The organism is Staphylococcus sp. HMSC077D08 (assembly GCF_001837945.1).
Lineage (GTDB): Bacteria > Bacillota > Bacilli > Staphylococcales > Staphylococcaceae > Staphylococcus > Staphylococcus epidermidis.
Genome location: NZ_KV834742.1, coordinates 1 through 57,671, shown reverse-complemented (window position 1 = coordinate 57,671; position 57,671 = coordinate 1). Strand labels below are relative to the sequence as shown.

At 31.9% G+C, this 57,671-nt stretch carries 57 protein-coding genes, 1 other RNA gene, 2 pseudogenes and 1 other annotated feature; of the genes and pseudogenes, 58 read left to right on the top strand and 2 right to left on the bottom strand.

Annotation, left to right across the window (positions count from 1 at the left end):
- Positions 1-35 precede the first annotated feature (35 nt).
- From HMPREF2663_RS01180 to HMPREF2663_RS01070, 23 genes are all read left to right on the top strand, one after another.
- The gene (locus HMPREF2663_RS01180) at positions 36-176 is read left to right on the top strand and encodes a hypothetical protein (RefSeq protein ID WP_002446627.1); all 141 of its coding nucleotides are present in this window, start codon (positions 36-38) and stop codon (positions 174-176) included.
- 391 nt (positions 177-567) lie between these two features.
- On the top strand, positions 568-1,407 hold the full coding sequence (gene mreC, locus HMPREF2663_RS01175; RefSeq protein ID WP_002446626.1) for a rod shape-determining protein MreC: 840 nt from the start codon (positions 568-570) through the stop codon (positions 1,405-1,407).
- Positions 1,407-1,928, top strand: coding sequence for a rod shape-determining protein MreD (mreD, locus tag HMPREF2663_RS01170; RefSeq protein ID WP_002446625.1), 522 nt, complete (start codon positions 1,407-1,409; stop codon positions 1,926-1,928). The genes mreC and mreD overlap by 1 nt, the downstream gene beginning before the upstream one ends.
- 32 nt (positions 1,929-1,960) lie before the next feature.
- Positions 1,961-2,037: a sequence feature (ribosomal protein L21 leader region), on the top strand.
- Positions 2,038-2,049: 12 nt separating this feature from the next.
- Complete coding sequence (gene rplU, locus HMPREF2663_RS01165) at positions 2,050-2,358, top strand: 50S ribosomal protein L21 (protein ID WP_001830820.1); 309 nt, start codon at positions 2,050-2,052, stop codon at positions 2,356-2,358.
- Between the two features lie 4 nt (positions 2,359-2,362).
- On the top strand, positions 2,363-2,683 hold the full coding sequence (locus HMPREF2663_RS01160) for a ribosomal-processing cysteine protease Prp (RefSeq protein ID WP_001830797.1): 321 nt from the start codon (positions 2,363-2,365) through the stop codon (positions 2,681-2,683).
- Positions 2,684-2,694: 11 nt separating this feature from the next.
- Positions 2,695-2,979, top strand: coding sequence for a 50S ribosomal protein L27 (gene rpmA, locus HMPREF2663_RS01155; protein WP_001830822.1), 285 nt, complete (start codon positions 2,695-2,697; stop codon positions 2,977-2,979).
- A 145-nt stretch (positions 2,980-3,124) separates the two neighbouring features.
- Positions 3,125-4,417, top strand: coding sequence for a GTPase ObgE (gene obgE / locus HMPREF2663_RS01150; protein WP_070845602.1), 1,293 nt, complete (start codon positions 3,125-3,127; stop codon positions 4,415-4,417).
- Positions 4,418-4,428: 11 nt separating this feature from the next.
- The gene (locus HMPREF2663_RS01145) at positions 4,429-4,884 is read left to right on the top strand and encodes an ACT domain-containing protein (RefSeq protein WP_002457789.1); all 456 of its coding nucleotides are present in this window, start codon (positions 4,429-4,431) and stop codon (positions 4,882-4,884) included.
- A gap of 12 nt (positions 4,885-4,896) precedes the next feature.
- A complete protein-coding gene (ruvA, locus tag HMPREF2663_RS01140) occupies positions 4,897-5,499 on the top strand; it encodes a Holliday junction branch migration protein RuvA (protein WP_002457788.1) in 603 nt (200 codons plus the stop codon).
- Between the two features lie 13 nt (positions 5,500-5,512).
- The gene (gene ruvB, locus HMPREF2663_RS01135) at positions 5,513-6,517 is read left to right on the top strand and encodes a Holliday junction branch migration DNA helicase RuvB (RefSeq protein ID WP_060545575.1); all 1,005 of its coding nucleotides are present in this window, start codon (positions 5,513-5,515) and stop codon (positions 6,515-6,517) included.
- A gap of 1 nt (position 6,518) precedes the next feature.
- Positions 6,519-7,544, top strand: coding sequence for a tRNA preQ1(34) S-adenosylmethionine ribosyltransferase-isomerase QueA (gene queA, locus HMPREF2663_RS01130; protein ID WP_020363534.1), 1,026 nt, complete (start codon positions 6,519-6,521; stop codon positions 7,542-7,544).
- 20 nt (positions 7,545-7,564) lie between these two features.
- A complete protein-coding gene (gene tgt / locus HMPREF2663_RS01125; protein WP_070845600.1) occupies positions 7,565-8,704 on the top strand; it encodes a tRNA guanosine(34) transglycosylase Tgt in 1,140 nt (379 codons plus the stop codon).
- A 15-nt stretch (positions 8,705-8,719) separates the two neighbouring features.
- Positions 8,720-8,980, top strand: a complete 261-nt coding sequence (gene yajC, locus HMPREF2663_RS01120) for a preprotein translocase subunit YajC (protein ID WP_001830800.1) — start codon at positions 8,720-8,722, stop codon at positions 8,978-8,980.
- 349 nt (positions 8,981-9,329) lie between these two features.
- Positions 9,330-11,621 carry a protein translocase subunit SecDF gene (gene secDF, locus HMPREF2663_RS01115; RefSeq protein WP_070845598.1) on the top strand — a complete coding sequence of 764 codons (2,292 nt, stop codon included), beginning with the start codon at positions 9,330-9,332 and terminating at the stop codon, positions 11,619-11,621.
- Between the two features lie 235 nt (positions 11,622-11,856).
- Positions 11,857-14,130 (top strand): single-stranded-DNA-specific exonuclease RecJ, encoded by a 2,274-nt coding sequence (gene recJ / locus HMPREF2663_RS01110; RefSeq protein ID WP_002487452.1) that lies wholly within the window; start codon positions 11,857-11,859, stop codon positions 14,128-14,130.
- Between the two features lie 18 nt (positions 14,131-14,148).
- Positions 14,149-14,667 (top strand): adenine phosphoribosyltransferase, encoded by a 519-nt coding sequence (locus HMPREF2663_RS01105; RefSeq protein ID WP_001832698.1) that lies wholly within the window; start codon positions 14,149-14,151, stop codon positions 14,665-14,667.
- Between the two features lie 513 nt (positions 14,668-15,180).
- A complete protein-coding gene (locus HMPREF2663_RS01100) occupies positions 15,181-17,370 on the top strand; it encodes a RelA/SpoT family protein (protein ID WP_001832683.1) in 2,190 nt (729 codons plus the stop codon).
- A 13-nt stretch (positions 17,371-17,383) separates the two neighbouring features.
- On the top strand, positions 17,384-17,836 hold the full coding sequence (dtd, locus tag HMPREF2663_RS01095; protein ID WP_002457781.1) for a D-aminoacyl-tRNA deacylase: 453 nt from the start codon (positions 17,384-17,386) through the stop codon (positions 17,834-17,836).
- Complete coding sequence (locus HMPREF2663_RS01090) at positions 17,833-18,708, top strand: N-acetylmuramoyl-L-alanine amidase family protein (protein WP_002446614.1); 876 nt, start codon at positions 17,833-17,835, stop codon at positions 18,706-18,708. Before dtd ends, HMPREF2663_RS01090 begins: the two co-directional genes overlap by 4 nt.
- Before the next feature lie 371 nt (positions 18,709-19,079).
- Positions 19,080-20,354, top strand: coding sequence for a histidine--tRNA ligase (gene hisS, locus HMPREF2663_RS01085; RefSeq protein ID WP_002490150.1), 1,275 nt, complete (start codon positions 19,080-19,082; stop codon positions 20,352-20,354).
- A 2-nt stretch (positions 20,355-20,356) separates the two neighbouring features.
- A complete protein-coding gene (gene aspS / locus HMPREF2663_RS01080) occupies positions 20,357-22,123 on the top strand; it encodes an aspartate--tRNA ligase (protein WP_002446612.1) in 1,767 nt (588 codons plus the stop codon).
- Positions 22,124-22,397: 274 nt separating this feature from the next.
- Positions 22,398-22,588: non-coding RNA, 6S RNA (gene ssrS / locus HMPREF2663_RS01075), on the top strand.
- Between the two features lie 89 nt (positions 22,589-22,677).
- Positions 22,678-23,454: a tRNA threonylcarbamoyladenosine dehydratase gene (locus HMPREF2663_RS01070; protein ID WP_002475155.1), complete on the top strand. Its 777-nt coding sequence runs from the start codon at positions 22,678-22,680 to the stop codon at positions 23,452-23,454.
- A gap of 171 nt (positions 23,455-23,625) precedes the next feature.
- Here the strand turns inward: HMPREF2663_RS01070 and HMPREF2663_RS01065 are convergent, their stop codons facing one another.
- On the bottom strand, positions 23,626-24,897 hold the full coding sequence (locus tag HMPREF2663_RS01065) for a replication-associated recombination protein A (RefSeq protein ID WP_070845596.1): 1,272 nt from the start codon (positions 24,895-24,897) through the stop codon (positions 23,626-23,628).
- A gap of 85 nt (positions 24,898-24,982) precedes the next feature.
- Between HMPREF2663_RS01065 and cymR the strand changes: the two genes are divergently transcribed.
- Both cymR and HMPREF2663_RS01055 read left to right on the top strand, forming a co-directional pair.
- Positions 24,983-25,405: a cysteine metabolism transcriptional regulator CymR gene (gene cymR, locus HMPREF2663_RS01060; RefSeq protein ID WP_070845595.1), complete on the top strand. Its 423-nt coding sequence runs from the start codon at positions 24,983-24,985 to the stop codon at positions 25,403-25,405.
- Positions 25,406-25,591: 186 nt separating this feature from the next.
- The gene (locus tag HMPREF2663_RS01055; protein WP_002446608.1) at positions 25,592-25,735 is read left to right on the top strand and encodes an SAS049 family protein; all 144 of its coding nucleotides are present in this window, start codon (positions 25,592-25,594) and stop codon (positions 25,733-25,735) included.
- Between the two features lie 203 nt (positions 25,736-25,938).
- Here the strand turns inward: HMPREF2663_RS01055 and HMPREF2663_RS01050 are convergent, their stop codons facing one another.
- Entirely contained in the window at positions 25,939-26,934 is a 996-nt protein-coding gene (locus HMPREF2663_RS01050) for an LLM class flavin-dependent oxidoreductase (RefSeq protein WP_002475169.1), read from the bottom strand.
- Between the two features lie 244 nt (positions 26,935-27,178).
- On the opposite strand from HMPREF2663_RS01050, the gene HMPREF2663_RS01045 reads away from it, so the two are divergent.
- The 33 genes and pseudogenes from HMPREF2663_RS01045 to holA all read left to right on the top strand — a co-directional run bounded on the left by HMPREF2663_RS01045 (position 27,179) and on the right by holA (position 57,565).
- Positions 27,179-28,321, top strand: a complete 1,143-nt coding sequence (locus tag HMPREF2663_RS01045) for a cysteine desulfurase family protein (protein ID WP_070845593.1) — start codon at positions 27,179-27,181, stop codon at positions 28,319-28,321.
- On the top strand, positions 28,321-29,439 hold the full coding sequence (gene mnmA / locus HMPREF2663_RS01040; protein ID WP_002475161.1) for a tRNA 2-thiouridine(34) synthase MnmA: 1,119 nt from the start codon (positions 28,321-28,323) through the stop codon (positions 29,437-29,439). The genes HMPREF2663_RS01045 and mnmA overlap by 1 nt, the downstream gene beginning before the upstream one ends.
- Before the next feature lie 162 nt (positions 29,440-29,601).
- Positions 29,602-30,270, top strand: coding sequence for a tetratricopeptide repeat protein (locus HMPREF2663_RS01035; protein ID WP_002446604.1), 669 nt, complete (start codon positions 29,602-29,604; stop codon positions 30,268-30,270).
- Position 30,271: 1 nt separating this feature from the next.
- Entirely contained in the window at positions 30,272-32,704 is a 2,433-nt protein-coding gene (locus HMPREF2663_RS01030) for an SF1B family DNA helicase RecD2 (protein ID WP_070845591.1), read from the top strand.
- Between the two features lie 328 nt (positions 32,705-33,032).
- Positions 33,033-35,663 carry an alanine--tRNA ligase gene (alaS, locus tag HMPREF2663_RS01025; protein WP_070845589.1) on the top strand — a complete coding sequence of 877 codons (2,631 nt, stop codon included), beginning with the start codon at positions 33,033-33,035 and terminating at the stop codon, positions 35,661-35,663.
- Positions 35,664-35,726: 63 nt separating this feature from the next.
- Positions 35,727-35,987, top strand: a complete 261-nt coding sequence (locus HMPREF2663_RS01020) for an IreB family regulatory phosphoprotein (protein WP_001830883.1) — start codon at positions 35,727-35,729, stop codon at positions 35,985-35,987.
- 1 nt (position 35,988) lies between these two features.
- Entirely contained in the window at positions 35,989-36,417 is a 429-nt protein-coding gene (gene ruvX / locus HMPREF2663_RS01015) for a Holliday junction resolvase RuvX (protein ID WP_002446601.1), read from the top strand.
- Positions 36,418-36,431: 14 nt separating this feature from the next.
- On the top strand, positions 36,432-36,740 hold the full coding sequence (locus tag HMPREF2663_RS01010) for a DUF1292 domain-containing protein (protein ID WP_001830855.1): 309 nt from the start codon (positions 36,432-36,434) through the stop codon (positions 36,738-36,740).
- A 428-nt stretch (positions 36,741-37,168) separates the two neighbouring features.
- A complete protein-coding gene (locus HMPREF2663_RS01005; RefSeq protein ID WP_002457769.1) occupies positions 37,169-37,804 on the top strand; it encodes an O-methyltransferase in 636 nt (211 codons plus the stop codon).
- A gap of 2 nt (positions 37,805-37,806) precedes the next feature.
- Positions 37,807-38,730 (top strand): peptidase U32 family protein, encoded by a 924-nt coding sequence (locus HMPREF2663_RS01000; RefSeq protein WP_002456168.1) that lies wholly within the window; start codon positions 37,807-37,809, stop codon positions 38,728-38,730.
- 17 nt (positions 38,731-38,747) lie between these two features.
- Positions 38,748-40,016 carry a peptidase U32 family protein gene (locus tag HMPREF2663_RS00995; protein ID WP_002446597.1) on the top strand — a complete coding sequence of 423 codons (1,269 nt, stop codon included), beginning with the start codon at positions 38,748-38,750 and terminating at the stop codon, positions 40,014-40,016.
- The gene (gene udk, locus HMPREF2663_RS00990) at positions 40,016-40,639 is read left to right on the top strand and encodes a uridine kinase (RefSeq protein ID WP_002446596.1); all 624 of its coding nucleotides are present in this window, start codon (positions 40,016-40,018) and stop codon (positions 40,637-40,639) included. Before HMPREF2663_RS00995 ends, udk begins: the two co-directional genes overlap by 1 nt.
- A 30-nt stretch (positions 40,640-40,669) precedes the next feature.
- Positions 40,670-41,146, top strand: coding sequence for a transcription elongation factor GreA (greA, locus tag HMPREF2663_RS00985; RefSeq protein ID WP_002457767.1), 477 nt, complete (start codon positions 40,670-40,672; stop codon positions 41,144-41,146).
- A 486-nt stretch (positions 41,147-41,632) separates the two neighbouring features.
- Positions 41,633-42,364 carry a 5-oxoprolinase subunit PxpB gene (pxpB, locus tag HMPREF2663_RS00980; RefSeq protein ID WP_002446594.1) on the top strand — a complete coding sequence of 244 codons (732 nt, stop codon included), beginning with the start codon at positions 41,633-41,635 and terminating at the stop codon, positions 42,362-42,364.
- Positions 42,354-43,358: a 5-oxoprolinase subunit C family protein gene (locus tag HMPREF2663_RS00975; protein WP_002491153.1), complete on the top strand. Its 1,005-nt coding sequence runs from the start codon at positions 42,354-42,356 to the stop codon at positions 43,356-43,358. The genes pxpB and HMPREF2663_RS00975 overlap by 11 nt, the downstream gene beginning before the upstream one ends.
- Positions 43,359-43,467 (top strand): annotated as a pseudogene (locus HMPREF2663_RS13165) (acetyl-CoA carboxylase biotin carboxyl carrier protein subunit); the annotation flags it as partial. It abuts the gene before it with no gap.
- A gap of 89 nt (positions 43,468-43,556) precedes the next feature.
- Positions 43,557-43,799: pseudogene (locus HMPREF2663_RS13160) on the top strand (acetyl-CoA carboxylase biotin carboxyl carrier protein subunit); the annotation flags it as partial.
- A 13-nt stretch (positions 43,800-43,812) separates the two neighbouring features.
- Entirely contained in the window at positions 43,813-45,171 is a 1,359-nt protein-coding gene (locus HMPREF2663_RS00965; protein ID WP_070592834.1) for an acetyl-CoA carboxylase biotin carboxylase subunit, read from the top strand.
- Positions 45,172-45,173: 2 nt separating this feature from the next.
- On the top strand, positions 45,174-45,926 hold the full coding sequence (pxpA, locus tag HMPREF2663_RS00960; protein WP_002490285.1) for a 5-oxoprolinase subunit PxpA: 753 nt from the start codon (positions 45,174-45,176) through the stop codon (positions 45,924-45,926).
- 11 nt (positions 45,927-45,937) lie between these two features.
- Positions 45,938-47,182: an NRAMP family divalent metal transporter gene (locus HMPREF2663_RS00955; protein ID WP_070845588.1), complete on the top strand. Its 1,245-nt coding sequence runs from the start codon at positions 45,938-45,940 to the stop codon at positions 47,180-47,182.
- A 198-nt stretch (positions 47,183-47,380) separates the two neighbouring features.
- Positions 47,381-48,067, top strand: coding sequence for a 5'-methylthioadenosine/adenosylhomocysteine nucleosidase (locus tag HMPREF2663_RS00950; protein WP_002475168.1), 687 nt, complete (start codon positions 47,381-47,383; stop codon positions 48,065-48,067).
- Between the two features lie 43 nt (positions 48,068-48,110).
- Complete coding sequence (locus HMPREF2663_RS00945; protein WP_202595933.1) at positions 48,111-48,614, top strand: YqeG family HAD IIIA-type phosphatase; 504 nt, start codon at positions 48,111-48,113, stop codon at positions 48,612-48,614.
- On the top strand, positions 48,615-49,715 hold the full coding sequence (gene yqeH, locus HMPREF2663_RS00940) for a ribosome biogenesis GTPase YqeH (protein ID WP_001832784.1): 1,101 nt from the start codon (positions 48,615-48,617) through the stop codon (positions 49,713-49,715).
- Between the two features lie 15 nt (positions 49,716-49,730).
- Entirely contained in the window at positions 49,731-50,540 is an 810-nt protein-coding gene (gene aroE / locus HMPREF2663_RS00935) for a shikimate dehydrogenase (RefSeq protein WP_002490286.1), read from the top strand.
- Positions 50,540-50,830, top strand: coding sequence for a ribosome assembly RNA-binding protein YhbY (gene yhbY, locus HMPREF2663_RS00930; RefSeq protein ID WP_002475687.1), 291 nt, complete (start codon positions 50,540-50,542; stop codon positions 50,828-50,830). The genes aroE and yhbY overlap by 1 nt, the downstream gene beginning before the upstream one ends.
- Positions 50,830-51,405 carry a nicotinate-nucleotide adenylyltransferase gene (locus tag HMPREF2663_RS00925; protein ID WP_002446583.1) on the top strand — a complete coding sequence of 192 codons (576 nt, stop codon included), beginning with the start codon at positions 50,830-50,832 and terminating at the stop codon, positions 51,403-51,405. The genes yhbY and HMPREF2663_RS00925 overlap by 1 nt, the downstream gene beginning before the upstream one ends.
- Entirely contained in the window at positions 51,392-51,976 is a 585-nt protein-coding gene (gene yqeK / locus HMPREF2663_RS00920; RefSeq protein ID WP_002475691.1) for a bis(5'-nucleosyl)-tetraphosphatase (symmetrical) YqeK, read from the top strand. The genes HMPREF2663_RS00925 and yqeK overlap by 14 nt, the downstream gene beginning before the upstream one ends.
- Positions 51,977-52,330 (top strand): ribosome silencing factor, encoded by a 354-nt coding sequence (gene rsfS / locus HMPREF2663_RS00915; RefSeq protein ID WP_002457756.1) that lies wholly within the window; start codon positions 51,977-51,979, stop codon positions 52,328-52,330.
- Positions 52,331-52,332: 2 nt separating this feature from the next.
- Complete coding sequence (locus tag HMPREF2663_RS00910) at positions 52,333-53,052, top strand: class I SAM-dependent DNA methyltransferase (RefSeq protein ID WP_070845586.1); 720 nt, start codon at positions 52,333-52,335, stop codon at positions 53,050-53,052.
- Positions 53,053-53,110: 58 nt separating this feature from the next.
- On the top strand, positions 53,111-53,785 hold the full coding sequence (locus HMPREF2663_RS00905; protein WP_070845584.1) for a helix-hairpin-helix domain-containing protein: 675 nt from the start codon (positions 53,111-53,113) through the stop codon (positions 53,783-53,785).
- Between the two features lie 79 nt (positions 53,786-53,864).
- Positions 53,865-54,326 (top strand): ComE operon protein 2, encoded by a 462-nt coding sequence (locus HMPREF2663_RS00900; protein WP_002446577.1) that lies wholly within the window; start codon positions 53,865-53,867, stop codon positions 54,324-54,326.
- Positions 54,327-54,329: 3 nt separating this feature from the next.
- The gene (locus HMPREF2663_RS00895; protein ID WP_070845582.1) at positions 54,330-56,546 is read left to right on the top strand and encodes a DNA internalization-related competence protein ComEC/Rec2; all 2,217 of its coding nucleotides are present in this window, start codon (positions 54,330-54,332) and stop codon (positions 56,544-56,546) included.
- A 44-nt stretch (positions 56,547-56,590) separates the two neighbouring features.
- Positions 56,591-57,565, top strand: a complete 975-nt coding sequence (gene holA / locus HMPREF2663_RS00890) for a DNA polymerase III subunit delta (protein WP_002446575.1) — start codon at positions 56,591-56,593, stop codon at positions 57,563-57,565.
- The last annotated feature ends 106 nt before the right edge of the window (positions 57,566-57,671 follow it).

The window sequence follows — 57,671 nt, the reverse complement described above, 5'->3', positions numbered from 1 at the left end:
ATATAGATTATTTATAAAGGTTGGTGTGATTCAAAATGGCTGAACAATCGAAAGAAAAACAAGCTAATGAACAAGCAAAAGCGCAAAATCTTTTTGCTCGCTGGAGAAAAGAAGAAACACTTTATAGTGAGGATGAAAAGAAAGAGAAGTCTTCAAATAAGAAAGATAAAGAATAGCTTATCAAAGTAAAGTGAATCAGTAAGTGTAATACAGTAAGTAAAATTGCTCATTTTAGAATGATATAAATATTTTTATCATTTTAATAAAAATAAAATCTTGATCTTTGTGTTAAGCCTGGGACGATGAATTTTGTTCCAGGTACTTTTATGTTCTGACAGCTAATGATTATACTGAAAAATTATTTGAAGTCTAGTTATATCAAGATTTAGTGCCGTTTTCCAAAGCTCGTTTAATCTATCTATTTTATTAATTAGATTAGTTAATGTTAGTTCTAAAGTGGCAAATAATAAAATAGAATCAATTTCGTAAAGTTAGTGCTTTATTTAACTGAATGAGTAATATAAAATATATAAAGATACTAATTTTAGTCATATAGAGGTGTTCTGGGTGCTTAAGTTTTTTAGAAATAACAAGCTCATTGTCGTTTTGTGTGCAATGATTATTTTTATTGCATTAATAGGGTTATCGATACGTTCTCAGACCCAATCTCCACCTGAACAATACGTAGGAGACTCTGTATCATTTGGACAAAGAGTTATTAGTTATCCAATTCAATTTGTTACTGGATCTATTGGTAATTTATTTGAAAAAGGAAGCTCAAAAAAGGATAAAAATAAAATCAAACAACTTGAAGCTAAAAATGAAGAGTTAGAATCAGAAAATAAGAAATATAAAAAAGAACTTGATATCAAAGATTTATCAAAATATGAACCTATTTCTACTACAGTTATTGCGAGAAACCCAGATCAATGGATGAATACGATATTAATAGATAAGGGCTCTAAAGCAGGTATAAAAAATAATATGGCCGTCATGACATCAGAAGGATTAGTTGGAAGAGTAACCAAAGTTAATCAATTTTCATCACAAGTAGACCTTATTTCCACTCATACTCGGGCAGGAAAATTATCTGTTAATATTCACCACGGTACTAAGAATATTTTTGGTTTAATTGATCGATACGACAATAAAAACGAAGAATTGATCATAAGTGATATTAATAACAAAGATAGCGTTAAAAAAGGAGATAAAGTAGTAACAAGTGGATTAGCAGATCAATTACCTAGTGGGTTGTATATAGGTGAAGTAACAAAAGTCGAAAATGATCAATACGGGCTTGCAAAACAAGTACGGGTCAAAACTGGAGCTGATATGACAGATTTAACTCATGTATATGTTGCTAAACGTGATGTTAGTACTATTCCTAATGAAGGTAGTGATAATTAATGCGTACTTTTTATTACTTTCTAATAGGAATACTTCTATTTTATATTGATACCATTATAGGGCTTACCATCCCCATGCATTTCGGAAAAATTGATATTATTTTTGTACCACATTTAACTATCATGTACATTCTTATCATGACTGTTTACCGAGGTTTTGGCGTTGCTATGTCTTTAGCTTTCTTCTTCGGAATAGTAACTGATTTATATTTCGGAAGTATATATGGTCTATATATGTTTGGATATATCATTTTAGTTGTTATAGTTGATAAATTTTTTAAGATCTTTTATCGTGATTATTCTGTATTATTTTTTATCATTTTATTATCCACAGTATTTTTAGAAATATATGTGGCTATGATTTATGGAGTAATAGGTTTCATTGAATTTAATTTAATAGAGTTTGTATTATTAAGACTTATTCCAACTCTCATCATTAATTTTTTACTACTAATTATGTTATTTCCTATTATTATTAAATTTACTAAAAAAATAAAAAACACAATTGACAGTAAGGCTTAGTGATGGTAAGATGCAGTAGTTGAGTAGTTTCAAGCTACATACAACCGCTCACATACAGGTTGAAGTACAATCATATTGTCACCTGTATATGGCGTGACTTATTATATAGGAGGTGCAAAGTATGTTTGCTATTATTGAAACAGGTGGAAAACAAATCAAAGTAGAAGAAGGTCAAGAAATCTACGTTGAAAAATTAAATGCTAACGAAGGTGACTCTTTCACTTTTGATAAAGTTTTATTTGTAGGTGGCGACTCAGTTAAAGTTGGTGCTCCAACAGTTGAAGGTGCATCAGTAACTGCGACAGTTAATAAACAAGGACGCGGTAAAAAAATTACTGTCTTCACTTACAAACGTCGTAAAGACTCTAAACGTAAAAAAGGCCATCGTCAACCATATACTAAATTAACTATCGATAAAATCAACGCATAATCGTATGATTACTGTTGATATTACGGTTAATGACGAAGGTAAGGTCACAGATGTAGTCATGGATGGTCATGCAAATCATGGTGAATATGGTCATGATATTGTCTGTGCAGGAGCATCAGCAGTCTTATTTGGAAGTGTTAATGCTATAATGGGATTAACATCAGAGAAGCCAGATATCAACTATGAAGATGACGGCGGATATTTTCATATAAGAAGTGTTGATACGAATAACAAAGAAGCTCAATTAATTCTTCAAGCAATGTTAGTTTCTTTACAAACGATAGAAGAAGAATATAATGAAAATATCAAATTAAATTATAAGTGAGGTGTATCCCGATGTTAAAATTAAACTTACAATTCTTCGCATCTAAAAAAGGGGTAAGTTCTACAAAAAACGGACGTGACTCTGAGTCTAAACGTTTAGGTGCAAAACGTGCTGATGGTCAATATGTATCAGGTGGTTCTATTCTTTATCGCCAACGTGGTACTAAAATCTACCCTGGTGAAAATGTAGGTCGTGGTGGCGATGATACATTATTCGCTAAAATCGACGGCGTTGTTAAGTTTGAACGCAAAGGTCGCGACAAAAAGCAAGTTTCTGTATACGCAGTTGCTGAATAATTTTGTCTAGTAAACACCAGAAGTGAATACTTCTGGTGTTTTATTTTGTTTAGATAAAAATACTTATTGACTATAGTTTTTATATCATTATGTATAGTGATATAATTAATAAGATGAAAATTTCGGAGTAAAAGAGGTGAGATATATGTTCGTCGATCAAGTGAAAATATCTCTAAAAGCTGGTGATGGAGGTAATGGCATCACTGCTTATAGAAGAGAAAAATATGTACCTTTTGGTGGTCCAGCTGGTGGCGACGGTGGTAAAGGTGCTTCTGTGATATTTGAGGTGGATGAAGGATTGAGAACTTTATTAGATTTCAGATATCAAAGACATTTTAAAGCTAAAAAAGGCGAAAATGGTCAAAGTAGCAACATGCATGGTAAAAATGCGGAAGACTTAGTGTTAAAAGTACCACCAGGTACAATTATTAAAAGTGTTGAAAGTGAAGAAGTGCTTGCAGATTTGGTTGAAGATGGCCAACGTGCTATTGTAGCTAGAGGAGGACGTGGCGGGCGTGGTAACTCAAGATTTGCTACCCCTAGAAATCCTGCACCTGATTTTAGTGAAAAGGGTGAGCCAGGCGAAGAATTAGAAGTAACTTTAGAGTTGAAATTGTTAGCAGATGTTGGATTAGTAGGTTTTCCTAGTGTAGGTAAATCCACATTGCTTACAATAGTTTCTAAAGCGAAACCTAAGATAGGTGCTTATCATTTTACGACAATAAAACCTAATCTAGGTGTCGTTTCAACGCCTGATCATAGAAGTTTTGTTATGGCAGATTTACCAGGATTAATTGAGGGCGCTTCTGATGGTGTCGGCCTTGGACATCAATTCTTAAGACATGTTGAACGAACTAAAGTGATTGTCCATATGATTGATATGAGTGGGTCAGAAGGTCGAGACCCATTAGATGATTATAAAATTATTAATCAAGAATTAATAAATTATAAACAACGCTTAGAAGATCGTCCGCAAATTATAGTAGCAAATAAAATGGATTTACCTGATTCACAAGGGAATTTGTCACTTTTTAAGGAACAATTAGATAATGATGTGACAGTCGTTCCTGTTTCAACTATTACGAGAGACAATATTGATCAATTATTATATCAAATTGCTGATAAGCTCGAGGAAGTTAAAGATGTTGACTTCTCGGTTGAAGAAGATGAGAATTTAGGTGTTAATCGTGTATTATATAAACACACACCATCAGCAGATAAATTTACTATTTCTAGAGATGATGACGGCGCATATGTAGTGAGTGGCAATGCTATTGAAAGAATGTTTAAAATGACTGATTTCAATAGTGATCCAGCTGTAAGAAGGTTTGCAAGACAAATGCGGTCAATGGGTATTGATGATGCTTTAAGAGAGAGAGGTTGTAGCAATGGTGATATTGTTAGAATCTTAGGTGGAGAATTTGAATTTGTCGAATAGGGGTGTCTAAATTGGACAATAAAGACAATCGAAAATTTTATTTAATTAGAGAAGATGTACTACCAGAATCTGTCATCAAAACTTTAAAAGTTAAGGATGCTTTAAAAAATAATTCGAATTTGTCCATTTATGATGCTGTAAAACAATTCAATCTCTCTAGAAGTGCATTTTACAAATACAGAGAGACAATATTTCCAGTAGATGAAAAAATATTAGATCAAAGAGAATTTACTTTGATTTTATATGTAAATGATATTGTTGGAATGTTAGCCCAAGTTCTTAATGCAATCTCGCAACTTAAATTATCAGTTTTGACAATACATCAAAGTGTTCCAATTGAAGATAAAGCGACAATCACATTATCTTTGAATGCGAGAAATTCTAATTTATCCATTGACGAGGTCATTGAATCATTAAGAGAGATAAATCATGTAACTAAAGTAGACTTAATAAGTATGACTATGTAAAGGAGTACTGACATGTATGCATATATTAAAGGAACATTATCTCAATTGTTCCCTACACATGTAGTAGTTGAGACATGTGGCATAGGTTATGAAATACAAACGCCTAATTCGTATCGTTTTCAAAAATATCTTGAAAAAGAAGTCCAAATTTATACTTCACTAATTGTACGAGAAGATGCCCAATTACTATATGGCTTTATCAATGAAGAGGAAAAAGAAATGTTTCTTAGCTTAATAAAAGTGACTGGTATAGGACCTAAATCCGCTTTGGCGATACTTGCTTCAAGTACACCACATGAAGTTAAATTAGCTATCGAAAATGAAAATGATGCTTATTTAACACAATTTCCTGGGATAGGAAAGAAAACTGCAAGACAAATTGTGTTAGATTTAAAAGGGAAGGTTACAATTACTGAAGAAAATAGTGACGATTTATTACAAACTCAAGTTAATGGTAATGAGCAAAATCAAATTATATCTGAAGCACTATTAGCTTTACAAGCACTGGGCTATTCTAAACGAGAATTAAGTAAAGTAGAAAAATCACTCAACAAACATAATGTGAATAGTGTGGATGAAGCCGTTAAAATAGGACTACAAACACTAGTTTCTTAATGGAGGAAGTCAAATGGATAAAAGAATGGTCGATCAAGAATTTCATAATGAAGATACTGACTTGGAATTATCACTAAGACCAACACAATTAAAGCAGTATATAGGTCAATCCTCTATAAAAAGTAATTTAGAAGTCTTTATCAAGGCTGCCAAACTTAGACAAGAGCCTCTCGATCATGTCTTGTTATTTGGTCCTCCAGGACTAGGTAAAACGACTCTATCAAATATCATTGCTAATGAGATGGATGTAAATATTCGTACTATTTCAGGACCATCTTTAGAAAGACCAGGTGACTTAGCAGCGATATTATCTGGGTTACAGCCAGGTGATGTGTTATTTATCGATGAAATTCATAGATTAAGTAGTGTTGTTGAAGAAGTTCTGTACCCTGCTATGGAGGACTTTTTCTTAGATATCATTATTGGTAAAGGCGATGAAGCAAGAAGCATTCGAATAGATTTGCCACCTTTTACATTAGTTGGAGCAACGACAAGAGCCGGTAGTTTGACGGGTCCGTTAAGAGATCGTTTTGGTGTGCATCTTAGATTAGAGTACTATAATGAAAATGATTTAAAGGAAATAATCACGCGAACTGCAGAGGTGCTTGGAACGGACATCGATAAGGAAAGTGCTTTAGAATTAGCTCGTCGCTCTAGAGGTACACCTAGGATAGCGAATAGGTTACTAAAACGTGTAAGAGACTTCCAACAAGTAAATGAAGACGATCAGATATATATTGAAACGACTAAACGAGCATTACAATTATTGCAGGTCGATCAACAAGGTTTAGATTACATCGACCATAAAATGATGAATTGTATTATTAATCAGTACAACGGTGGTCCTGTTGGATTAGATACAATTGCAGTTTCAATAGGTGAAGAACGGGTGACTATAGAAGATGTATATGAACCTTTCTTAATCCAAAAAGGTTTCTTGGAAAGGACTCCACGCGGGAGAAAAGCAACTGCTTTAGCCTTTGAACACTTTAATACTACTAACGAAAAGAGGGAATAAATTGAATATCGAAGATTTCGATTATCATTTGCCAGAGTCTCTCATTGCACAAACACCACTAAAAAACAGAGACCAAAGTAGATTGTTAGTTCTTAGAAAAGACACTGGTGAGATGACACACTTACATTTTAGAGATGTCATCCATTATTTTGAGCCTGGTGATACATTGGTTCTTAACGATACACGTGTTATGCCTGCTAGATTATTTGGCCAAAAAGAAGAAACTGGTGCTAAAGTTGAAATGCTAATGCTCACCCAAATTGAAGGTAATGATTGGGAAGTTTTACTTAAACCTGCAAAGAGAATTAAAAAAGGTCATCGTCTAAATTTTGGAGATGGTAAAATCGTTGCTGAGTGTATTGAGGAACTTGAACAAGGTGGGCGTATTATGCGTCTACATTATGAGGGTATACTTCAAGAACGCTTAGATGAATTAGGTGAGATGCCATTACCTCCATACATTAAAGAAAGATTAGATGATCCTGATAGGTATCAAACGGTTTATGCTAAAGAGAGTGGATCAGCAGCTGCACCAACAGCAGGTTTACATTTTACTGATGATTTATTAAATAAAATTGAACAAAAAGGGGTTCATATTGCCTTTATTACATTACATGTTGGATTAGGAACCTTTAGACCCGTAAGTGTTGATAATATCGATGATCACGAAATGCATAGTGAGTATTATCAAATGACACAAAAAACGGCTGATTTATTAAATCAAACAAAAGAAAATGGTAAGCGTGTGATATCAGTTGGAACAACATCAACGCGTACATTAGAAACGATACGTCGTGATCATCCTCAATTTGTTGCCACAAGTGGATGGACTGATATCTTTATTTATCCTGGCTTTGAGTTTAAAGCGATAGATGGGTTAATTACTAATTTCCACTTACCCAAGTCAACGTTAGTCATGCTAGTTTCAGCATTTAGCAGTAAAAAATATATTTTAAACGCTTATCATAAAGCTGTTGAAATGGAGTATCGATTCTTTAGCTTTGGAGATGCAATGTTAATTATATAAAAGAATGTGAGGTTTAACATATGCCTGCAGTGACATATGAGCATATAAAAACATGTAAACAATCCGGTGCCAGATTAGGAATTGTACATACACCGCATGGATCTTTTGAAACACCAATGTTTATGCCGGTTGGGACAAAAGCAACAGTTAAAACAATGAGCCCGGAAGAATTAAGAGACATAGAAGCAAAGATTATATTAGGAAACACATATCATTTGTGGTTACAACCAGGAAATGATATTATCAAGCACGCTGGGGGATTACACAAATTCATGAATTGGGACGGTCCAATTTTAACAGATTCTGGTGGTTTCCAAGTATTTAGTTTAAGTAATTTGCGCAAAATTTCTGAAGAAGGTGTAGAATTTAGACACCATACTAATGGCTCAAAGCTATTTTTGAGTCCCGAGAAGTCTATGCAAATACAGAATGATTTAGGTTCTGATATTATGATGGCATTTGATGAATGTCCACCAATGCCAGCTGAATATGAGTACGTCAAAGATTCAATCGAACGTACAACTCGATGGGCAGCCAGATGTTTAAAAGCACATCAACGCCCTGAAGAACAAGCACTGTTCGGTATTATTCAAGGCGGAGAATACAAAGATTTAAGAGAACAAAGTGCTAAAGAACTTGTCAGTCTTGATTTTCCAGGGTATGCGATAGGAGGGCTGTCTGTAGGTGAGCCAAAACCTGTTATGTATGACATGGTTGAACATACAGAACAATTTATGCCGAAAGATAAACCTAGATATTTAATGGGAGTAGGTTCTCCTGATGCTTTGATTGAATGTAGCATTAGGGGTATGGATATGTTTGATTGTGTATTGCCTACTAGAATTGCTAGAAATGGTACTTGTATGACATCAAATGGTCGATTAGTTGTTAAAAACGCTAAATATGCAGATGATTTAAGACCACTTGATGAACAATGTGACTGTTATACATGTCAACATTACACAAGAGCTTATATTAGACATCTAGTTAAAGCGGAAGAGACTTTTGGTATCCGTCTTACTACTATTCATAATTTACATTTTCTGCTAAAATTAATGGAAGATATTAGACAAGCCATTCGAGAAGACCGTCTTTTAGATTTTAAAGATGAATTCTTTGAACAATATGGATTAAATGTAGAAAACCCTAAAAACTTTTAAAGAGGAGTAACTAAAATGGAATTAACTTCATTGATTATACCAATTTTATTATTGGTTGTAATGTATTTCTTATTAATAAGACCACAACAAAAACGTGCAAAAGAACATCGTGCAATGATTAACCGTGTAGAAGCGGGTCAAAAGATTACTACAATTGGTGGTATTAAAGGAACTATTAAAGCTGTAGATGAAACTTCTGTAATCATTACTGTAAATAGTAATGGAACAGAAATGACTTTTGAAAAACCAGCAATAAAACAAGTAGACCCTTCATAAATACAGATTGATACCTAAATGTAGGGGATAAATAGCTTATGGAATATTTTATCTTTCTACTGTAATGGTATTTTAGTCTTAAATGAATAAGATAAATGCATTTTAACTTCTGTATTGATTATTATAATGTTAAGAATGCCTGGGACAATTTCTGTCTCAGGTTTTTTTAGCATAGTTTAAATAGAAAAATTATTATAAAATTGTTGCATTTTTAGACAATAATTTCACTATTTCTATGAGTATGTTAATATAAGTAAGTCCGTTAAAGTGAACGTAATATCATTTTAACTTGCACGATAATTTATTCATCGAGTATTCTAGATACATAAGTAAATAATGAGGTGTTCATGTGAAGAAAACGAGTAGAATAATTGCATTCATACTCCTCGTAGCTCTACTATTCACTGGAATGGGTATGACGTATAAGAATGTAGTTAAAAATGTTAATTTAGGTCTAGATTTGCAAGGTGGTTTTGAAGTCCTCTTCCAAGTAGATCCTTTAAATAAAGGAGATAAAATTGATAAAAAAGCACTTCAGGCTACATCTCAAACATTAGAAAATCGTGTAAATGTTCTAGGTGTATCAGAACCGAAAATACAAATCGAAGATCCTAATCGAATTCGTGTACAATTAGCAGGTATAAAGGATCAAGCACAAGCGCGTAAATTATTATCGACACAAGCTAATTTAACAATTAGAGATGCTGAAGATCATGTTTTAATGTCTGGTTCAGACATTAAACAAGGCTCTGCTAAACAAGAATTTAAACAAGAAACTAATCAGCCAACAGTTACATTTAAAGTAAAAAGTAAAGATAAATTTAAGAAAGTAACTGAAAAGATTTCTAAAAAACGTGACAATGTCATGGTAGTTTGGTTAGATTTCGAAAAAGGCGATAGTTACAAGAAAGAAGCTAAAAAGCAACAAGAAGGTAAAAAGCCTAAATTTATATCTGCAGCGAGTGTAGACCAACCTATTAATTCTAGTAGTGTTGAAATTTCAGGTGGGTTCAATGGTAAAAAAGGTGTTGAAGAAGCGAAACAAATAGCCGAGTTATTAAATGCCGGTTCATTACCAGTTGATTTAAAAGAAATTTACTCTAACTCTGTTGGTGCACAATTTGGTCAAGATGCTTTAGATAAGACTATATTTGCATCAATTGTAGGTATAGCATTAATTTATTTATTTATGCTTGGTTTCTATCGTTTGCCTGGTTTAGTTGCAATCATTGCCTTAACCGCTTATATTTATTTAACTTTAGTCGCATTCAATTTCATATCAGGTGTATTAACTCTACCTGGATTGGCGGCATTAGTTTTAGGTGTAGGTATGGCTGTCGATGCCAATATCATTATGTATGAACGTATTAAAGATGAACTAAGAATTGGACGCACGCTTAAACAAGCGTATTCTAAAGCAAATAAAAGTTCATTCTTAACTATATTTGATTCCAATTTAACAACTGTCATTGCTGCGGCTGTGCTTTTCTTCTTTGGAGAAAGTTCAGTCAAAGGCTTCGCAACGATGTTACTCTTAGGTATCTTAATGATATTTGTAACCGCAGTATTCTTATCAAGAGGGTTGTTATCATTACTGGTATCTTCAAACTTCTTTAAAAAACAATACTGGTTATTTGGTGTTAAGAAGAAGAATAGACATGATATTAATGAAGGTAAAGATGTACATGATTTAAAAACATCATATGAAAAGTTAAACTTTGTTAAATTAGCTAAGCCACTTATTTCACTTAGTATTTTAATTGTAATTATTGGATTGATTATCATTTCGATATTTAAATTAAACTTAGGTATTGATTTCTCATCCGGAACAAGAGCAGATATTCAATCTAAAAATGCTATAACACAAGCACAGGTTGAGAAAACTGTAAAATCAGCTGGATTAGAACCAGATCAAATACAGATTAATGGTAGTGGAAATAAAAATGCCACAGTTCAGTTTAAAAAAGATTTATCACGTGAGGAAGACAATAAATTAAGTGCTAAGGTGAAATCTGAATTTGGAGATAATCCACAAATTAATACCGTTTCACCTCTCATTGGCCAAGAACTTGCTAAAAATGCTGTAACTGCATTAATACTTGCTTCCATAGGTATTATTATCTATGTTTCACTAAGATTTGAATGGCGTATGGGCCTATCTTCTGTACTTGCATTATTACATGATGTATTTATCATCATTGCAATCTTTAGTTTGTTTAGAATAGAAGTAGATTTAACGTTTATTGCAGCAGTATTAACTATCGTTGGTTATTCAATCAATGATACAATCGTAACTTTCGACCGTGTTCGAGAAAATCTGCATAAAGTTAAAGTCATTACGCATACTGATCAAATTGATGATATAGTCAACCGCTCTATTAGACAAACTATGTCACGTTCTATTAATACAGTGTTAACTGTAGTTGTAGTGGTAGTTTCAATTTTAATTTTAGGTGCACCAACAATATTTAATTTCTCTTTAGCATTGCTAATTGGATTATTATCTGGTGTATTCTCATCAATTTTCATTGCTGTACCATTATGGGGCATGTTGAAGAAACGACAGTTTAAAAAGACAAAAAATAATAAATTAATAGTGCACAAAGAGAAGAAATCTAACGATGAAAAAATCTTAGTTTAACTTCTTCACATTTTTATAATTTTAAAAGTTTACAAGCCAACCAAGGTGAATTATCTACTTTGGTTGGCTTGATTTCATGTATTAGCGTTTAATCATTAAGTTAGCAGTTAATGAAAAAACTGAACGATAAAAGTTTTGTGAAGAATTGTAACTTTATATTCTTTTAAAAAATGCAAGTACTTTTTATTTCATTAAAATTTCGGTATAATGACCTGTGGAAATGAGGACGATTATAATGATTAAATCAAAATATAATTGGGATATAACTCAACCTGACACCTTTATAAGTGAGAGTAGTAGTGATCAATTTAAACTTTCACCCATAGTAAAAAAGGTATTAGAGAGTAAAAATATTGTGGATAATCAGGAGATTCAAAATCTATTTAAAGACACTAACATTAGTCATGATTATATGTTATTAAGTGATATGCAAAAAGCGATTGATCGCATTAAATTAGCTATCGATCATAATGAACGAATACTAGTATATGGTGACTATGATGCAGATGGTGTTACATCTACTACAATTCTAGTGTCTACTTTACGTCTACTTGGCGCTCAGGTGGGGTGGTATATTCCCAATAGATTTACAGAAGGATATGGACCTAATGAATTAGCATTTAAAAATGCTTATGACGAAGGGATCTCCTTAATAATAACTGTAGATAATGGTATACAAGGACATCATGAAATAAGTACCATACAAGAATTAGGTGTAGATGTTATAGTGACAGATCATCATGAAATAGGAGAAACTTTACCTGATGCTTTTGCAATTGTACATCCGATGCATCCTAATTTTGAATATCCTTTTAAATATTTATGTGGTGCGGGTGTTGCTTATAAATTGGCCCAAGGATTGATAAAGCATCCACCTCAACATTTCATAGCATTAGCTGCCATAGGTACGATTGCAGATTTAGTATCATTAACAGATGAGAATAGATATATTGTAAAGCAAGGATTAAAGATATTAAACAGTCATACACCCTCGTCCATAAAGGCTATCTTAAATCAAGCGGGTTTTAATGATGAAATAACAGAAGAAACGATTGGTTTTATTATTGGACCTCGATTAAATGCTGTTGGTAGACTAGAAGATGCATCATTAGCTGCTGAACTTTTATTGTCCGATGAATTTGAAGAGGCGGAATTTTTAGCTGAACAAGTTGAACATTTTAATCAAGAACGTAAAGATATAGTATCTAAAATTACTGATGAAGCATTGATATTAGCAGAGGAACAAATCAAACAAGGACATTTGTTTCTTTTACTTGCCAAAGAGGGTTGGCATGAGGGTGTATTAGGTATTGTTGCATCTAAAATTGTAGAAACATATGCATTACCAACATTAATTTTAAATATTGATAAAAATCAAAATCATGCCAAGGGTTCTGCGAGGTCGATTGAACAAGTTTCCATGTTTGATATTTTAAATGATCATCAACAGTTAATTGATAAGTTTGGTGGTCATCACATGGCTGCAGGAATGACGATGCCTATCGATAATATTGAACGTTTACATAAAGAGCTAAATGTGTGGATGAAGGAACTTACAGTTACCACTTCATTAGAGCCTTCAATAAAGGTGGATGCGCAACTTGAAGAAACAGAAATTAACATTAAAAATATTAAAGATATATTTCAATTAAGGCCTTTTGGTACGGACTTTAATAGTCCTCTTTTTATGGTTAGAGATTTAATTGTCAAGTCAACAAAAGGAATCGGACAGGATAATAAACATCTTAAGTTAACGCTTGGTCATTCAGGTTTAACTGCTTTATTTTGGAATCATGGACATTTAGCAAGTGAACTCGAAGCAGGTCAACCGATTCATATAATAGGAACATTGCAAATTAATGAATGGAATGGTAATCAAACACCTCAATTTATCATCAAAGATATTGCTATAGACCAATTACAAATTTTGGATTATCGTAGTAAACGTAAAAATATACAATTTAAAGAAACTGAATCAAATGTTGCCTATGTCATTCATCCGAAACTCAAAAAAAGCAATTCACATTACTATTATTATGGTGAGGCTATTGATAGACCTTATGATAAAATAGTGTTTAGAGACTTACCTAATACTATGGTTGAAATTGAACAAACTTTAGAACATTCACAAATTTCTCAACTATATTTAGTTCTGCAGCATGATAAGTCAATATATTTTGAAGGTATCCCTAGCAAGTCGCTTTTTAAAAAGTGTTACAAAGCTTTAATAAACAAAAAAGAAACTGACTTAATTAAAGAAGGTATGCTGCTTTGTGAGTACTTAAATATTAAGCCCGAAATATTAACATTCATGCTTAAAGTCTTTAAAGAATTGGAGTTTATTTACGACGAAAAGGGATTGATTAAGATAAATCCGACGCCAAATAAACAAGATATAGAAAATAGTCGTATTTACCAAATGAGACAAGCACGTATGGAAGTAGAAGAACGCCTTCTCTATGATGATTTTTTAAATATAAAAGAATGGATAATATCAAAGTTAACATAGCTTTCAGGAGGAAAAACAATGGATTTAAAACAATATGTTTCAGAAGTAAAAGATTGGCCTTCAGCAGGTGTAAGCTTTAAGGATATAACAACTATAATGGATAATGGTGAAGCTTATGGCTATGCTACGGATCAAATTGTTGAATATGCAAAAGAAAAAAATATAGATATAGTAGTTGGTCCTGAAGCCAGAGGGTTTATAATAGGGTGTCCAGTTGCTTACTCAATGGGTATTGGTTTTGCTCCAGTACGTAAAGAAGGAAAACTACCTCGAGAAGTTATTCGTTATGAATATAATTTAGAATATGGAACTAACGTATTAACTATGCATAAAGATGCGATTAAACCTGGACAACGAGTTTTAATTACTGATGATTTACTAGCTACAGGTGGAACAATTGAAGCTGCAATAAAACTTGTTGAACAATTAGGTGGTATAGTTGTAGGTATTGCGTTTATTATTGAACTTAAATATTTGAATGGAATTGATAAAATAAAAGATTATGATGTGATGAGTTTGATTTCATATGATGAATAAAAATAATAAAATTTAGATTTTTATGAGCCTGAAAAAATAATATCAGGCTCATTAATCTTTTTGAAAAGCTTAATGTATTAAAATGATTATCAATTTTATATTAGTTTATTTTATAACTGCTATGAACATCAGCTAAGTATTCATCTCTATTTATAATTGGACATTGTTTTAAATCGATATTAAATAAAATTATGTGTTTTAATTTTTTAATTGGAACCGACAACTTAAATGTAAATTTAAATGTGTGATTAAAGTTTAACATCATTTATTTATTTGTAAGTCATATTGTAGTATCATGAAACTATTATTTAGAAAATTAATAAATGAGTTTCAATTATATAGTTGAACATGATAATTTGATATATGTAGAACCTTTCTACTTTCTTAAGCTATAAATGATTTATGGTAAAATGAATACAATAACAATGAATAAGTACTTTCATGTGGTATGTTAAACATCTTTGCAACATGAGTACTAAACGAAAGTAATGAATTGAGTGGGGTGTCATTAAAGTGAATAACGAGTATCCATATAGCGCGGATGAGGTGCTTTATAAAGCTAAATCATATTTATCAACAAGTGAATATGAATATGTTCTCAAAAGTTATCATATAGCTTATGAGGCACATAAGGGTCAATTTAGAAAAAATGGCTTACCATATATTATGCATCCTATTCAAGTTGCAGGGATTTTAACAGAGATGCGTTTAGACGGACCCACTATTGTCGCTGGATTTCTACATGATGTGATTGAAGATACTTCTTATACATTTGAAGATGTTAAAGATATGTTTAATGAAGAAATTGCACGAATCGTAGACGGGGTAACTAAGCTTAAAAAGGTTAAGTATCGTTCTAAGGAAGAACAACAAGCAGAAAACCATCGTAAACTATTTATTGCTATTGCTAAAGATGTACGTGTAATTTTAGTGAAGTTAGCAGATCGGCTTCATAATATGAGAACTTTAAAGGCAATGCCAAGAGAGAAGCAGGTAAGAATCTCTAAGGAAACCTTAGAAATCTATGCTCCGCTAGCACATCGACTTGGAATCAACACGATAAAGTGGGAACTTGAAGATACAGCGCTGAGATATATTGACAGTGTCCAATATTTCCGCATCGTTAATCTTATGAAGAAAAAACGTAGTGAACGCGAAGCTTACATTACAAATGCAATCAATAAAATTAAAAACGAAATGACTAAAATGAATCTTTCGGGCGAAATTAACGGTAGACCAAAACATATTTACAGTATATATCGCAAAATGATTAAACAAAAAAAGCAATTTGATCAAATATTTGATTTGCTTGCTATACGTATTATAGTTAATTCGATAAACGATTGTTATGCGACGCTTGGTTTAGTTCATACATTATGGAAACCAATGCCTGGACGTTTTAAAGATTATATAGCTATGCCTAAACAAAATATGTATCAATCACTACATACCACTGTAGTTGGACCCAATGGCGACCCTTTAGAAATACAAATTCGAACACACGAAATGCATGAAATCGCTGAACATGGTGTTGCTGCACATTGGGCTTATAAAGAAGGTAAGACAGTTAATCAAAAAACACAGGATTTTCAAAATAAGCTTAATTGGTTAAAAGAACTTGCTGAAACTGACCATACTTCTGCAGATGCGCAAGAATTTATGGAATCCTTAAAATATGATTTACAGAGCGATAAGGTATATGCATTTACACCAGCTAGTGATGTTATAGAGTTACCTTATGGTGCAGTACCAATTGATTTTGCTTATGCAATACACAGTGAAGTAGGAAATAAAATGATTGGGGCTAAGGTTAATGGTAAAATCGTACCTATAGATTATGTTCTACAAACTGGTGATATTATAGAGATTCGTACAAGTAAACACTCTTACGGTCCAAGTAGAGACTGGTTGAAAATTGTAAAATCTTCTAGTGCTAAAAGTAAAATCAAAAGTTTCTTTAAAAAACAAGATCGTTCTTCTAATATAGAAAAAGGTAAATTTATGGTAGAAGCGGAGATTAAAGAGCAAGGATTCCGTGTTGAGGATATTTTAACTGAGAAAAATTTAGAAGTCGTTAATGAAAAATATCATTTTGCAAATGATGAAGATTTGTACGCAGCCGTTGGATTCGGTGGTGTTACATCAATACAAATCGTCAATAAATTAACTGAACGACAAAGAATATTAGATAAACAAAAGGCATTAAATGAGGCGCAGGAAGTTACAAAATCTGTACCTATAAAAAAAGATATTACCACAGACAGTGGTGTATACGTTGAGGGATTAGAAAACGTCTTAATCAAGTTATCAAAATGTTGTAATCCTATACCAGGTGATGATATTGTTGGTTATATCACTAAAGGACACGGGATTAAAGTTCATCGTACAGATTGTCCAAATATAAAAAATGAAACAGATCGATTGATTTCGGTAGAGTGGGTAAAATCTAAAGATTCAACACAACAATATCAAGTCGATTTAGAGGTTACTGCATATGATAGAAATGGCTTGCTCAACGAAGTATTACAAGCTGTGAATTCTACTGCTGGAAGCTTGATTAAAGTTTCTGGGCGTTCAGACATTGATAAAAATGCTGTAATTAATATTAGCGTGATGGTAAAAAATGTCAATGATGTGTACCGTGTCGTTGAAAAAATTAAACAACTAGGTGACGTTTATACAGTATCTAGAGTTTGGAACTAGAGGTGCAAAAGAAATGAAGATAATTGTACAAAGAGTTAAAAATGCTAGAGTTACGAATGATACAATTGATAACCAAATTAATAAAGGGTATTGTTTACTTGTAGGAGTAGGTCAAAGTTCTACCGAAGAGGATGTAAAAGTCATCGCAAGAAAGATTGCTCATGCACGTCTCTTTGAAGATGAAAATGACAAATTGAATTTAAATATTCAACAAGTCGAAGGAGAAATTCTTTCAGTTTCCCAATTTACTATATACGCTGATGTTAAAAAGGGAAATAGACCTGGATTCTCAAATTCTAAAGCTCCAGAACAAGCTAAAGACTTATATCAAAAATTTAATAAAGAATTAGAAGGTTATGGCTTAATTGTCAAAACAGGTGAGTTTGGAACACATATGAATGTAGAAATTCATAACGATGGACCTGTCACATTGATCTATGAATCGCAGGATGGGAAAATAATATGAAGAAAATAGATTCATGGCTAACTAAACATGGTCTAAAAAATCGACTTACGCTTGTAGTAATTGCAATTTTTATTATATTTTTAATTTTACTTTTTATGTTTGTTAATTTAAGCGATGAAGATACAGGTCAAATTACTATAACTGATAATGCTGAGTTAAGAACAGGACCTAATGCCGCCTATCCTGTTATATATAAAATAGATAAAGGCGAAAGTTTTAAGAAAATAGATCGAAAAGGGAAATGGATTGAAGTTCAAAATCACGCTGGCACTGAGAAAGGCTGGGTTGCTGGTTGGCACACGAATTTGAACATTCCTGCTGATCAATCACTTTCGTCAAACCCTCTAAAAGGAAAAACAATTGTACTTGACCCTGGTCACGGTGGAAGTGACCAGGGTGCCTCAAGTAGTACGCCATCTAAAAGTCTCGAAAAAAATTACACGCTTAAAACTGCTAAAGAATTGAAAAAGTTATTAAACAAGGAAGGTGCTCATGTAAAAATGACTCGTTCCAATGATAAATATGTGTCCCTGGATGATAGAAATATAAAGGGTGACGCATTTATTAGTATACATAATGATGCGCTTGATTCTTCAAATGCCAATGGAGTAACTGTTTATTGGTTTAAAGACAAGCAAGAATCACTTGCACAAACTTTAAATTCTGCAATTCAAAAGAAGGCATTATTGACAAATCGAGGTTCTAGACAACAAAATTATCAAGTGTTGAGACAGACAGATATACCAGCAGTACTGTTAGAGTTAGGCTATATAAGTAACCCTACTGACGAATCTATGATTAATGATCAATTACATAGACAGGTGGTTGAACAAGCTATTGTTGATGGTCTAAAACAATATTTCTCATCCTAGACCTTGCAAATTATTCTAAAAATCGTTATCATTATTGATGAACTTTATAAGTAAAACCGATATGATTCTTGAAATTTTAAATGAAGTAGGTAGCATTTAATGCGTAGAAATACAATCCCTGGCTGTAAGATTGTACTTAGTAATTTAAAAATTTGAACGCAAGAAGAGGTACTTTTAATTAAAAGTCGGATGGCGCACGTTAAGCGTTTTGAGTGGATTGTGCTTTTATAAGTATAATCAAATAGGGTGGCAACACGGTGAATCGTCCCTTGTATAGTTTTGTACTATACAAGGGACTTTTTAATTTTTTATAACCCATATGAAAATGAAAGACTATTTTAATCTTTTTTAATAATAAAGGAGAGAGTTTTATGATTAAGATGCCGAGAGGTACCCAAGATATCTTGCCGCAAGATTCTGCTAAATGGCGTTACATTGAAAATCGATTACACACATTAATGGAATTGTATAATTATAAAGAAATAAGAACGCCAATTTTTGAAAGTACTGAACTTTTTGCAAGAGGCGTGGGGGATTCTACTGACGTTGTTCAAAAGGAAATGTATACATTTAAAGATAAAGGAGGTCGTAGTTTAACGTTACGTCCTGAAGGAACTGCAGCCGTTGTACGTTCATATATTGAACATAAAATGCAAGGTGAACCCAATCAACCTATCAAACTTTACTACAATGGTCCTATGTTTAGATATGAACGTAAACAAAAAGGAAGATATCGCCAATTTAACCAATTTGGTGTCGAAGCAATAGGAGCGGAAAACCCTAGTATTGATGCTGAAATACTCGCTATGGTTATGCATATTTATGAGTCTTTCGGATTAAAACACTTAAAGTTAGTTATCAATAGTATTGGAGATAGTGAGTCACGTAAAGAATATAACGAAGCATTAGTAAAACATTTTGAACCTGTAATTGATACATTTTGTTCAGATTGTCAATCAAGATTACACACTAATCCTATGAGAATTTTAGATTGTAAAATCGATAGAGATAAAGAAGCAGTAAAAAATGCACCCCGTATCACAGATTATCTCAATAATGATTCTAAATCTTATTATGAACAAGTTAAATTACATCTTGATAATTTGAACATATCTTTTGTTGAAGATCCTAACTTAGTTCGTGGATTAGATTATTATACTCATACTGCCTTTGAATTAATGATTGATAATCCAGAATACGATGGAGCTATCACTACATTATGTGGTGGCGGTCGATATAATGGATTGTTACAATTATTAGATGGTCCAGATGAAACAGGTATTGGATTTGCACTAAGTATTGAAAGATTATTAATGGCACTTGATGAAGAAGGTATTTCATTAGATGTAAGTGAAGATTTTGATTTATTTGTTGTGACAATGGGAGAAGATGCCGATCGTTATGCTGTTAAGTTAATCAATGATTTAAGAAGAAATGGAATAAAGGTAGATAAGGATTATCTAAACAGAAAAATTAAAGGACAAATGAAACAAGCTGATCGTCTTAATGCTAAATATACTGTAGTAATTGGAGATCAAGAACTTGAAAATAATGAAATTGGTGTGAAAAACATGATTTCAGGTGAAACAGAAAATGTGCAATTAGATGAATTAATTAACTATTTTAAAAATAGAAAGGAAGTCTAAAAATGAATAAAAGAACAACGTATTGTGGTTTAGTCACAGAAGAATTTTTAAACGAAAAAGTAACATTAAAAGGTTGGGTTCATAACAGACGCGATTTAGGTGGATTAATTTTTGTTGATTTAAGAGATCGTGAAGGTATTGTCCAAATAGTTTTTAATCCTGACTTTTCAGAAGAAGCATTGCAAGTTGCTGAAACAGTACGCTCAGAATATGTAGTCGAAGTTCAAGGTGTAGTAACAAAACGTGATGCTGAAACTATTAATCCAAAAATCAAAACAGGTCAAGTTGAGGTTCAAGTTTCAAATATTGAGATTATTAACAAATCAGAAACACCTCCATTTTCAATTAATGAAGAAAATGTAAACGTTGATGAAAATATTCGATTAAAATATAGATATTTAGATTTGCGTAGACAAGAATTAGCACAAACTTTTAAAATGAGACATCAAACTACGCGTTCTATCCGTCAATACTTAGATAATAATGGGTTCTTCGATATTGAAACACCAGTATTAACAAAATCAACACCTGAGGGTGCGCGAGATTATTTAGTACCTTCCCGTGTACACGAGGGTGAATTTTACGCGTTGCCACAATCACCACAATTATTTAAACAACTATTAATGATAAGTGGTTTTGACAAATATTATCAAATTGTTAAATGTTTTCGCGATGAAGACTTACGTGCAGATCGCCAACCAGAATTCACTCAAGTTGATATTGAAATGAGTTTTGTCGATCAAGAAGATATCATAGCCATGGGTGAAGATATGTTACGTAAAGTTGTTAAAGATGTAAAAGGAATAGACGTTAGTGGGCCTTTCCCACGTATGACATATGCAGAGGCTATGGATCGTTATGGTTCAGATAAACCTGACACTCGTTTCGGTATGGAACTTATCAATGTGTCACAGCTTGGTAAAGAAATGAATTTTAAAGTTTTTAAAGATACTGTAGACAACAACGGCGAAATTAAAGCAATTGTCGCAAAAGACGCTGCAGATAAATATACACGTAAAGACATGGATGCATTAACAGAGTTTGTAAATATATATGGTGCAAAAGGTTTAGCTTGGGTTAAAGTTGTTGATGATGGTTTAAGTGGCCCAATTGCTAGATTTTTCGAAGATGCTAATGTTGAAACACTTAAACAATTAACAGAAGCTAAACCTGGAGATTTAGTAATGTTTGTAGCTGATAAACCTAATGTTGTTGCTCAAAGTTTAGGGGCTTTAAGAATTAAATTAGCAAAAGAATTAGGTTTAATTGATGAATCAAAATTAAATTTCTTATGGGTAACTGATTGGCCGTTATTAGAGTATGATGAAGATGCAAAACGTTATGTAGCTGCACATCATCCATTTACTTCACCTAAAAGAGAAGATATCGAAAAGCTAGACACAGAACCTGAAAATGTACAAGCTAACGCTTATGATATTGTTCTAAATGGTTATGAACTTGGTGGTGGTTCTATAAGAATACACGATGGTGAATTGCAACAAAAAATGTTTGAAGTTTTAGGATTTACTAATGAACAAGCTCAAGAACAATTTGGTTTCTTATTAGATGCCTTTAAATACGGTGCTCCACCTCATGGTGGTATTGCGTTAGGATTAGATAGACTTGTGATGTTATTAACAAATAGAACAAACTTAAGAGATACAATTGCATTCCCTAAAACAGCATCAGCTACATGTCTTTTAACTGACGCTCCAGGAGAAGTATCTGATAAACAACTCCAAGAACTCTCACTAAGAATCAGACACTAGGGCCCCAACAAAGAGAATTTCACAAAGAAATTCAACAGACAAAGCAAGTTGGGACTAGGGCCTTAATTTAATGGTTCTTAAGAGATTGGCACAGAGAGGTCAATCGTAAGAAATGAATGTAAAACAACGATGAGTAAGATAATTAATCAGACATTATATTCTAATTTTGGAACTAGTTTAGAATTCATGAAAAATTAATACACATTTGAGCTAAATGATAAGTCTTTAAAATTTACTTCTCTTTTTAAATTGTGGTATGATAATTTCATAAGATAGTCATCTGTGGTGTTCGTAAGTTTGCTTTTTATTTGGGCCTAACACTCTTTGATCAGGGAGCCCAATAGGTTTTCTCGCAGCGCACACGCCTCTATAGGAGGACTTGCAAAACGAGAAACAGGGCACCCACCTGTATATAGCAGGCCGAATGATCAAGCTATTTATAACTACGGCATCAACGGACTCTATCGGTACGCAAGACTTTTGTCTTGCGTATTTTTGTGTAAATAATTATAAAGAGGCATAGATATAATGAATTGGAATTAAAGGAGCTAAAGATGAAACATCAATTTTCAAGGAACGAATTAGCAATAGGACAAGAAGGGCTGGACTTACTAAAAAATAAGACTGTTGCAGTTTTAGGCGTTGGCGGCGTCGGGTCATTTGCAGCTGAAGCATTAGCTCGGACTAATATTGGGCACATCATACTTATAGATAAAGATGATGTCGATATTACAAATGTGAACAGGCAAATCCATGCACTGACATCAACTATTGGTCAAAGTAAAGTCACGCTAATGGAAGAAAGAATCAAATTAATAAATCCTGATTGTAAAGTTACTTCTTTGCATATGTTTTATACTGAGGAAACATACAAAGATATTTTTAATAATTATGATATTGATTATTTTATTGATGCGAGCGATACAATCATTTATAAAGTTCATCTCATGAAAGAGTGTTTAGAAAGAGGAATTGAGTTAATTTCAAGTATGGGTGCAGCAAATAAGACTGATCCGACACGTTTTGAAATTGCAGATATTTCAAAGACACATACTGATCCTATGGCTAAAGTAATTAGAAATCGTTTGAAACGTCTTGGTATTCGTAAGGGTGTTAAAGTAGTATTTTCTGATGAAAGTCCTATTGTTATACGCGAGGACGTAAAAGAAACAGTAGGAGATAAAAATGCAATCAATAGAAAAGGGCAAATGCCTCCATCTTCTAATGCATTTGTTCCAAGTGTAGTAGGCCTTATTTGTGCAAGCTACGTTGTCAATGATATTTTAAAAGATATACCTGTAAGGCGAATTAAAGATAAAGGACTAAATTAAAGTCATCTATCTCATTGCAAGAAAAATACTATCTTCTATTTTTTGTAAAATTTGATTCATAGTTTAAATAAATCTACAATAACTTATTGTAAAAACCTGGGACATTACCATTGTCCCAGGTTTTTTGCAACTAACATATTAATCTTCGCTACATATTTTCAATGAATATAATTATGTTTTATTTCGTAAATTATCGTAAATTGTTTTTAATTGTTGTTCGCTTTTTGATGTGGTTTTTGGTTCATAATACACTCTGTTTTTTAATTTTTCTGGTAAGTACTGTTGTACAACATGACCATTTTCATAGTTATGAGGATATTTGTAACCTATAGCCCGTCCTAACTTTTTAGCGCCTGAATAATGACCGTCTTTCAGATAATCCGGTATTTGACCTATATGTCCATTTCTTATATCTCCAAGAGCTTTATCTATTGCTGTGATACCAGAATTTGATTTAGGTGATAAGCATAATTCTATTACCGCTTGACTAAGGGGAATTCGTGCTTCTGGAAAACCTAGACGTTCAGCTGATTGTATCGCTGCTAAAGTCCTCTGACCTGCATTAGGTGATGCTAACCCAACATCTTCATAACTAATTACAAGTAATCGACGTACGATTGTAGGTAAGTCACCAGCTTCAATTAGACGTGCTAAGTAGTGGAGTGCTGCATTGACATCACTACCTCTAATTGATTTTTGAAAAGCACTCATGACATCGTAATGCATGTCGCCATCTTTATCGCTTACAAAAGCACCTTTTTGTAAGCAATCTTTTGCGTCATCTAAAGTAATATGTCTTTCGTTTTGTTCATCAATATGAGCACTTAGTACAGCTAATTCCAAAGCGTTTAATGCACTTCTAACATCGCCTTGGCTTTGCGTTGAAAAATATTCGATAGCATCTTCATCTACAATAGGATGATAAGTACTTAAACCCCTTTCCTTATCATTTATAGCTCTATCTAATGCCAATCTTATATCATCTTGATTTAATGGGTAAAGCTCAAATATTTGTGCTCTAGATCGTATCGCTGGATTTATCGCATGATAAGGATTTGAAGTTGTTGCACCGATTAATACAATTTTACCATTTTCAAGATGAGGTAATAAAAAATCTTGTTTAGCTTTGTCTAAACGATGAATTTCATCTAATAGTAAGATAACTTGTCCTGACATCTTCGCTTCTTCGACAACTAACTGCATATCTTTCTTTGTATTAGTTACGGCATTTAATTGTCTGAATTTAAATTGTGTACTTCCTGAAATTGCTTTTGCAATACTTGTTTTACCAATTCCAGGTGGACCATAAAAAATCATAGAAGAAAGACGTTTAGTATCTACCATCCTTCTTATTATACCTTTCGGACCAACCAGGTGCTGTTGAGATATAATTTCATCTATATTTTTCGGTCTCATTCGAGAGGCTAATGGTTCTGTACTCACATTTTTCACACCTTTCTAATATTATATTAACGTAAAAAATGATAGAATGGTAACAGATACTATTCGAATTAAGTGAGGTTATACAATGAAAATATCAACAAAAGGGAGATACGGATTAACATTGATGATATCTCTTGCTAAAAGAGAAGGTCAAGGTTGTGTATCACTAAAAACAATTGCTGAAGAAAATAAACTAAGTGATTTATATCTTGAACAATTAGTAGGCCCTTTAAGAAATGCTGGATTAATTCGAAGCGTTCGAGGTGCTAAAGGTGGTTATCAACTTAGAGTTCCATCAGAAGAAATTACTGCAGGAGATATTATCCGATTACTAGAAGGACCGATTACGTTTGTAGAGAGTATTGATTCAGAACCGCCTGCACAAAAGCAACTATGGATTAGAATGAGAGACGCTGTAAGAGATGTTTTAAATCATACTACATTAAAATATCTTGCAGATTACAAAGATACGAATGAAGACTTAGATGGTTATATGTTCTATATTTAAATTTTTATAGTGGTTAAATAGATATATAGATATGACCATTTATTATTTACTCGTAAAAATTTTGCCTACAATGTTTAACTAATATTTTTTGAGGTTATAACAAAACATAGCAATCATGGATTCACATTTTTAATCCATTTTATTGTTGCTATAAATAAACTTTTATAACTGAGAGGAGTAAATTTTATGGGTTTTATGGATAAAGCTAAAGAAGCTGCTGAAAAATTTAAAGATAGTGATAACGAACAAGTTAACAAAGTAAAAGATAAAATAAATGAATATACAGGTGGCGAAGACAACAAAGATAAAAACGACAAAAAGGATAAATAAAAAAAGCCCCTAAATGATTTTAAAAGGTTAAATAGCTACCAACACAGTTTGAAACAGTGTTGGTAGCTATTAATTTTTTAATACAAAATGATTTATATATAAAGTTATGAAAATCATATTTAACTTATTAAAATTCATCAAAAGAGTGAGACAATATTGAATGTCTAACCCTCAGTAAACATTGGTAAGGTGTTAACATTTTACTATGATTTAATTGCACGTTCTAATCTTCGATATGATTCTATTTGTTTGTCTTGATCATAGATATAACTAATTGCCATGAGTTCATCGATATCGCCGTATTCTTTTATGAACGATTCAAGTTTTTGTTTAACTGTATCTTCAGATCCTATAAGTGAACCTTTTAAACGTTGTTGCGCTAATTCATATTCGCGCGGTGTTAATAGTGCCTTTAAATCATCTGTTGGTGGTTGGACAGGTTGCATTTTTCCTCGTGTTATACTCACCATTATTTGAGACGTCGTAGTTGCTAAATATTCTGCTTGTTCATCAGAGTCTGACACAATTGTATTTAAACAAACAATTACATAAGGTTTATCTAGTACTTCTGAAGGTTCAAATAATTCTCTATAAATTTGTATTGCTTCCTTCATTTGTTGTGGAGCAAAATGTCCTGCAAAAACATATGGTAACCCTTTACGTGCAGCTAAATGTGCAGAATCTGTAGATGAACCTAAAATATACATTGGGACATTTTTATTTACCGCAGGATAAGCACGTACATATGCTTGTTGATGACCCGGTCCAAAATATTGTTGCAGTTGTTCAACTTCTTCAGGAAATTGATAAACACCATTATGCTGATCTCTTCTTAATGCGCTCGCAGTCATCATATCTGTACCAGGAGCACGTCCTAATCCTAAGTCCACACGTTGAGGGAATAATGTTTCTAATGTCCCAAATTGTTCTGCTACGACTAATGGTGCATGATTCGGTAACATGATGCCTCCAGAACCTACTTTGATAGAATGAGTATGTTCTAATGTATGTTGAATTAATAGAGAAGTAGCTGAACTAACTAAATTTGGAGCATTATGATGCTCTGCAATCCAGTATCGCTCATAATCTAAGTCATCTAATGCTTGAGCGAGTGTAACCATGTCGTTAATTGCATCTTTATCTTCTTGACCTTCACGTATAGGTACTAAGTTTAATGCAGATAATTTTATATTTTTCATACAAAATGCTTCCTTTCCATTATTAATAATAGTTGAAGTATAACAATCATTTTCGATTTTCAATATTGAATTGCTCAAATTATTTTAACTTTATTTACAAAAATGTTATTCGATAAATTGGTAGGTTAGATGTTAAAATTTAAATGACTTACATTTTCTTTCATTGGAAAAACAGAAAAGTAGAAATAAATAAATAATGGTGCTATTATAGGAACATTGATAATTTGACAAGGAGTGTCCAAACATGGAAGTATACGCAGATTATGCTGCGACTACGCCAGTAAAACAAGAAGTAATAGATGCTATGATGGAAATATATCAATCTCATTTTGGTAATCCATCGTCAATACATTCTATTGGTAGAGATGCGCGTAAATATCTTGACCAGTCACGTCGTACAGTTGCACAATTGTTGGGAGCGAATCCAAATGAAGTAATATTTACAAGTGGTGCAACAGAATCAAATAATACTGCTATAAAAGGATTAGTGAAAGCGAATGAACAATTAGGTAATCATATTATTACCACGAAAATTGAACACCACTCAGTATTACATGTATATGAGCAACTTGAAAAAGAAGGTTATGATGTTACGTATCTAGATGTAGATGATACTGGTGCAGTTGATTTAGACCAATTAAAAGAAACAATTAATGATAGAACAATTTTAGTATCAATTATGTTTGTAAATAATGAGATTGGAACAGTACAAAATATTTATGATATTGAAGATATTATTGCAGACACTCATGCATTATTCCATGTTGATGCTGTTCAAGCCATTGGACATTTAGATTTAGATTTTCATAATTTTAAAATTGATACGATGAGTATTTCAGCACACAAATTTGGTGGTCCTAAAGGTGTTGGTTTGCTATTAGTAAAAGAGCATACACCAATAGCATATAATCAACTTGGTGGTGAACAAGAAACCAAACGTCGAGCAGGTACAGAAAATTTACCTCAAATTGTAGGATTAACAAAGGCACTTGAATTAGCTATAACTAATCAAGATGCAAATAATGTTCATTTAATGAATTTAAAAGAATTATTTTTAGTTCAGTTACAGGAAAGGGCAATTCCGTTTGAATTAAACGGTTCGATGACAGATTCAACGGGGCATATTTTAAATATTTATTTTCCATTTATAGATGTTGAAACAATGTTAACATTACTAGATTTAGCCCATGTATATGTATCTTCAGGTTCTGCTTGTACAGCAGGTTCTACGACACCATCTCATGTACTCGCAGCTATGTTTGAAGATGAAGAACGAGCAAAACATTCAGTACGTTTTAGCTTTAATGAACAAACAACACCACAAGAAATTAAATATATAGTAGCTGAAATTCATAAAATCTATCATAAATTTAAGGAGGAATCATAGTGTCTAACAAAGATATACGCGTAGTTGTGGGCATGTCTGGTGGAGTGGATAGCTCTGTTACTGCATACTTGTTGAAAGAACAAGGTTATGATGTAATAGGTATATTTATGAAAAATTGGGACGATACTGATGAAAATGGAGTGTGTACAGCCACTGAGGATTATAATGACGTGATTGCAGTATGTAATCAAATTGGCATCCCATACTACGCTGTTAATTTTGAAGAACAGTATTGGGATAAAGTATTTACTTATTTTCTTGATGAATATAAAAAAGGTCGTACACCTAACCCTGATGTAATGTGTAATAAAGAAATTAAATTTAAAGCATTTTTAGAACATGCTTTAAAATTAGGGGCTGATTATGTCGCTACAGGTCATTATGCACGTATACGTCGTCATGAGGATGGGCATGTTGAAATGCTAAGAGGTGTTGACAATAATAAAGATCAAACTTACTTTTTAAATCAATTATCCCAAGAACAACTATCCAAAGTCATGTTCCCAATTGGAGATATTGAAAAAAGTGAAGTAAGACGTATTGCAGAAGAGCAAAATTTAGCTACTGCCAAGAAAAAAGACTCAACAGGTATTTGTTTTATCGGTGAAAGAAACTTTAAAGAATTTTTATCACAATACTTACCAGCTCAATCTGGTGAAATGTTGACATTGAACGGAAAAAAAATGGGACAGCATAGCGGATTGATGTATTATACAATTGGTCAACGCCACGGCTTAGGCATCGGTGGAGATGGAGATCCATGGTTTGTTGTTGGTAAAAATTTAAATGATAACATATTATATGTTGAACAAGGATTCCATCATGATGCACTTTATAGTGATTATCTTATAGCTTCTGATTTTTCATTTGTTAATCCAAGTGAAATTGATTTGGAAAAAGGTTTTGAATGTACAGCTAAATTCCGTTATCGCCAAAAAGATACTAAAGTTTATGTTCAACGCGAAAACGAGAATTCCATTAGAGTAACTTTTGCTGAACCAGTAAGAGCAATCACACCTGGTCAAGCAGTTGTCTTCTATAATCAAGAAGTATGTTTAGGTGGCGCTACAATTGATGATGTTTATAAAAACGAAGGTCAATTAAGTTACGTCGTATAAATTGCTTATACCGTTAATTCATGAGAAATTCTTGTATTAACGGTTTTTTTATGACTTGTTTTTTAATAAAAAATATATAAATAAAGAAAAATTGACTTAAATGTCCTGAAAATACATATTTCAATAATCATGTTATAATCGTGTAGAAATGAGGGAGAAAAAATGCACGAACAAAGTAAGATATACCAAAACATTAAAGATGGTAAATTAGATACCGCTTTGAAAGACTTGTTTGAAAATATAGAAGAAAATCCAGCCATTGTTGAAAATTATATTAACGCAGGTATTGTATTATCAGATGTTGGAGAAATTGAAAAAGCAGAACGTTTTTTTCAAAAGGCATTAACTATTGAACCTGAAAATGGTGCTGTTTACTATAACTTGGCGAATATTTATTATAATGAAGAACGTTATAACGAAGCAATAAAACTATATCAAACTGCACTACAATATGAAGTTGCGAAAAAAGATTGTAATTATATGATTGGTATGTCATTTAATCAACTAGGTGCTTTTAAAGAAGCTTTACCATTTTTAATGACTGCAGCTGAATTGGACGATGATAGAGATTTAGAAGTACAATTTCAATATGGTTTAGTACTATGTCAACTCGAAATGTTTGATGAAGCAATTAAACAATTAAATAAGGTTCTTTCTATCGATTCACAACATGTAGATGGTATATATAACCTTGGTTTAGCTACATATATGAAAAATGAAGATTTAGATGAAGCAATTGCATATTTTGAACAAGCAATATCAATTGATGAAAAACATTTACTTAGCCAACATGCATTAAAGACATTCAAAACTATGAAAGAGGAGGAATAATATGTCTGACCCTACACTTTTTGATTATTCAATGATCAAAGGTACAGTTGATACTATTTTATTTCAAAATACGGATAATTTTTATACTGTTCTAAAAGTAGATACTATCGAATCAAACGAAAAATTTGATAGTATGCCAACTGTGGTAGGGTTTCTTCCCAATGTAGTTGAAGGCGATGTTTATACTTTTAAGGGGCAAGTCGTACAACATCCACGTTATGGTAAGCAATTAAAGGCTGAAAGATTTGAAAAAGAGTTACCTCAAACTAAAGATGCTATTATTAGTTACTTATCAAGTGATTTATTTAAAGGCATCGGTAAAAAAACGGCTCAAAACATTGTAAATACACTAGGTGAAAATGCTATAAATGATATTTTAACTCGCCCAGAAATCTTAGAAAATGTACCTAGTTTACCAAAGAAGAAACAAAAACAAATTGCTGATCAGATTAATGCAAACCAAGAATCTGAGAAAATTATGATACGTTTACACGACCTTGGGTTTGGACCGAAATTATCAATGGCTATATATCAGTTCTATATGGGTGATACTTTAAATGTTTTAGATAAAACCCCTTACCAATTAGTATATGACATTAAAGGTATTGGATTTAATAAGGCTGATCAACTCGCTCGAAACGTCGGTATTGAGCCACATTCACCTGAAAGATTAAAAGCAGCATTATTATTTACATTAGAAGAAGAATGTATTAAACAAGGACATACATATCTACCTCGTACCATTGTTATAGAAACAACACAAAATTTACTCAATGAAGATATTGAGAAACCAGTTGAAACAGAGCAATTACTAGAAATAATTGACGTTTTATCAGAAGAGAAAAAATTAGTATCTGAAGCTGATCAGGTATCAATTCCAAGTTTATACTATTCAGAATTGAAAAGTGTGCAAAACTTATACCGAATTAAAACAAACACATCTAAATTAAAAGAAATAGAACAGTCTGATTTACAAATACATATTGGTGATATTGAGTCACAAAATAAGGTTAATTACTCTGCCTCTCAAAAAGAAGCGCTTGAAACAGCAATAAATTCTAAAATTATGCTTTTAACTGGCGGTCCGGGCACCGGTAAAACCACAGTCATTAAAGGTATAGTTGAATTATATGCAGAAATACATGGGCTCTCTCTCGATTATGATGATTACAATGAAGATGATTATCCAGTAGTGTTAGCCGCACCCACAGGTCGTGCTTCTAAGCGCCTTCATGAATCGACAGGTTTAGAAGCAATGACAATACATCGTTTAATCGGTTGGAACCAAGATACACAACCTCAGGATATTTTAGAAAATGAAATAAATGCAAGACTCATTATCATCGATGAAATGTCAATGGTAGATACTTGGTTGTTCCATCAATTTTTAAGTGCTGTGCCTTTAGAAGCACAAATTGTATTTGTCGGAGATGAAGATCAGTTACCATCAGTAGGTCCAGGACAGGTATTTAAAGACCTTATTGATTCTGAAATAATACCGCGTGTTAATCTTACCGAAGTATATCGTCAGCAAGATGGTTCCAGTATTATTGACTTAGCTCACCGTATGAAATTAAATGAACCTATCGATATTACTAAACGTTATCATGATCGTAGTTTTATTCGTTGTGGTACGAATCAAATACCAGACGTTGTTGATAAAGTAGTTAAAAGCGCTGTAGCTAAAGGCTATGATATGAGTGATATACAAGTTTTGGCTCCTATGTATAAAGGTAACGCTGGTATTAAGAGACTTAACCAAGTTCTACAATCTATTCTTAATCCGAAACAACAAGATGATCGTGAAATAGAATTTGGTGAAGCGGTGTTTCGAAAAGGGGATAAAGTACTTCAGTTAGTTAATCGACCTAATGATAATATATTTAATGGGGATATAGGTATAATAGTAGGTATATTTTGGGCCAAAGAAAATGCTCTAAATAAAGATGTGTTAGTTGTAGATTTTGAAGGTAATGAAATTACATTTACTAAACAAGATTTAATGGAACTAACACATGCATATTGTACATCTATCCATAAATCACAAGGTTCAGAATTTCCTATTGTTATTATGCCTATTGTTAGACAATATTATAGGATGTTACAACGTCCCATTCTTTATACAGGATTAACTAGAGCTAAACAATCACTTGTTTTGCTTGGTGAACAAGAAGCGTTTGATATAGGTTTAAAAACAAATGGACAAACACGATTAACACAATTAAATGATTTGTTAAAATCGTATTTTGGACAAAACAAAAATAATTTAAATACAAATAAACAAACTATTAACGAGCAAAAACAAAATGAAAATCAACTGGATTTGAATAATGAAAAAGAAAATGATATCCAATTAAACGAGTCGACAATTTTCCAAATTGATCCAATGATTAATATGGGGGAAATGACGCCATATGACTTCGTTGAACATTGACAAATCAATGTAAAGAAAATAAAATAAAACTAAGTAAGTATAGAGACGAGTAAATAACTTTTGAATTATAGAGATGTACTGGTTGGTGAAAAGTACAAACAAAATTATTGAATGCTACTCTATATTAGGTAAATAAAGTATACAAAGTGATAAGAAATAGTAGACAAACAAAATTCAAGTATGTAAATAGGTCACAATTCTTATAACTAGGGTGGTACCGCGATAACGTTCGTCCCTTTGTGGATGAACGTTTTTATATTCTTGAATAATACTCAACTATGACTATCTAACTGAGCTAACAAAAACGTATGAAGGAGAGTTTTTATTTATGAAAAAAATGAAAGCTAGTGAAATTAGGCAAAAATATTTGGATTTCTTTGTAGAAAAGGGCCATATGATTGAACCATCTGCACCACTTGTACCTATCGATGATGATTCATTATTGTGGATCAATTCTGGTGTAGCTACCTTAAAAAAATACTTTGACGGGCGTGAAACTTCTAAAAAACCAAGAATTGTCAATTCTCAAAAAGCTATACGAACAAACGATATAGAAAACGTCGGTTTTACTGCTCGCCACCATACTTTTTTTGAGATGCTAGGTAATTTTTCAATCGGTGACTACTTTAAACATGAAGCGATTGAATTTGCTTGGGAATTTCTAACAAGCGATAAATGGATGGGCATGGAACCTGAGAAGCTATATGTGACTATTCATCCTGAAGATACTGAAGCTTATAGAATTTGGCATGAAGACATTGGTTTAGAGGAAAGTCGTATTATTCGAATAGAGGGCAATTTTTGGGATATCGGGGAAGGACCATCTGGACCGAATACAGAAATTTTCTATGATCGTGGATTGGCTTATGGAAAAGATGATCCTGCTGAAGAAATGTATCCTGGTGGTGAAAACGAAAGATATTTAGAAGTCTGGAATCTAGTGTTTAGTGAGTTTAATCACAATAAAGACAATACTTACACACCACTACCAAACAAAAATATTGATACTGGCATGGGATTAGAACGTATGACTTCTATCTCACAAAATGTAAGAACAAATTATGAAACAGACTTATTTATGCCTATAATTAAGGAAGTAGAACATGTTTCAGGAAAAAAATATTTAATTGATGATGCACAAGATGTTGCATTTAAAGTTATCGCAGACCACATTAGAACAATTTCATTCGCAATTGCTGATGGCGCATTACCAGCTAATGAGGGTCGAGGATATGTATTAAGAAGATTATTACGTAGAGCAGTACGCTTTAGCCAATCATTGGGAATTAATGAACCATTTATGTATAAACTTGTTGATATAGTCGCTGATATCATGGAACCATATTATCCAAATGTCAAAGACAAGTCCCACTTTATTAAACGTGTCATTAAATCAGAGGAAGAACGCTTCCATGAAACGCTTGAGGAAGGTCTTACGATTTTAAATGAACTGATAAAAGAAGCGAAGAATAGTGATCAGGTTATTAAAGGTCATGATGCTTTTAAGTTATATGATACTTATGGATTCCCAATAGAATTAACCGAAGAATTAGCAACTCAAGAAAATTTGTCTGTTGATATGCCTACTTTTGAGCAGGAAATGCAACAACAGAGAGATCGAGCTAGACAAGCTCGACAGAATTCTCAATCAATGCAAGTTCAAAGTGAAGTACTGAAAAATATTCAAGATGATAGTCAATTTGTTGGGTATGAAACTACGGACTATCAATCATTATTAACTCATATCATATACAATGGTGAAGAAGTCAAACATGCTGAAGCAGGAGAAACAATTTACTTTATTTTAAGAGAAACGCCTTTCTATGCAGTAAGTGGTGGACAGGTCGCAGATAAGGGAACAGTTGGTAATGAGAACTTTGAAATAAATGTAACTGACGTAACTAAAGCACCTAATGGCCAAAACTTACACAAAGGTGTTGTGCAATTTGGCGAAGCAACACAGAACGCGAAAGTTGAAGCACGTGTTAACAAAGAGGATAGACGACTTATTCAAAAAAATCATAGTGCTACACATTTACTACATGCTGCTTTAAAAGAAGTATTAGGAGATCATGTTAATCAGGCTGGTTCGTTAGTTGAACCTGAAAGACTACGTTTTGACTTTTCACATTTTGGTCCTATGACACAAGAAGAAATTAATTTAGTAGAACGTAGAGTAAATGAGGAAATTTGGAGAGCTATCGATGTCCGTATTCAAGAAATGAGTATTGAAGAAGCCAAATCAATAGGCGCTATGGCTTTATTTGGTGAAAAATATGGAGATATTGTTCGCGTTGTCAATATGGCACCATTTTCAATAGAATTGTGCGGTGGAATACATGTGAATAATACTGCGGAAATCGGTCTCTTTAAGATTGTGAGTGAATCTGGAACAGGCGCTGGTGTTAGAAGAATAGAAGCTTTAACAGGTAAAGGTGCATTCTTACACCTTGAAGAAATTGAAACTCAATTTAATACTATTAAAAATCATTTAAAAGTTAAATCTGATAACCAAGTAGTTGAAAAAGTTAAACAACTTCAAGAAGAAGAAAAAGAACTGCTTAAACAATTAGAACAACGCAACAAAGAAATCACATCACTAAAGTTGGGGAACATTGAAGAACAGGTTGAGTTAATTAATGATTTGAAAGTTTTAGCAACAGAAGTAGAAATTCCAAATCCAAAAGCGATACGTTCAATTATGGATGACTTTAAATCTAAACTTCAAGATACTATTATAGTGTTAGTCGGACAAGTTGATGGAAAGGTTTCTGTAATTGCTACAGTACCAAAATCACTTACAAATCAAGTGAAAGCTGGAGATCTTATCAAAAACATGACACCAATTATTGGTGGAAAAGGTGGCGGCCGTCCTGATATGGCTCAAGGTGGCGGAACCCAACCTGAAAAAATAACAGAAGCATTACGCTTTATTAAAGATTACATTAAAAATCTATAACTCCAATAAATAATGGTGTAGAATTAAAGTGAGTCAGAATACGCTTATGAAGGAGTGTCGTATATGGAAAATTTTGATAAAACAATGAAATTTAGTTATGAAGAAATTCCTAAGGAAGATGTCAAATCAGTTCTTCAGAATGTCCATCGTACATTAGAAGAACGTGGATATAATGCAGTTAATCAAATTGTGGGTTATTTATTATCTGGAGACCCTGCATATATTCCACGTCAAAATGAAGCAAGAAACCAAATACGCCATATAGACCGTGATGTAATTATGGAAGAACTCGTTTCAAACTATTTAAAAGAGTCTAAGAATTAATATGCTAAAGCATAAAATTTTAGGACTAGATGTTGGAAGTAAAACTGTTGGCATTGCTATAAGTGACCTTATGGGTTGGACTGCTCAAGGGTTAGACACACTCCGTATCAATGAAGAACAAGAGGATTTAGGAATTGATCAACTCGTGAAGATTATTAAAGATAATCAAGTTGGAACTGTTGTTATTGGCTTACCCAAGAATATGAACAATTCAATAGGTTTTCGTGGAGAGGCTTCAATAAAATATAAAGAAAAGTTACAAGAGTCTGTCCCTTCTATTGATATTGTTATGTGGGACGAACGTTTAAGTACAATGGCTGCTGAAAGATCTTTACTTGAAGCTGATGTTTCAAGACAAAAAAGAAAGAAGGTAATAGATAAAATGGCAGCTGTATTTATTTTACAAGGCTATTTAGATTCTATTCAATAAAGGAGAAAATGAAAATGACAGAACATAATCACGATGCAGAATTAACAATAAATAATGAAGAGGAATTACTTACGTTATATGATGAAAACGGAAATGAAGTTTTATACCGTAAAATGTTAGAATTTTATCATCCAGAATTCAAAAAAGAATATGTCGTTCTTGCAGAAGAAGGTGCACAATCAGATGACGAAGACATGATTGAACTTGTACCAATGATAAATGAACCTGATGAGTCTGGTGATGGAGGGAAATTAGTCCCTATTGAAACAGATGAAGAGTGGGATATGATTGAAGAAGTTGTAAATACTGAGATTAACGAATAATCTTTATAAGATGTTGTATGAGAAGTGTAATTGAGTTTCTAGGTCTCCTCTATCAAGGAATTATATTGAGAGGGAAAGTTTAATATTATTAAATTTTTAACTTAGTTACCATCTTAAATTACATTCAAAATGCCTGAGACAATCAAAGCTGTCCCAGGCATTTTAATATTAGAATTATTTGAATTTACCCTACTAATAATAGTGCTCAAAGACATATTCGTATAATTGCCTCTTATAAAAATCTTTGAATTATGGTAAAATGTCTAAAGTTAATTTCTATGAATACTCATATTTACTTCTAATATAAAAGTATAGAAGAATTACTATCATAATCAGTCATTTTCATTGATTAACTATCAACATAATCAATACATGGGCTGATTTATTTTGTTTTTGCAATTGTTAATGATGAAGGAAGTTTTAATGATATGGATTCAAATCAAAAATATTTAACACAATTACATCAATCAATTGATACTGAAATCGAAGAACTAAGAGTTTATGCCGAAGAAAATCAAGTTCCTATTGTTGATAAATTAACACTTGATTTGATAAGACAACTCATTCGAATGAATAGAACTAAAAATATTTTAGAAATTGGTACAGCCATTGGTTATAGTTCAATGCAATTCGCTAATATTTCTAAAGATATAAATGTAACAACAATTGAACGAAATGAGGACATGATTCATCTTGCAAAAAAGTTCATAAAAAAGTATCGATACCAGAATCAAATCCGCATAATTGAATATGATGCTTTGAATGCATTTGAACAAGTCAATGACAAACAATATGATATGATATTTATCGACGCAGCTAAAGCACAATCAAAGAAATTCTTCCAACTATATACACCGTTATTAAAAAAAGGTGGAATTGTAGTTACTGATAATGTTTTATATCATGGATTTGTTTCAAATATAGACGTTGTTCGTTCTAGAAATGTGAAACAAATGGTTAAGAAAGTGCAACAGTACAATGAATGGTTGATGGAGCAATCTCAATTTACAACAAACTTTATAAATATGGATGATGGATTAGCAATATCTATAAAAGGAGAATGACTATGGTTGAATTATTAGTTACTCCTAAGTCAATAACTCATATGGAAACACTAATAGATAAAGGTGCAGACGCATTTGTTATTGGTGAACAAAAATTTGGTTTAAGACTGCCGGGAGAATTTAATCGTGATGCTATGCAAGAAGCTGTAGCATTAGCCCATAAAAATAACAAAAAAGTATACGCTGCTGTGAATGGTATTTTCCATAATTACCACTTAGACGCTTTGGAAGACTATATTAACTTTTTACATGATATTCAAGTAGATCGCATTATATTTGGTGATCCAGCTGTCGTTATGTATGTTAAACAACACGAGCATCCAATTCCATTAAATTGGGATGCTGAAACTCTTGTAACGAATTATTTTCAGTGTAATTACTGGGGGAAAAAAGGTGCAAATAGAGCAGTATTAGCTCGAGAACTTAGTTTAGATGAAATAATTCATATTAAAGAGCATGCTGATGTAGAGATAGAAGTTCAAGTTCATGGTATGACTTGTATGTTTCAATCCAAAAGAATGCTATTAGGAAATTATTATACTTTCCAAGAGCGACAAATGAAGATAGAACGTCAACATGATCATGGAGACTTATTATTATACGATGAAGAAAGAGATAATAAATATCCAGTTTTCGAAGATTATAATGGTACGCATATCATGTCTCCAAATGATATCTGTTTAATAGAAGAATTAGAGCCTTTTTTTGAGGCAGGGATAGACGCGTTTAAAATAGATGGTATTTTACAAAGTGAAGAATATATAAATGTAGTCACAGAGCAATATCGAGAAGCTATAGATTTATTTAATGAAGATCCGGATGCATATGAAGATGAAAAATTTATGCTCGTTGATCCTATAGAAGAAATACAACCTGAACATCGTCCATTCGACGAAGGTTTCTTGTATAAACAAACAGTATATTAAGGAGGCTTATCATTAAAATGAAAACTTTAGAAGAAGTTAAATCCAAGACCCAAAAGATAATGAAAAAGCCTGAACTACTTGCACCAGCTGGTAACTTAGAGAAACTTAAGATTGCTGTTCACTATGGTGCAGATGCAGTGTTTTTAGGTGGCCAAGAATATGGATTACGTTCTAATGCTGATAATTTTACTATGGAAGAGATTGCTGAAGGTGTAGACTTCGCTAATCATTATGGCGCTAAAATTTATGTTACAACGAATATTATTGCACATGATGAAAATATGGAGGGACTAGAAGAGTACTTGCAAAATCTTGAATCTACAGGTGCTACAGGTATTATAGTAGCGGATCCTCTTATCATAGAAACTTGTAAAAAAGTTGCGCCTAGACTAGAAATTCATTTATCAACGCAACAATCTCTTTCAAATTATAAAGCTGTTGAATTTTGGAAACAAGAAGGATTAGACCGAGTTGTACTTGCACGTGAAACTGGTGCAATGGAAATGAGTGAAATGAAAGAAAAAGTTGATATTGAAATAGAAGCGTTTATACATGGCGCAATGTGTATCGCATATTCTGGTCGTTGTACTTTAAGTAATCATATGACAGCTCGAGATTCTAATCGAGGTGGTTGTTGTCAGAGTTGTCGATGGGACTATGATTTACTTGAAGTTGATAGTGATGGAGACCTAGATTTATATTATGACAACAGTGATGTTACTCCTTTTGCAATGAGTCCTAAAGATTTAAAATTAATAGAATCTATACCTCAAATGATGGAATTAGGCATCGATTCGTTAAAAATTGAGGGACGCATGAAATCTATACATTACATTGCCACAGTTGTTTCTGTATACCGTAAAGTCATTGATGCATATGCTGAGGATCCCGAAAACTTTAAAATAAAACCGGAATGGTTAATGGAATTAAATAAATGTGCAAATCGTGACACAGCACCAGCTTTCTTTCAAGGTACACCTGGTTATGAAGAGCAAATGTTTGGTGAAGAACAGTCTAAAAAGTCATCTTATGATTTTTGTGGTCTCGTGCTAGATTATGACCATGAAACACAATTAGCAACAATACAACAGAGAAATCATTTTAAACCAGGACAAGAAATTGAGTTCTTCGGTCCAGAAATTGATAGTTTTAAACAAGTTGTTGAAGCGATTTACGACGAAGAAGGTAATTCTTTAGATGCAGCACGTCATCCATTACAAATTGTACAGATTAAAGTAGATAAGCCTATTTATTCTAACAACATGATGAGAAAGGAAATTGGCTAATGAATCAGACAACGATTATTGGCATTGCAGGGGGTTCGGGCTCTGGAAAAACTACAGTTACAAATGCAATTATGAAGAATTTAGAAGGTCATAGTGTCGCACTCTTAGCACAAGATTATTACTATAAAGATCAATCACATTTAACATTTGAAGAACGGCTTGAAACAAATTATGACCACCCGTTTGCATTTGATAATGATTTACTTATTCATAACTTAAAAGATTTAAGAAATGGAAAACCAGTTGAGGTACCTACGTATGATTATTCTCAACATACACGTAGTAAAGAAACAATTGCATTTGATCCAAAAGATGTTATTATCGTAGAAGGTATCTTTGCTTTAGAAAACAAGACATTACGAGACATGATGGATGTGAAAATTTATGTTGATACTGATGCTGATTTACGAATTTTACGCAGACTTACTAGAGATACTAAAGAGCGTGGTCGTACAATGGAATCAGTAATTAATCAATATCTTAATGTAGTTAGACCTATGCATGAGCAATTTATTGAACCTACAAAAAAGCATGCTGACATCATAATTCCTGAAGGAGGCAGCAATAAAGTTGCCATAGATATTATGACTACTAAAATCCAATCACTCGTAAGCAAAAAATAGTAATTTTTATAGTAAAGGAAGATGAGATTTATGGAAAACCAAAAACAATATCCTATGACTCAAGAAGGTTATGAGAAACTTGAACAAGAATTAGAAGAATTAAAAACGGTTAAAAGACCTGAGGTAGTTGAAAAAATAAAAGTAGCCCGTTCATTTGGAGACCTATCTGAGAACTCTGAGTATGATGCTGCTAAAGATGAACAAGGCTTTATTGAACAAGATATACAACGTATTGAACACATGATTAGAAATGCTTTAATCATTGAAGATAACGGTGATAACAATGTAGTTCAAATTGGTAAAACAGTTACTTTTATTGAATTACCTGGAGATGAAGAAGAAAGTTATCAAATCGTTGGGTCTGCTGAAGCTGACGCATTTAAAGGAAAAATTTCTAACGAATCTCCAATGGCAATAGCATTAATTGGTAAAGGATTAAATGATCAAGTACGTGTTCCACTTCCTAACGGTGGCGAAATGAACGTTAAAATCGTTGAAATTAAGTAAATAATTTACTAAATGAGGGAAGTCAAACTTAAAAATCATTGAATTACTTTCTAAACTCAATTCCGGATAGTAATATAGAGAAATTTTGAGTAGAACCTTGTATATATAAGATTCTAATATATCATTTAAAAAGTGTTATTCTTGTATTTTGATAGTTATGATTACACTTCAATGCACTTTAAAACCTGAGACTATTTTTGATGTCTCAGGTTTTTTTGTGTAATTTGAGAATAGTTTAAACATATGTTTGATGAGGTTTTATACAACACAGTATGACAAACTGTCATCAATATGATTAAATGATAATAGAAATTTAATGTTTAGAAGTTTGCAATAATTAAGATAACCTAATAACTTTAATTCAATTTATTATTTGTTATTATTAGCTATTTGAATTAATTATTAAACAACATCTTTATTGCAATGGTACAATAAAATTGTTGTAACAAATAATTCCTTAGTATTTTTAAAAGGAGGGATTTTGTTTTGAGGACACAATTTATTAATGAACAAACAATTATGATTTACTTTGAAAATGAAATTAGTGAATCTACGTTCAAAAAGGTACAACAAACAATTCAATACATAAAATCGAAAAATTTATCAGAAATAACAAACATTGTACCTTCTTATCGTGCTATTCTAATTTACTTTGATAACTCAGAGATAAATGGAGCTGAATTATTAGAAAATTTAGAATTTGATGAAGGTTTGAACAGTGGAAAACAATCACATTTTAAACAGCGTATCATTCATATACCTGTATTATATGGTGGAGATTTTGGTCCAGATTTATCAGAAGTAGCTAACGTTAATAAATTAAGTCAGGAAGCAGTTATTCAAATACATACACAACAACCTTATCTAATCTATATGCTTGGGTTTATGCCGGGTTTCCCTTACTTAGGTGGATTAGATGCTAAGTTGCACACACCTAGACGATCTGAACCTAGAATCAAAATTAACGCTGGTTCTGTTGGAATAGCAAATAATCAAACAGGTTTATATCCTATGGACTCACCTGGTGGTTGGCAGATTATTGGTCGCACACCAATAAAAGTTTTCGATTTAAATAGGTCACCAATGACGTTATATGAAGCTGGTGATTACATACAATTTTATAGTATTAATTATCAAGAGTTTGAAAAAATATCAAACGATATTAATAAAGGAAAATTTGATATAGATAAGTGGGTGACATATCAAGATGAGTATTAAAATTTTAAAGCCTGGTCTGTTTTCAACAATTCAAGATATAGGTAGAATTGGGTATCAGGATTTAGGATTTTCTGAAGCAGGTGCTTTAGATTACTATAGTTTTTCTATTGCACAAAAACTTATCGGAAATCAAGGACCAGCAATTGAATATACGTTAGCAGGTCCTAAGATAGAATTTTTAACAGACAATACTTTTGCCATTGTCGGTGGTGATTCAGAACCGAAACTTAATGGTAACAAAATTGATTTACTAACCGTTTATCATGTGAGAAACGGAGATCAATTAGACATTGGTCAAATCACTGAAGGAGCAAGAGGATATATTGTTTTTGGACACCCACTTAAAATTAATAAAGTGGCTCAAAGCTATTCTACACATGTTAGGAGTGGAATGGGCGGATTTAAAGGTCGTGCATTAAAGAAATACGATGTTATTGCAACTCAAGTTAATCATAACTATAAAACTAATTTAGGAAAAACAATTGATTTCTCATCTATACCTGATAATAATTACATACACGTCATTGAAGGACCTCAAATCAATGAATTTGATGAAGAAACGATAGCTAAATTCGTAAATAGTGATTTCAAAATTTCTGATCAATCAGATCGAATGGGATACAGATTAAAAGGTAATACAGTAGCACCTAAAAATAGTGCTGATATCATTTCTGAACCTGTCGCTTTGGGCAGTATTCAAGTACCTAGCGACGGTAATCCCATTATTCTTTTAAATGATAAACAAACAATTGGTGGTTATACAAAAATTGCAACGGTAACACAATTAGATTTAAGAAAATTAGCACAGATGAAGCCTGGAGACATTATACAGTTTGAATGGATAACTGTTGAAGAAGCTTCTAAAAGGCTTAAAGAATTTAAGTCTAAATTTGAACAATTATTAAAGCGTTTTGATGAGCAACCATTGTTTAACCTAAATCATATTAGACATACTTCTAATAAAATTGCAGAAATAATTAAGGAGGATAGTTAAATGGATATTAAAAAAATTGAGAAAGTCATTAAATTGGTAAAAGCTAATGATGTAAAAAAATTTAAGTATAAGGACGCTGATAATGAAATAGAACTTGATTTTACTAATGGAGCATCTCAACAATATTCACAACAGTTATCTCAAGATATTCAACAAGATAATATTAAATCCTATGATGAAAAACAAGAAGCCATATCAAATGACCAGCAAGAGATTAAATCTCCTATGGTTGGAACATTCTTCTTACAAGATAGTAAAGAATTAACAGAACCTAAGATTAAAGTTGGCGATACAGTAACTGAAGGAGATGTTATCGGTTACATTGAAGCTATGAAAGTTATGAATGAAGTAACTACGGATGTTTCAGGTGAGGTCACAGAAATATTAGTAGAACATGGAGACAATGTTGAATATGATCAGCTACTAGTCAGAGTTAAATAGGAGGAATTCATTGATGTATCGATGTTTGATTGCAAATAGAGGCGAAATAGCAGTAAGAATTATAAGAGCTTGTAGAGAGCTTAACATAGAGACAGTTGCCATTTATGCAAAAGGTGATGAAACTAGCTTACATGTAAGTTTAGCCGATCAAGCAATATGCATAGGTGAAGCAAATCCATTAGACAGTTATTTAAATATTGATCGTATTATATCTGCTGCAAAAGTTACAGAATCAAACGCTATTCACCCTGGCTATGGTTTCTTATCGGAATCTACGAATTTTGCGAAAGCCGTTGAAGACAATCATATACATTTTATTGGTCCTAGTAAGAAAACTATGGAAATGATGGGGGATAAAATTACTGCCAGACAAACTGTGAAACAAGCAGGAGTACCTGTTATACCAGGTTCTAATGATGCTGTTCAAAGTGTAGATGAAATTAAATTATTAGCCAAAGAAATAGGATTTCCAGTTGTACTAAAAGCAGCTAGTGGTGGTGGTGGGAAAGGCATAAGAATTGTTAAAGAAGCATCTCAATTGGATCAGGCTTTGAAAGAGGCTAAAAGTGAAGGACAAAAATACTTTAATGATGATCGAGTGTATGTAGAGGCATTCATACCAGTAGCAAAACATGTAGAAGTGCAGATTATCGGAGACGGTAAAAATAACTATGTTCACTTAGGTGAACGCGACTGTTCTGTTCAACGAAAGAATCAAAAATTAATAGAGGAATCGCCTTGTGCTGCATTAACTGAACAAAGAAGAACAAGAATATGTAACGACGCAGTTAAAGTAGCTCAAGCTTCAAGATATCGTAGTGCTGGAACTATAGAATTTTTAGTTACTGAAGATGCACATTACTTTATTGAAATGAATGCTCGTATTCAAGTTGAACATACAGTTACAGAAATGCGTGCTGATAGAGACTTATTACAAGCTCAGTTATATTTATTAACACACGGTGAATTACCATTCACTCAGAAAGATATTTTATTTAATGGTCATGTAATTGAGGCACGTATAAATGCTGAAAATCCTGAAAAAAATTTTTTACCTACTCCAGGAAAAGTTAATAAATTACACTTACCTCAAGGATTTAATATACGTGTAGATTCTTTACTTTACACAGGTTATCAAGTTTCTCCTTATTATGATTCACTTGTAGCTAAAGTGATTGTAAAGGATTCTAATAGACAAACTGCTATTAATAAACTAAAAGTTGCGTTAGATGAACTGGTCATCGAAGGTTTTACTACTACAGCTGACTTTCTATATGCGGTTTTAAATTATCCAATATATGCAAAAGGCGATGCAAGTAAAGTAGATATTAAATTTCTTGAAAAACATCAAATCATTAAAGAGGTGAAATGAAGTTGAAAATTGACTTAAATTGTGATTTAGGAGAAGCTTTTGGTAATTATACATTCGGTGGAGATCAGCATATTTTACCATTAATAACTTCTGCTAATATTGCTTGTGGTTATCATGCAGGTGATGAAGATGTTATGAATGAAACCGTTCAATTAGCGAAAAAAAATAATATAAGTATTGGAGCGCATCCAGGTCTTCCTGATTTGAAAGGCTTTGGTCGTCGTAAAATGGATCTTACTCCAAATGAAATTTATAACTTAGTTGTATATCAATTAGGTGCGTTAAGTGGCTTTTGTAAAATCAATCATGTAAAAATGAAGCATGTTAAACCACATGGTGCTCTTTATCAAATGGGGGCTAGAAATAAAGAAATTGCACATGCAATTGCTCAAGCAGTTTTTGATTTCGACTCAAATCTAATATTTGTCGGCTTAGCGAATACATTACTTATTTCGGAAGCTGAATTAGTTGGGCTTAGGGTAGCTTCGGAAGTATTTGCTGACCGTCGTTATGAAGATGATGGACAATTGGTAAGTAGAAAAAAAACCGATGCCACTATCACTAATACAGACGAAGCAATCCAACAAGCATTAAAAATGGTTTTGGAAAATAAAGTTATAAGTAAAAATGGAAAAATCATCGATTTGAAAGCAGATACAATTTGCGTTCATGGAGATGGTGAACACGCATTAGAATTTGTTACGCAAATTAGAAATGAATTAATGAAAGAAGGCATTGATATTCAATCCTTATAGGGGGTCAAAAGATGGGGGAAAATACAAAACAAGATTTCAATCAAAAAGGACAAAATTTTAAATTCACAAAAAAGCATAGACGATTATTATATGGTTCAGTTTTTTTAATGGCTACATCAGCTATTGGTCCAGCATTTCTGACTCAAACTGCAGTGTTTACTGCACAATTTTATGCTAGTTTTGCATTCGCAATATTAATTTCTATTATTATAGATATAGGCGCTCAAATAAATATATGGAGAATATTAGTGGTAACTGGTTTACGTGGTCAAGAAATATCTAATAAAGTATTACCTGGACTTGGTACTATTATCTCCATTCTAATTGCATTTGGAGGTCTCGCATTTAACATAGGTAATATTGCTGGTGCAGGTTTAGGTTTAAATGCAATATTTGGTCTTGATGTCAAATGGGGGGGTGCAATAACAGCTATTTTTGCGATTCTTATCTTTGTTAGTAGAAGTGGTCAGAAAATAATGGATGTTATTAGTATGATTCTAGGTATCGTAATGATTTTAGTAGTAGCTTATGTCATGGTCGTTTCAAATCCCCCTTATGGAGATGCATTAGTACATACATTTGCACCTGAACATCCTTTCAAACTTATATTACCTATAATTACATTAGTTGGTGGTACAGTAGGGGGTTATATTACTTTTGCAGGTGCACATAGAATTCTAGATTCTGGTATAAAAGGTAAAACATACCTTCCTTTCGTAAATCGCTCTGCTATAGCAGGTATTTTAACAACTGGTGTTATGCGTGCCTTATTGTTTTTAGCTGTACTAGGTGTTGTTGTAACTGGCGTTACGCTTAGTTCAGATAACCCACCAGCATCGGTTTTCCAACATGCATTAGGTCCTATAGGTAAAAATATTTTTGGTGTAGTAATATTTGCAGCAGCAATGTCCTCCGTAATTGGTTCTGCATATACAAGCGCAACATTTTTAAAAACACTACACAAATCGTTACTCCATAAAAATAATCTTATCGTTATTATATTTATTGTAATTTCAACTTTTATTTTCTTATTTATTGGTAAACCGGTGAGTTTACTTATAATAGCTGGAGCGATTAATGGTTGGATTCTACCAATCACATTAGGTGCAATTCTCATTGCAAGTAGGAAAAAATCTATCGTTGGTGATTACCAACACCCAACATGGATGCTTGTTTTTGGTATTATAGCCGTCATTGTCACGATAATGACTGGTATTTTTTCATTACAAGATTTAGCAAGTCTTTGGAAAGGTTAATTTTATAATAAAGTTCTATGACTACCCGCAACTGTTTTTAAATCAATTGCAGGGTAGTTTTTAATTATAAATAAGAATAGATATTATTTAACCATAGCGATTTAAGCATTGATACTTTAAAACTCGCTATCGTGGAGATATTTAAAATGTGATAAAATACTTATGCTAATGCTTTATAAATGAGGTGTAAAAAGATATATGATAGGAATTATTGGAGCAATGGAAGAAGAAGTGACGATTTTAAAGCGTAAATTGAATGATATGAATGAAATAAATATTGCGCATGTTAAATTTTATGTTGGCACGCTAAACCACAAAGAGGTGGTTTTAACACAAAGTGGTATAGGTAAAGTTAATGCTTCTATCTCAACGACTTTGTTATTAGAAAAATTTAATCCTGAAGTCGTCATTAATACTGGATCAGCAGGTGCATTAGATCAAACACTATCTATTGGAGATATATTAGTGAGTAACCATGTTTTATATCATGATGCTAATGCTACAGCGTTTGGTTATGAATTTGGACAAATACCTCAAATGCCTAAAACTTATACTACTGATCCTACATTGTTGAAAAAAACAATGCATGTATTAGAACAACAACAACTGAATGGTAAAGTAGGTATGATTGTTAGTGGTGATAGTTTTATAGGTAGCTCAGAGCAGCGACAAAAAATTAAGCAACAATTTCCAGAAGCTATGGCTGTCGAAATGGAGGCAACTGCAATTGCACAAACATGTTACCAATTTAAAGTACCATTTATCGTAACTAGAGCTGTTTCTGACTTAGCAAACGGTAAAGCCGATATTTCTTTTGAAGAATTTTTAGATAAAGCAGCTTTATCATCTAGTGAGACAGTTTCATTATTAGTAGAATCATTATAAAGGTAAAGGTGAAAAGATAGTGGGAATCATAAAAAAATTATTTATGCCAAATGCATATGTGAAATCAATATTTGAAATTGATATAGAAAAACTTGCCGATAGTGGTGTTAAAGGTATCATAACTGATTTAGATAATACACTTGTTGGTTGGGATGTTAAAGAACCTACTAACGGTGTTAAATCGTGGTTTGCTAAGGCTAAAGATTTAGGAATAACTGTTACAATTGTGTCAAATAATAATAAAAGTCGTGTATCAAGTTTCTCTAGTAGTTTAGGTGTAGATTATATATTCAAAGCACGTAAACCAATGGGGAAAGCCTTTAAGATGGCTATAAAAAAAATGAAAATCCAACCGAGAGAAACTGTTGTTGTAGGAGATCAAATGCTTACTGATGTGTTTGGTGGCAATTGTAATGGTTTATATACAATTATGGTAGTACCTGTTAAACGGACTGATGGATTAATTACAAAGTTTAATCGATTAATTGAAAGACGATTATTAAATCATTTTAGAAAAAAAGGTTATATTAAATGGGAGGAAAATTGATTGAATGAAATACTAAAATGTATTGGATGTGGTGCACCCCTACAGTCAGAAAATAAAGACGCACCCGGCTATGTTCCAGAACATAATATGTTTCGAGAAGATGTCATCTGTAGAAGATGTTTTAGATTGAAAAATTATAATGAAGTTCAAGATGTGGGTATGGAAAGTGAAGATTTTTTAAATCTACTTACTGGACTATCTGAAAAAAAAGGAATTATTGTCAATGTAGTAGATGTGTTTGATTTTGAAGGGTCATTCATCAATGCAATACAACGGATTGTTGGTAATAAAAAAATTATATTAGTGGCAAATAAAATAGATTTATTACCTAAACAAATTAATCATCGACGTGTAAAAGAATGGTTAAGAAAATCTGCTCGTAAATATGGATTAGAAGCAGAAGATGTCGTTCTTATTTCTGCAAATAAAGGTTGGGGGATTGATGAATTATTGCAATCTATAAACCATGTAAGAAATAAAGATGACGTATACATTGTAGGTACAACAAATGTTGGGAAATCTACATTAATTAATAAATTAATTGAACAGAGTGTGGGAGAAAAGGATGTAGTAACTACATCACGCTTTCCAGGAACAACTTTAGATATGATAGATATTCCATTAGACGAAAAATCATTTATGTTTGATACACCAGGTATCATTCAATCACATCAAATGACAAACTATGTATCTGAAAATGAGTTGAAAATCATCATACCTAAAAATGAAATAAAGCAACGTGTGTATCAACTTAATGAAAAACAGACATTATTTTTCGGAGGATTGGCACGCATTGATTATGTATCTGGTGGTAAAAGACCACTTGTTTGTTTCTTTTCTAATGATTTAAATATTCATAGAACTAAAACCGAAAAAGCTAATGATTTATGGAAATCCCAATTAGGCGCATTGCTTTCACCACCTCAAGATGCACAACAATTTAATCTTAATGATGTAAAAGCAGTAAGACTGGAAACCGGTAAAACTAAACGTGACATAATGATATCTGGTTTAGGATTCATAACTATTGATGCTGGTGCAAAAGTGATAGTTCGTGTTCCAAAACATGTAGATGTTATTTTAAGAAATTCAATTCTCTAAAATGAGGTGATAAAAGTGAAATTTGCAGTAATTGGAAACCCCATTTCTCATTCATTATCGCCATTGATGCATCATGCAAATTTTCAATCTTTAAATTTGGAAAGCACTTATGAAGCGATAAATGTACCAGTTAATCAATTGCAAGACATTAAAAAAATAATTTCAGAAAAGAGCATTGATGGATTCAATGTTACTATTCCACATAAAGAACGTATTATTCCGTACCTAGATGATATTAATGAACAAGCGAAATCTGTCGGTGCGGTAAATACAGTTTTAATTAAAGATGGTAAGTGGATTGGTTATAATACTGATGGAATTGGTTATGTCAATGGTTTAAAGCAAATATATGAAGGTATAGAAGACGCTTATATATTAATTTTAGGTGCAGGTGGAGCAAGTAAAGGCATAGCAAATGAATTATATAAAATCGTTCGTCCTACTATAACAATCGCAAATAGAACGATGTCTCGTTTTAATAATTGGTCGTTAAATATTAACAAAATAAATTTAAGCCATGCAGAACGCCATTTAGATGAATTTGATATTATAATAAACACTACACCTGCTGGTATGTACGGAAATAAAGATTCTGTAATTTCTTTAAATCGTTTAGCTTCTCATACATTAGTAAGTGATATTGTTTATAATCCATATAAAACACCAATACTGATAGAAGCCGAACAAAAAGGAAATCCAATCTATAATGGTCTCGATATGTTCGTTCATCAAGGTGCTGAAAGTTTTAAAATTTGGACTAATCTAGAACCAGATATAGAAGCAATGAAAAACGTAGTAATTCATGAATTGAAAGGAGAATTATGATGTTAACTGGTAAGCAAAAAAGATATTTACGTAGTTTAGCTCATAACATTGATCCAACTTTTCAAATAGGTAAAGGTGGTATTAATGAAAATATGATTCAACAAATTTCTGAAACATTAGAAAAGAGAGAATTAATTAAGATTCATATATTACAAAATAATTTTGATGATAAAAAAGATTTAGCAGCATTAGTAGCTGAGCAAACGCAAAGTGAATTGGTACAAATAATCGGGTCAATGATTGTGTTATATAAAGAGTCTGAAGAAAATAAAGAAATCAAGTTGCCATAATGAATCAAAAAATCGTTCTCTTTGGCGGTCAATTTAACCCGATTCACACTGCTCACTTAGCAGTAGCAAGTGAGGTTTATCATGCTATTAAACCAGACATATTTTTCTTTTTGCCTAGTTATATGGCCCCTTTAAAGCATCATAATACGCAATTATATTCTGTACAGCGAGTAAAAATGATACAGCTCGCTATTAAGGAGATTGGATTTGGTGAAATTTGCACTACTGATTTAGATAGAAAAGGTCCAAGCTATACGTATGAAACCATTTTGCATCTCAGAAAAATATATCATAATGCACAGTTATACTTTATTATTGGAACAGATCAGTATAAACAATTGGATAAGTGGTATAAAATTAATGAATTAAAAAAACTTGTAACCTTTATTGTTGTGAATAGAGAAACTGATAACCAAAATGTAAGTAAAGAGATGATTTCTATAAAGATACCTCGAATAGATATCAGCTCCACAATGATTAGAAATAGAGTGAAAATGAACCAATCTATAAAAGTTTTAGTACCCAAAGGGGTAGAGAATTATATAAAGGAGGAGGGGTTATATGGAGATAAGTAAAGCTAAAGAACTGGTAAAAGAAAAACTGCCTGATAAACGTTATCAACATTCATTACGAGTGGCGGATACCGCAGTTAAGTTAGCAGAAATATACGATGGTGATATCAAAAAAGCTGAGTTGGCAGGTATATTACATGATTACTGTAAATACGAAGACTTAAGTACAATGTATCAAATTGTTAGACAATATGACCTTGAAAGTGATTTGCTTAGTTATGGTGGAGAGATTCTTCATGGACCAGTATGTGCGGCAATTATGAAACATGAATTTGGTGTAAATGATGAAGAAGTTTTACTTGCTATAAAATATCATACGACTGGACGTCAACAAATGACTAAAACTGAGAAACTTGTTTTTATTGCAGACTATATAGAGCCTGGTAGAAAAACGCCTGGAGTTGAAGAAATTAGAGATATGGCATACAATCAAGGTAGCTTAGATAAGACAATTTATGAGATTTCTAAGCGCACTGTATTATTTTTAATAGAAAAGGATATTACTGTATATGACGCCACAATTGCGTGTTTAAATTATTATAATTATAGCGATGAAAGAATAAAGGATGATTAAATGAATTCAGAAGAATTATTAAATATTGCTGTCGAAGCTGCGGAGAATAAGAAAGCAGAAGATATTATTTCTCTCAATATGAATGAAATTAGTGATATGACAGATTATTTTGTAGTCTGTCACGGTAACAATGAACGTCAAGTTCAGTCCATTGCTAGATCTGTTAAAGAAGTGGCACATAAACATGATATTGAAGTTAAACGTATGGAAGGCTATCAAGAAGCTCGATGGATACTTATTGATTTAGCAAATGTAGTTGTTCATGTGTTTCATAAAGATGAAAGAAGCTACTACAATTTAGAGAAATTGTATCAAGATGCACCTATTAAAGAATATGGTCAGGCAGTATTTTAGTCATGAATCAATATGAAGATATGAGTTTAGTTTATGACCAACTTACTCAAGATCAACCGTATCATTCGTGGTTTAATATTGTTCAACATTTCTTACCTTCTGATAGTCATGATTTGTTAGATATTGGTTGTGGTACTGGCAACTTAACACAATTACTAACGTCACTAGGTGAAGTTACTGGTATGGATATTAGTGTAGATATGTTATCAATAGCTAGCCAAAAAACAAATCAGGTGAAGTGGATTGAAGGCAATATGACTCACTTTAATTTGAACAAAAAATTTAATATGATTACAATATTTTGTGATTCACTGAATTATTTAGAAACATTAAATGATGTAAAAATGACATTCGAAAGAGTGTATCAGCATTTAAATAAAAATGGTGTTTTTATTTTTGATGTACATACTGTTCATAAAATGAAAACATTATTTAATAATAAAAGTTATATTGATGAATCTGATAATGTTTTTGTAGGTTGGGATGCAATATGTGGGGAAGAACCATTAAGTGTTTATCATGAAATGACTTTCTTTGTATCACAGCAAAATGGATTGTATCGACGCTTTGACGAATCACATTATCAAAGAACATATGACGAACAAATCTATCGAAATTTACTACAAGATGTTGGGTATCATAATGTTAAGACTTTTACAGACTTTAACATTCACAGTCATGAAGAAGATGCCCATCGTTTATTTTTTGTTGCTAAAAAATAAATTTTTAAAAGTAAAATCACTTCTCAGTACGTTAATAATACTGAAGGAGTGATTTTTTGTGTTTAATATTAATAGGCGATATATCGATTTTTTTATGAAATGGAAATTGTACATCTTAATTATATTAATAATGTTAATAACATTCTTTTTTTACTCGTTCAACGATAACAATAGTGATTTGAAACAGAATAGTCAGGAAGGACAATCTAAATTATCTGACCAGCAAATAACAAACAACAAAAAGTTAAATAAAAAAGAAGTGTCTATTCAAAAAGATAATACAAAAGAAACTAAAATATTTATCGATATTAAAGGTGCTGTTAAACATCCGAATGTATATGAAATGTCTTCTTCGAATAGAGTCATTGATGCTTTAAATAAAGCAGAGGTATTAAAGGATGCAGACTTATCACAATTAAATCTTTCTGAAAAATTAGTTGACCAAAAACTTATCTATGTTCCTAAAAAGGGTGAGAATAGTATGAAAATAGACTCACAGCAAGCAGCATTGAATTCGAGTGACGTAAAAATCAACACGAATCAACCTTTGAATTTAAACTCTGCTACTGAAGAACAATTGAAAAACATACCAGGTATAGGTCCAAGTAAAGCTAAAGATATTTTAAATTACAGAGAAAAAAATAATGGATTTAATAGTATCAATGACTTAATGAAAATAAAAGGATTTGGAAAGAAGACATTTGAAAAACTGAAAGAACATTTTACTATTTAAATCATCATTTATTGCAATATTAAATCTAAATGATTAAGCTATAAATATTACAACTACTTATTTTAAGGAGGCATAGTTAATGGAACGAATTAAATGGGAAGAATACTTCATGGCCCAGAGTCATTTACTGGCATTAAGATCAACGTGTAGAAGATTATCAGTTGGTGCTACAATAGTAAAGGATAATAGAATAATAGCGGGTGGATATAACGGCTCAGTAGCTGGAGAAGTGCACTGTATTGATGAGGGATGTTTGATTGAAGATGGACATTGTATACGTACTATTCATGCAGAAATGAACGCGCTACTACAATGTGCAAAACAGGGTGTATCAACAGAAGGTGCAACGATTTACGTTACTCATTTCCCTTGTTTAAATTGTACGAAATCAATAATACAAGCAGGTATCAAAACGATTTACTATGCACAAGATTATCATAATCATGACTATGCCATTAAATTATTGAAGCAATCAGGAATTGAATATAAAAAAATTCCGTTTTCACCTGAATATGTTGCTCAATATCTGACTCAAGAATAACCAATGTTTTACATTGCTCTTTCTTTTTTGGTAGGGGTACTTTGGATAAAATTCAAAGTAATCTCTATCTCCTTAATATTAACGCTTTTGTTACTAATTATGATTAAAAGGCTTAATATTATAATACTATCATTAATGTTTATTTCAGCTATAAGTTCATTTTTTTTAATAAGTTCCTATAACCAAACTGAAATTAAAAACTTAAATAGTTTATATAGTGAACCTTTTATTGATGATTTTGTTAGTTTTAAATCTTTTACACCTAAATCAACATACTATACTGGCATATTAAATTATAAAAATAAAGACTATAGATACTTTTATAAAGCATTAAAGTCAAATTTGAAGCAAGATTTAACTCATAAAAGTTGTCGAGTTAAAGGAGAATTTAAATTCGATAAAGAGTTTCTCTTGTTGAATATTTCAACAGTTCAATTTAAGTATTGCCAGGAAAACAGTATTTTCACTCCTATATATCATCATCAAAATTATATCACCAAAATTATTCATAAATCTGGAGTCACGCATCCTGAAAGAATATTAGCGTTGATAACTGGTGATACCTCTCTAATTGATGAATACTACAAATCTAACATCAGAGATATAGGTATTTACCATTTACTAGCTATAAGTGGTACACATGTTGGTACAATTATTGTCCTCGTTTATCAACTGTTAGTACGTTTAAATATACCTCTAGTTCTCATTAAAGGGGTAACTATTTTACTATTATTAATCTACGCTGTTTATACTGGATTTGTACCTAGTGCCATGCGTGCTATTTCAATTGCAATCATCATACTTATTATGCCAATCCATTTTAGGAAAAGTTCTATACATGTGCTTTCATTTATATTTGTGTTAATGATTGTCTTAAATCCTCAATTTATTAATCATATTGGTTTTCAGTTCTCTTTTTTGATAAGTTTATTTATTATATTGACAAAACCATATATAAGTGGTTTAAAACCACTTAAATGTTTATTTATTATTAGCTTTTTGGCTCAATTAGGTTCAATTGTAATTAATACCTATCATTTTAATCAATTTCAATGGATAGGTTTGCTATCTAATTTTATATTTGTTCCATTCTACTCTCTTATATTATTTCCTTCTGTCATTATCTACTTTATTTTAATTCATATTTTTCAACATAGCTTCCTATTAAATACTTATATAAATATACTTTTTAAAATTCACGATTGGATAGTTCATTTATTTTTAAATTTAAATCATTTTAAGTGGTACATTCCTAAATTAAACCAATATAGTTTACTTATTTTGATTATACTAACGTTAATTTTTCTTTACATACTTGTCTATAGAGGGATTGTTACATCCGTAATAAGTTTTTTAATTGTTTTAATCATTTTTACATATTTAATTGGACCACATTATGCCGAGTTAACACTTTTTGATGTGGGCCAAGGAGATAGCATTTTATTCAAAACAAAGTCAAATAAAAATGTTTTGATTGATACAGGAGGGAAAAGAAATGAAAATGTAAGTTTTAAACATAATAATATTGCCAAATATAAAATTTTACCCAGTATAAAGAAAAAGGGTATTACCACTATAAATTATTTAGTAATTACACACCCTCATGCCGATCATATGGGTGAATTAATATATTTTTTAAATAATATTAATGTGAATAATCTCGTTTTAAATATTGAAAGTTTCCCATTAGAATTACTTAAAGAGGTTACGACAAAATGCAAGGAGAAAGAGATAAAGATCATAGATGTAAACCAAGTAAAAAAAATAGAAATTGATAATAGTAAGATAAGCTTTTTAAATAGTTTTATACCATTAAGTGATGATAAAAATGAATATTCTATTGTTACATTAATTCAATATAATGATATTAATATTTTACTTATGGGAGATGCAACTGTTAATAATGAAGACATTCTTATGAAGAGATATAATTTACCAAAAATAGATATTCTAAAAGTTGGTCATCATGGAAGTAGGACAAGTAGTTCGGAATTATTTATTAAAGATATTGAACCTAAAATCAGTCTTATATCTAGTGGTAAAAATAATAAGTATCATTTACCTAATTTGGATGTTATTCAAAGATTAAAATATTATGGTAGTAAAGTTTTTGATACTCAAGACAACGGGGAATTAACTATAAATTTAGATGAAGAAGTTTACATAGTCTACCGTGATATTTTAAATCAAAAGAGTTTAGCTAGAGAAAGTATATCGTAAAGTGATATAATTCATGCGTATGATATATAGAGGAAGGTGTACGTATGAGCAACCATATCTTCACTGTCTACGGTGAAGTACCAGAATTAGTCGAAAAAAAAACAAAAGAAATTGTTAATGATTATCTAGGACAAGAGATAGATGACTTTAATTATGTAAAATACAATTTGTACGAGAGTGACCTAACTCCGATTATTGAAGAGACACTTACTATGCCTTTTTTTTCGGATAAAAAAGCAATTGTTGTTAAAAACTCATATGTTTTTACAGGAGAAAAATTTTCTAAAGATTTAAATCACAATTCTGACGAGCTTATAAAATTTTTAGAAAAATATGATGGTGAAAATCTCATTATTTTTGAAGTGTATCAGTCTAAACTAGATGAGCGAAAAAAACTCACGAAAACATTAAAGAAAAATGCACAACTTAAGAAAATTGAACAAATGTCTGAGAAGGAATTAAAGCATTGGATTAAAAATACACTAAACAATAATTATAAAGATATTAAGCAAGATGCTCTTGAATTATTTATTGAATTAACTGGTGTTAACTATAATATTGTTTCTCAAGAATTGGAAAAGTTAATTTTATTCATAGGCGAAAGACCTATAATTAATAAAGAAGATATCGATCTAATTATTAATAGAAGTTTAGAGCAAAATGTTTTTCTACTAACTGAATACATTCAAAAAGGTAAAAAGAATAAAGCTATACAATTAGTCAATGACTTAATTATTATGAAAGAGGAACCTATAAAATTACTGGCATTAATTACTAGTAATTATAGATTATATTATCAATGTAAAATTCTTAGTCAAAAAGGCTATAGTGGGCAACAAATTGCAAAGACTGTAAATGCACATCCTTATAGAGTAAAACTAGCACTCAATCAATCCCGTCATTATAAACTAGAAAGTTTGTTTAACATCATAAACGCTTGTGCAGAGACTGACTACAAACTAAAATCATCTTATATGGATAAACAACTTATTTTAGAATTATTCATACTATCTCTATAAAAAGTTTGAGGTAGCAAATATAAAATATATCCTATCAACAATAGAAATATTGCTTGTAAAGGAATAAAAGGAGTGTGGGACATAAAGTTCCAGGATAAGTAAATAA

What these genes read in the sequence shown, in the direction of transcription:
- HMPREF2663_RS01180 (WP_002446627.1), top strand. Translation starts at nt 36, where the DNA reads ATGGCTGAACAATCGAAAGAAAAACAAGCTAATGAACAAGCAAAAGCG.
- mreD (WP_002446625.1), top strand. Translation starts at nt 1,407, where the DNA reads ATGCGTACTTTTTATTACTTTCTAATAGGAATACTTCTATTTTATATT.
- rplU (WP_001830820.1), top strand. Translation starts at nt 2,050, where the DNA reads ATGTTTGCTATTATTGAAACAGGTGGAAAACAAATCAAAGTAGAAGAA.
- HMPREF2663_RS01160 (WP_001830797.1), top strand. Translation starts at nt 2,363, where the DNA reads ATGATTACTGTTGATATTACGGTTAATGACGAAGGTAAGGTCACAGAT.
- rpmA (WP_001830822.1), top strand. Translation starts at nt 2,695, where the DNA reads ATGTTAAAATTAAACTTACAATTCTTCGCATCTAAAAAAGGGGTAAGT.
- obgE (WP_070845602.1), top strand. Translation starts at nt 3,125, where the DNA reads ATGTTCGTCGATCAAGTGAAAATATCTCTAAAAGCTGGTGATGGAGGT.
- ruvA (WP_002457788.1), top strand. Translation starts at nt 4,897, where the DNA reads ATGTATGCATATATTAAAGGAACATTATCTCAATTGTTCCCTACACAT.
- ruvB (WP_060545575.1), top strand. Translation starts at nt 5,513, where the DNA reads ATGGATAAAAGAATGGTCGATCAAGAATTTCATAATGAAGATACTGAC.
- tgt (WP_070845600.1), top strand. Translation starts at nt 7,565, where the DNA reads ATGCCTGCAGTGACATATGAGCATATAAAAACATGTAAACAATCCGGT.
- yajC (WP_001830800.1), top strand. Translation starts at nt 8,720, where the DNA reads ATGGAATTAACTTCATTGATTATACCAATTTTATTATTGGTTGTAATG.
- recJ (WP_002487452.1), top strand. Translation starts at nt 11,857, where the DNA reads ATGATTAAATCAAAATATAATTGGGATATAACTCAACCTGACACCTTT.
- HMPREF2663_RS01105 (WP_001832698.1), top strand. Translation starts at nt 14,149, where the DNA reads ATGGATTTAAAACAATATGTTTCAGAAGTAAAAGATTGGCCTTCAGCA.
- dtd (WP_002457781.1), top strand. Translation starts at nt 17,384, where the DNA reads ATGAAGATAATTGTACAAAGAGTTAAAAATGCTAGAGTTACGAATGAT.
- HMPREF2663_RS01090 (WP_002446614.1), top strand. Translation starts at nt 17,833, where the DNA reads ATGAAGAAAATAGATTCATGGCTAACTAAACATGGTCTAAAAAATCGA.
- hisS (WP_002490150.1), top strand. Translation starts at nt 19,080, where the DNA reads ATGATTAAGATGCCGAGAGGTACCCAAGATATCTTGCCGCAAGATTCT.
- aspS (WP_002446612.1), top strand. Translation starts at nt 20,357, where the DNA reads ATGAATAAAAGAACAACGTATTGTGGTTTAGTCACAGAAGAATTTTTA.
- HMPREF2663_RS01070 (WP_002475155.1), top strand. Translation starts at nt 22,678, where the DNA reads ATGAAACATCAATTTTCAAGGAACGAATTAGCAATAGGACAAGAAGGG.
- cymR (WP_070845595.1), top strand. Translation starts at nt 24,983, where the DNA reads ATGAAAATATCAACAAAAGGGAGATACGGATTAACATTGATGATATCT.
- HMPREF2663_RS01055 (WP_002446608.1), top strand. Translation starts at nt 25,592, where the DNA reads ATGGGTTTTATGGATAAAGCTAAAGAAGCTGCTGAAAAATTTAAAGAT.
- HMPREF2663_RS01050 (WP_002475169.1), bottom strand. Translation starts at nt 26,934, where the DNA reads ATGAAAAATATAAAATTATCTGCATTAAACTTAGTACCTATACGTGAA.
- HMPREF2663_RS01045 (WP_070845593.1), top strand. Translation starts at nt 27,179, where the DNA reads ATGGAAGTATACGCAGATTATGCTGCGACTACGCCAGTAAAACAAGAA.
- HMPREF2663_RS01035 (WP_002446604.1), top strand. Translation starts at nt 29,602, where the DNA reads ATGCACGAACAAAGTAAGATATACCAAAACATTAAAGATGGTAAATTA.
- HMPREF2663_RS01030 (WP_070845591.1), top strand. Translation starts at nt 30,272, where the DNA reads ATGTCTGACCCTACACTTTTTGATTATTCAATGATCAAAGGTACAGTT.
- alaS (WP_070845589.1), top strand. Translation starts at nt 33,033, where the DNA reads ATGAAAAAAATGAAAGCTAGTGAAATTAGGCAAAAATATTTGGATTTC.
- HMPREF2663_RS01020 (WP_001830883.1), top strand. Translation starts at nt 35,727, where the DNA reads ATGGAAAATTTTGATAAAACAATGAAATTTAGTTATGAAGAAATTCCT.
- ruvX (WP_002446601.1), top strand. Translation starts at nt 35,989, where the DNA reads ATGCTAAAGCATAAAATTTTAGGACTAGATGTTGGAAGTAAAACTGTT.
- HMPREF2663_RS01010 (WP_001830855.1), top strand. Translation starts at nt 36,432, where the DNA reads ATGACAGAACATAATCACGATGCAGAATTAACAATAAATAATGAAGAG.
- HMPREF2663_RS01005 (WP_002457769.1), top strand. Translation starts at nt 37,169, where the DNA reads ATGGATTCAAATCAAAAATATTTAACACAATTACATCAATCAATTGAT.
- HMPREF2663_RS01000 (WP_002456168.1), top strand. Translation starts at nt 37,807, where the DNA reads ATGGTTGAATTATTAGTTACTCCTAAGTCAATAACTCATATGGAAACA.
- HMPREF2663_RS00995 (WP_002446597.1), top strand. Translation starts at nt 38,748, where the DNA reads ATGAAAACTTTAGAAGAAGTTAAATCCAAGACCCAAAAGATAATGAAA.
- udk (WP_002446596.1), top strand. Translation starts at nt 40,016, where the DNA reads ATGAATCAGACAACGATTATTGGCATTGCAGGGGGTTCGGGCTCTGGA.
- greA (WP_002457767.1), top strand. Translation starts at nt 40,670, where the DNA reads ATGGAAAACCAAAAACAATATCCTATGACTCAAGAAGGTTATGAGAAA.
- HMPREF2663_RS00975 (WP_002491153.1), top strand. Translation starts at nt 42,354, where the DNA reads ATGAGTATTAAAATTTTAAAGCCTGGTCTGTTTTCAACAATTCAAGAT.
- HMPREF2663_RS00965 (WP_070592834.1), top strand. Translation starts at nt 43,813, where the DNA reads ATGTATCGATGTTTGATTGCAAATAGAGGCGAAATAGCAGTAAGAATT.
- HMPREF2663_RS00955 (WP_070845588.1), top strand. Translation starts at nt 45,938, where the DNA reads ATGGGGGAAAATACAAAACAAGATTTCAATCAAAAAGGACAAAATTTT.
- HMPREF2663_RS00950 (WP_002475168.1), top strand. Translation starts at nt 47,381, where the DNA reads ATGATAGGAATTATTGGAGCAATGGAAGAAGAAGTGACGATTTTAAAG.
- HMPREF2663_RS00945 (WP_202595933.1), top strand. Translation starts at nt 48,111, where the DNA reads ATGCCAAATGCATATGTGAAATCAATATTTGAAATTGATATAGAAAAA.
- yhbY (WP_002475687.1), top strand. Translation starts at nt 50,540, where the DNA reads ATGTTAACTGGTAAGCAAAAAAGATATTTACGTAGTTTAGCTCATAAC.
- HMPREF2663_RS00925 (WP_002446583.1), top strand. Translation starts at nt 50,830, where the DNA reads ATGAATCAAAAAATCGTTCTCTTTGGCGGTCAATTTAACCCGATTCAC.
- yqeK (WP_002475691.1), top strand. Translation starts at nt 51,392, where the DNA reads ATGGAGATAAGTAAAGCTAAAGAACTGGTAAAAGAAAAACTGCCTGAT.
- rsfS (WP_002457756.1), top strand. Translation starts at nt 51,977, where the DNA reads ATGAATTCAGAAGAATTATTAAATATTGCTGTCGAAGCTGCGGAGAAT.
- HMPREF2663_RS00910 (WP_070845586.1), top strand. Translation starts at nt 52,333, where the DNA reads ATGAATCAATATGAAGATATGAGTTTAGTTTATGACCAACTTACTCAA.
- HMPREF2663_RS00900 (WP_002446577.1), top strand. Translation starts at nt 53,865, where the DNA reads ATGGAACGAATTAAATGGGAAGAATACTTCATGGCCCAGAGTCATTTA.
- HMPREF2663_RS00895 (WP_070845582.1), top strand. Translation starts at nt 54,330, where the DNA reads ATGTTTTACATTGCTCTTTCTTTTTTGGTAGGGGTACTTTGGATAAAA.
- holA (WP_002446575.1), top strand. Translation starts at nt 56,591, where the DNA reads ATGAGCAACCATATCTTCACTGTCTACGGTGAAGTACCAGAATTAGTC.